The 40,714-nt window shown below is 69.2% G+C and carries 41 protein-coding genes and 1 pseudogene; 7 read left to right on the top strand and 35 right to left on the bottom strand.

The window, feature by feature from the left end:
• Positions 1–183: 183 nt before the first annotated feature.
• Together ASF45_RS21355 and ASF45_RS21350 are read left to right on the top strand one after the other, a co-directional pair.
• On the top strand, positions 184–2,076 hold the full coding sequence (locus tag ASF45_RS21355; RefSeq protein ID WP_056667556.1) for an ABC-F family ATP-binding cassette domain-containing protein: 1,893 nt from the start codon (positions 184–186) through the stop codon (positions 2,074–2,076).
• Between the two features lie 66 nt (positions 2,077–2,142).
• Positions 2,143–3,765, top strand: coding sequence for a phosphatidylserine/phosphatidylglycerophosphate/cardiolipin synthase family protein (locus tag ASF45_RS21350; protein WP_156473124.1), 1,623 nt, complete (start codon positions 2,143–2,145; stop codon positions 3,763–3,765).
• Here the strand turns inward: ASF45_RS21350 and ASF45_RS21345 are convergent, their stop codons facing one another.
• The 7 genes from ASF45_RS21345 to ASF45_RS21315 are packed head-to-tail and all read right to left on the bottom strand — an operon-like array spanning position 3,766 to position 9,919.
• Positions 3,766–4,857 (bottom strand): chemotaxis response regulator protein-glutamate methylesterase, encoded by a 1,092-nt coding sequence (locus tag ASF45_RS21345; RefSeq protein WP_056667553.1) that lies wholly within the window; start codon positions 4,855–4,857, stop codon positions 3,766–3,768.
• 2 nt (positions 4,858–4,859) lie between these two features.
• The gene (gene cheD, locus ASF45_RS21340; RefSeq protein ID WP_082551182.1) at positions 4,860–5,561 is read right to left on the bottom strand and encodes a chemoreceptor glutamine deamidase CheD; all 702 of its coding nucleotides are present in this window, start codon (positions 5,559–5,561) and stop codon (positions 4,860–4,862) included.
• Positions 5,548–6,384, bottom strand: coding sequence for a CheR family methyltransferase (locus tag ASF45_RS21335; RefSeq protein ID WP_235580993.1), 837 nt, complete (start codon positions 6,382–6,384; stop codon positions 5,548–5,550). The genes cheD and ASF45_RS21335 overlap by 14 nt, the downstream gene beginning before the upstream one ends.
• 29 nt (positions 6,385–6,413) lie before the next feature.
• Positions 6,414–6,899, bottom strand: coding sequence for a chemotaxis protein CheW (locus ASF45_RS21330; protein WP_056667560.1), 486 nt, complete (start codon positions 6,897–6,899; stop codon positions 6,414–6,416).
• A gap of 11 nt (positions 6,900–6,910) precedes the next feature.
• Positions 6,911–9,052 (bottom strand): chemotaxis protein CheW, encoded by a 2,142-nt coding sequence (locus ASF45_RS21325; RefSeq protein ID WP_056667549.1) that lies wholly within the window; start codon positions 9,050–9,052, stop codon positions 6,911–6,913.
• Positions 9,053–9,070: 18 nt separating this feature from the next.
• Positions 9,071–9,433, bottom strand: a complete 363-nt coding sequence (locus ASF45_RS21320; RefSeq protein ID WP_056667547.1) for a response regulator — start codon at positions 9,431–9,433, stop codon at positions 9,071–9,073.
• Between the two features lie 42 nt (positions 9,434–9,475).
• Complete coding sequence (locus ASF45_RS21315; RefSeq protein ID WP_056667545.1) at positions 9,476–9,919, bottom strand: hypothetical protein; 444 nt, start codon at positions 9,917–9,919, stop codon at positions 9,476–9,478.
• A 170-nt stretch (positions 9,920–10,089) separates the two neighbouring features.
• Here ASF45_RS21315 and ASF45_RS21310 point away from each other — a divergent pair, with 170 nt between their 5' ends.
• Genes ASF45_RS21310 through ASF45_RS21300 form a run of 3 tightly spaced genes read left to right on the top strand, consistent with a single transcriptional unit; the run spans position 10,090 to position 12,808 of the window.
• Positions 10,090–11,208 (top strand): ATP-binding protein, encoded by a 1,119-nt coding sequence (locus ASF45_RS21310; protein WP_056667543.1) that lies wholly within the window; start codon positions 10,090–10,092, stop codon positions 11,206–11,208.
• Positions 11,205–11,834: a response regulator transcription factor gene (locus tag ASF45_RS21305; RefSeq protein ID WP_056667540.1), complete on the top strand. Its 630-nt coding sequence runs from the start codon at positions 11,205–11,207 to the stop codon at positions 11,832–11,834. The genes ASF45_RS21310 and ASF45_RS21305 overlap by 4 nt, the downstream gene beginning before the upstream one ends.
• An 11-nt stretch (positions 11,835–11,845) precedes the next feature.
• Entirely contained in the window at positions 11,846–12,808 is a 963-nt protein-coding gene (locus ASF45_RS21300) for an aldo/keto reductase (RefSeq protein ID WP_056667537.1), read from the top strand.
• Here the strand turns inward: ASF45_RS21300 and alkB are convergent.
• From alkB to fliF, 14 genes are all read right to left on the bottom strand, one after another.
• Entirely contained in the window at positions 12,796–13,446 is a 651-nt protein-coding gene (alkB, locus tag ASF45_RS21295) for a DNA oxidative demethylase AlkB (RefSeq protein WP_056667535.1), read from the bottom strand. The two genes, ASF45_RS21300 and alkB, sit on opposite strands and share 13 nt — an antisense overlap.
• Positions 13,447–13,638: 192 nt before the next feature.
• Positions 13,639–14,406, bottom strand: coding sequence for a flagellar biosynthetic protein FliR (fliR, locus tag ASF45_RS21290; RefSeq protein WP_056667532.1), 768 nt, complete (start codon positions 14,404–14,406; stop codon positions 13,639–13,641).
• 9 nt (positions 14,407–14,415) lie between these two features.
• Positions 14,416–14,685, bottom strand: coding sequence for a flagellar biosynthesis protein FliQ (fliQ, locus tag ASF45_RS21285; RefSeq protein WP_056667529.1), 270 nt, complete (start codon positions 14,683–14,685; stop codon positions 14,416–14,418).
• A complete protein-coding gene (gene fliP, locus ASF45_RS21280) occupies positions 14,682–15,422 on the bottom strand; it encodes a flagellar type III secretion system pore protein FliP (protein WP_056667527.1) in 741 nt (246 codons plus the stop codon). Before fliP ends, fliQ begins: the two co-directional genes overlap by 4 nt.
• Positions 15,419–15,757, bottom strand: coding sequence for a flagellar biosynthetic protein FliO (locus ASF45_RS21275; protein WP_056667523.1), 339 nt, complete (start codon positions 15,755–15,757; stop codon positions 15,419–15,421). The genes fliP and ASF45_RS21275 overlap by 4 nt, the downstream gene beginning before the upstream one ends.
• A gap of 6 nt (positions 15,758–15,763) precedes the next feature.
• Positions 15,764–16,198 (bottom strand): flagellar motor switch protein FliN, encoded by a 435-nt coding sequence (fliN, locus tag ASF45_RS21270; RefSeq protein ID WP_056667520.1) that lies wholly within the window; start codon positions 16,196–16,198, stop codon positions 15,764–15,766.
• The gene (fliM, locus tag ASF45_RS21265) at positions 16,188–17,189 is read right to left on the bottom strand and encodes a flagellar motor switch protein FliM (RefSeq protein WP_056667517.1); all 1,002 of its coding nucleotides are present in this window, start codon (positions 17,187–17,189) and stop codon (positions 16,188–16,190) included. The genes fliN and fliM overlap by 11 nt, the downstream gene beginning before the upstream one ends.
• Positions 17,190–17,370: 181 nt before the next feature.
• Complete coding sequence (fliL, locus tag ASF45_RS21260) at positions 17,371–17,940, bottom strand: flagellar basal body-associated protein FliL (protein WP_056667515.1); 570 nt, start codon at positions 17,938–17,940, stop codon at positions 17,371–17,373.
• A 114-nt stretch (positions 17,941–18,054) separates the two neighbouring features.
• Entirely contained in the window at positions 18,055–19,332 is a 1,278-nt protein-coding gene (locus ASF45_RS21255; RefSeq protein WP_056667512.1) for a flagellar hook-length control protein FliK, read from the bottom strand.
• On the bottom strand, positions 19,322–19,801 hold the full coding sequence (gene fliJ / locus ASF45_RS21250; protein WP_056667508.1) for a flagellar export protein FliJ: 480 nt from the start codon (positions 19,799–19,801) through the stop codon (positions 19,322–19,324). Before fliJ ends, ASF45_RS21255 begins: the two co-directional genes overlap by 11 nt.
• Positions 19,802–19,806: 5 nt before the next feature.
• Positions 19,807–21,222: a flagellar protein export ATPase FliI gene (gene fliI / locus ASF45_RS21245; protein WP_056667505.1), complete on the bottom strand. Its 1,416-nt coding sequence runs from the start codon at positions 21,220–21,222 to the stop codon at positions 19,807–19,809.
• Positions 21,215–21,943, bottom strand: coding sequence for a FliH/SctL family protein (locus ASF45_RS21240; RefSeq protein ID WP_056667503.1), 729 nt, complete (start codon positions 21,941–21,943; stop codon positions 21,215–21,217). The genes fliI and ASF45_RS21240 overlap by 8 nt, the downstream gene beginning before the upstream one ends.
• Complete coding sequence (gene fliG / locus ASF45_RS21235; RefSeq protein WP_056667499.1) at positions 21,943–22,938, bottom strand: flagellar motor switch protein FliG; 996 nt, start codon at positions 22,936–22,938, stop codon at positions 21,943–21,945. Before fliG ends, ASF45_RS21240 begins: the two co-directional genes overlap by 1 nt.
• A 13-nt stretch (positions 22,939–22,951) precedes the next feature.
• A complete protein-coding gene (fliF, locus tag ASF45_RS21230) occupies positions 22,952–24,712 on the bottom strand; it encodes a flagellar basal-body MS-ring/collar protein FliF (RefSeq protein ID WP_056667496.1) in 1,761 nt (586 codons plus the stop codon).
• A gap of 176 nt (positions 24,713–24,888) precedes the next feature.
• Between fliF and fliE the strand changes: the two genes are divergently transcribed.
• Positions 24,889–25,212 (top strand): flagellar hook-basal body complex protein FliE, encoded by a 324-nt coding sequence (fliE, locus tag ASF45_RS21225; protein WP_056667493.1) that lies wholly within the window; start codon positions 24,889–24,891, stop codon positions 25,210–25,212.
• A gap of 84 nt (positions 25,213–25,296) precedes the next feature.
• Here fliE and ASF45_RS21220 read toward each other — a convergent pair whose 3' ends face one another.
• The 4 genes from ASF45_RS21220 to ASF45_RS21205 form a co-directional block, all read right to left on the bottom strand.
• Positions 25,297–25,596: a flagellar protein FliT gene (locus tag ASF45_RS21220; protein ID WP_056667490.1), complete on the bottom strand. Its 300-nt coding sequence runs from the start codon at positions 25,594–25,596 to the stop codon at positions 25,297–25,299.
• 11 nt (positions 25,597–25,607) lie between these two features.
• Complete coding sequence (gene fliS, locus ASF45_RS21215; RefSeq protein WP_369802153.1) at positions 25,608–26,033, bottom strand: flagellar export chaperone FliS; 426 nt, start codon at positions 26,031–26,033, stop codon at positions 25,608–25,610.
• Positions 26,034–26,107: 74 nt separating this feature from the next.
• Complete coding sequence (gene fliD, locus ASF45_RS21210) at positions 26,108–27,541, bottom strand: flagellar filament capping protein FliD (protein WP_056667487.1); 1,434 nt, start codon at positions 27,539–27,541, stop codon at positions 26,108–26,110.
• A gap of 116 nt (positions 27,542–27,657) precedes the next feature.
• A complete protein-coding gene (locus ASF45_RS21205) occupies positions 27,658–28,869 on the bottom strand; it encodes a flagellin (protein WP_056667484.1) in 1,212 nt (403 codons plus the stop codon).
• 353 nt (positions 28,870–29,222) lie between these two features.
• Between ASF45_RS21205 and ASF45_RS21200 the strand changes: the two genes are divergently transcribed.
• The gene (locus ASF45_RS21200; protein WP_056667481.1) at positions 29,223–30,437 is read left to right on the top strand and encodes a flagellin; all 1,215 of its coding nucleotides are present in this window, start codon (positions 29,223–29,225) and stop codon (positions 30,435–30,437) included.
• 61 nt (positions 30,438–30,498) lie between these two features.
• Here ASF45_RS21200 and ASF45_RS21195 read toward each other — a convergent pair whose 3' ends face one another.
• From ASF45_RS21195 to ASF45_RS35880, 10 genes and pseudogenes are all read right to left on the bottom strand, one after another.
• Positions 30,499–30,987, bottom strand: a complete 489-nt coding sequence (locus ASF45_RS21195; RefSeq protein WP_056667478.1) for a DapH/DapD/GlmU-related protein — start codon at positions 30,985–30,987, stop codon at positions 30,499–30,501.
• A complete protein-coding gene (locus ASF45_RS21190) occupies positions 30,984–31,730 on the bottom strand; it encodes a TylF/MycF/NovP-related O-methyltransferase (RefSeq protein ID WP_056667475.1) in 747 nt (248 codons plus the stop codon). The genes ASF45_RS21195 and ASF45_RS21190 overlap by 4 nt, the downstream gene beginning before the upstream one ends.
• A gap of 10 nt (positions 31,731–31,740) precedes the next feature.
• Complete coding sequence (locus tag ASF45_RS21185; RefSeq protein WP_056667473.1) at positions 31,741–32,502, bottom strand: cephalosporin hydroxylase family protein; 762 nt, start codon at positions 32,500–32,502, stop codon at positions 31,741–31,743.
• An 11-nt stretch (positions 32,503–32,513) separates the two neighbouring features.
• Positions 32,514–33,329 (bottom strand): NAD(P)-dependent oxidoreductase, encoded by an 816-nt coding sequence (locus ASF45_RS21180; protein WP_056667470.1) that lies wholly within the window; start codon positions 33,327–33,329, stop codon positions 32,514–32,516.
• On the bottom strand, positions 33,326–33,922 hold the full coding sequence (locus tag ASF45_RS21175; RefSeq protein ID WP_056667467.1) for a dTDP-4-dehydrorhamnose 3,5-epimerase family protein: 597 nt from the start codon (positions 33,920–33,922) through the stop codon (positions 33,326–33,328). Before ASF45_RS21175 ends, ASF45_RS21180 begins: the two co-directional genes overlap by 4 nt.
• Positions 33,919–34,998, bottom strand: a complete 1,080-nt coding sequence (gene rfbG, locus ASF45_RS21170) for a CDP-glucose 4,6-dehydratase (RefSeq protein ID WP_056667464.1) — start codon at positions 34,996–34,998, stop codon at positions 33,919–33,921. The genes ASF45_RS21175 and rfbG overlap by 4 nt, the downstream gene beginning before the upstream one ends.
• Positions 34,992–35,762: a glucose-1-phosphate cytidylyltransferase gene (gene rfbF, locus ASF45_RS21165; protein ID WP_056667461.1), complete on the bottom strand. Its 771-nt coding sequence runs from the start codon at positions 35,760–35,762 to the stop codon at positions 34,992–34,994. The genes rfbG and rfbF overlap by 7 nt, the downstream gene beginning before the upstream one ends.
• On the bottom strand, positions 35,759–38,689 hold the full coding sequence (locus ASF45_RS21160; protein ID WP_235580995.1) for a tetratricopeptide repeat protein: 2,931 nt from the start codon (positions 38,687–38,689) through the stop codon (positions 35,759–35,761). The genes rfbF and ASF45_RS21160 overlap by 4 nt, the downstream gene beginning before the upstream one ends.
• A 98-nt stretch (positions 38,690–38,787) precedes the next feature.
• A pseudogene (locus ASF45_RS36590) lies at positions 38,788–39,143 on the bottom strand (hypothetical protein); the annotation flags it as partial.
• A 1-nt stretch (position 39,144) separates the two neighbouring features.
• Positions 39,145–40,711 (bottom strand): tetratricopeptide repeat protein (locus ASF45_RS35880; protein ID WP_255357805.1); only part of this gene is annotated, 1,567 nt, incomplete at its 3' end.
• Positions 40,712–40,714: the final 3 nt, after the last annotated feature.

Here is a 40,714-nt window from a genome sequence, read left to right as displayed (position 1 = left end):
TTTTTTCGCTTTCTTTTTCAACCTGCCGAGCAGCTTGGCCGAGCTGGTGGATCACAGCGTTTGAAGCAGTGATCAGCGAAGCCCACGACTATACAACAGCTTGTCCTGCTCCCGCAAACTTTTTTCGACGATGTGGTGCTGGCGCGTGCCGCGAGGTGACGATGCCGGGATAATTTTCATCCTATGGCTTTGATCTCTCTCTTGGATGCGCATCTCGCGTTCGGTCACGTTGCGTTGCTCGACGGCGCACAGTTCTCCCTCGAAAGCGCCGAGCGCGTGGGGCTCATCGGGCGCAACGGGGCGGGCAAGTCTTCGCTGCTGAAGATTCTGGCGGGCATCGAGAAACCTGACGACGGCACCATGCATGTGCAGCAAGGCCTGCGGCTGGCGTTTGTCGCCCAGGAGCCCGTGCTGCAGGCCGACGACAGCGTCTTCGCCGCTGCCAGCGCCGGGCTCGCCACGGCAATCGCCGCGCGCGACGCCTATCTGTCGGGCGCGGACGGCATCGATCTGGACGCATTGCAGACGCAGGTCGAGGCCTTCGATGCCTGGAATTGGGAGCAGCGCGTGACCGAGACGCTGCAGCGCCTGCACCTGGACGCCGACGCCCGCGTGGGCGACCTCTCGGGTGGCACGCGCAAGCGCGTTGCGCTGGCGCAGGCGCTCGTCGCCCGCCCGGACGTTCTGTTCCTGGACGAGCCGACCAACCACCTGGACCTCGATTCGATCGCCTGGCTGGAAGAACTGCTGATCGACTTCAAGGGCAGCATCGTGACCATCACGCACGACCGCAGCTTTCTGGACCGCGTCGCCACGCGCATCGTCGAGCTGGACCGCGGCCAGCTGATGTCCTACCCGGGCAACTTCGCCACTTACCAGCGCGACAAGGCAGAGCAGGCGGCGCAGGAAGCCGTGATCAACGCCAAGGCCGACAAGCTGCTCGCCCAGGAGGAGGTCTGGGTGCGCAAAGGCGTGGAAGCGCGGCGCACCCGCAGCCAGAGCCGCATCGGCCGGCTCGAGGCCTTGCGCGCGTCCAGCGCTGCGCGGCGTGATGCGGTGGGCCGCGTGCGCATGGACCTGGCCACCGGCCAGAGCAGCGGCAAGATCGTCGCCGAGCTGACCGAAGTCGGCCTGTCGTTCGGCAAGCGCAGCATCGTGCAAGACTTCACCGCCACCATCCTGCGCGGCGACAAGGTCGGCCTGCTGGGCGCCAACGGCGCCGGCAAGACCACGCTGCTCAAGCTGATCCTGGGCGAGCTGGAGCCCGACAAGGGCAGCGTGCGCCGCGGCAGCAACCTGGAAGTGGCCTACTTCGACCAGATGCGCAATGCGATCGACCTGGACGCCACACTGGAGGACTTCATCAGCCCCGGCAGCGAATGGATCGAGATCGGCAACCAGCGCAAACACGTCAAGAGCTACCTGGGCGACTTCCTGTTCTCGCCGGCCCGCGCCAACTCTCCTGTCCGCTCGCTCTCTGGCGGCGAGCGCAACCGCCTGCTGCTGGCCCGGCTGTTCGCGCGCCCGGCCAACGTGCTGGTGCTCGACGAGCCGACCAACGACCTGGACATCGACACGCTGGAACTGCTCGAGGAGCTGCTGCAGGACTACCCCGGCACCGTGTTCCTGGTCAGCCACGACCGCGCCTTCGTCGACAACGTGGTGACGAGCATCATCGCCCACGAGCCCACGCCGCAGCAGCCGGCGCGCTGGCGTGAGTACGAAGGCTCGGTGCAGGATTGGCTGGACCAGTCGCGCCGCGTGCGCGCCCACGAGGCCGCCACCGCGGCCGCACCAGAGCCCGCCGCGCCCCCCAAGCCCAGTGCCACCGCCGCCGCGGCAGCGCCGGCGCGCCGCAAACTCAGCTACAAGGAGCAACGCGAGCTGGAGACACTGCCTGCCCGCATCGCCGCGCTGGAAGCCGAACAGAAGCAGATCGATGCCGAACTCGACGGCGGTGCCCTCTACGCCACCAACGGCGCCCGCGCCACTGAACTGGCCCGGCGCCACAGCACGCTGGACGAAGAACTGCTGCAAGCCATGGAGCGCTGGGAAGTCCTCGACCAGGCGGGCTGAGCCCACAATGGCGCAGCGGCTGCGCCTACAGACACCGCTTCGGCGCATGGCTACCTTCATGGCGCCATGCAGCAGTCCAGCCGCCTCCAGTCTCAGCCCTCCCCCTTGTCGGTCCTGCGGCTGTTCATCGCGTGGATGGCGCTGTGCCTCACCGCCTGTGCCAGCCTGCCGTCCGAGGTGCAGCGCCCTGTCTCCCACGCCCTGCAACAGGCCGACGACACACGTCTGGGCCGCAGTGTGGCCGAACACATCGCCCGCACCGGCCAACGCCACGGTTCGGGCTTTCGGCTGCTGGGCGGAACCGAAGCCGCCTACACCAGCCGGCTCAGTCTGATCGACGCGGCCGACAAGACGCTGGACCTGCAGTACTACGCCATCCTTGCCGACCCCAGCACCGGCCAGCTGCTGCAGCGCCTGCGCGAGGCGGCCGCGCGCGGCGTGCGTGTGCGCATCCTGCTGGACGACTTCAACACCACGGGCGCCAACGCGCAGGTGCTGCGGCTGGCCTTCGTTCCCAACATCGAGGTCCGGCTGTACAACCCGCTGCCCGGTTCGCGGCGCTCGCTCGCCGGCCGGCTGCTGGGGTCGCTGGGCAACATCGAACAGGCCCAGCGGCGCATGCACAACAAGGCCTTCATCGCCGACAACACCGTGGGCATCACGGGCGGGCGCAACCTCGGCGACGCCTACTTTGGCCAGGGCGAAGAGAGCAACTTCATCGACCTCGACGTGCTGGCCGCCGGCCGCATCGTGCGCACCATGTCGGCCAGCTTCGACGCCTACTGGAACAACGAACTCGCCTACCCCGTGCAATCGTTGCTGAGCCCCGACGAACTCGACGCGCTCAAGAAGCCCGACGATCCGCTCGACCAGCCCGACGCCGACCCCGGCGCATCGCCGCTGGACCTCTCACCCGCGCGGCTGACCTGGGCCCCCTCGCTGCTGCTGGTGGACAAGGCCGACAAGATCGCATCCGAACAGGAAGGCCAGGACGACACCGTGGTCGATGGCCTGCTGCGCCTGATGGCGGCCACGCGCGAAGACCTGTTCATCGTCTCGCCCTACTTCGTGCCCGGCGAACCCATGATGGACGTGTTCGCGCAACTGCGCCGCGCCGGCGTGCGCGTGCGCGTGCTGACCAATTCGCTGGCCGCCACCGATGCTCCGTTGGCCCATGTGGGCTACGCGCGCTACCGCAAGCGCCTGCTGGAGATGGGTGTGGAGCTCTACGAGATGCGGGCCGAGCTCGGCGCGGGCGACTCGGTGCTGACCGGCGGCTCGGCCGGCATGGCGCGCGTGGCGCGCCGCGGCTCCGAAAGCAGCCCCCCGCGCCAACCCGGCGCGGGCGGCAGTGTCGGCGCCTCGCGCGCGAGCCTGCATGCCAAGACCCTGGTGCTGGACCACAGCCTGCTGGTGGTCGGCTCGATGAACCTGGACCTGCGCTCGCAGCTGCAGAACAGCGAGATCGCGCTGCTGATCCGCAGCGGCACGCTCGCCCGCCAGGCCGAAGACATGGCCAAGCCCGTGCTGGAGCAGGACGCCTACCGCGTCGCGCTAGAAGACGGCCGGCTGGTCTGGCACGCGCCCGACGGCCCACCCATCCGCACCCGCTTCGAGCCCGATGCGGGCCTGGGCATGCAGTGGCTGCTCAAGCTGATCGGCCCGCTCGCGCCCGACGCGATGCTCTGATCAGATGCGGTGGTGCAGCCGGTCGGTGGCGCTGCCCAGCTTGGCCAGAAGGGCCGGTGCGATCTGGTTCAGCGGCAGCACCTCGTCCACGGCGCCATGGGCGATCGCCTCCTTGGGCATGCCGAACACCACACAGCTGGCCTCGTCCTGGGCGTAGTTGTAGCTGCCCTTGTCGTGCATCTCGCGCATGGCACGCGCGCCATCGTTGCCCATGCCGGTCAGCATGATGCCGTAGGCATTGCGGCCCACCAGCGCCGCCGCCGACAGGAACAGCACCTCCACCGAAGGCTTGTGCCGGTTCACCGGCGGCGCGTCCTCCACCACCGCCATGTAGTTGGCGCCGCTGCGCTCGATGCGGAACTGGCGCCCGCCCGGCGCGATGTAGGCGTGGCCCGGCAGGATGCGCTCGCCGTGCTGCGCTTCCTTGACGGTGATGCGGCACAGCCCGTTCAGCCGCGCCGCGAAGCTGGTCGTGAAGCCCGGCGGCATGTGCTGGGTGATCACGATGGCCGGCGCATCGGCCGGCATCGCCACCAGCACCTCACGGATCGCCTCGGTGCCACCCGTGGAGGCTCCGATGCAGATCAGCTTCTCCGTCGACACGCGGCCCAACAGGCCGCTGCGCGGCGCCGGGCTGGCGGGTGCGGCAGTGCCGGACGGTGCGGCCACCACGGGTGCCGGCTTGCGGAACTTGGCCACCGAGGCCACGCGCACCTTCTCGACGATGTCGCCAGCCAGCTCCTGCAGCCCGGTAGCCAGGCCGATGCGCGGCTTGGCCACGAAGTCCACCGCGCCCAGCTCGAGTGCCCGCAGCGTCACCTCGGCACCCTGCGCCGTCAGCGTGGAGACCATCACCACCGGCATGGGCCGCAAGCGCATCAGCCGGCCCAGGAAATCGATGCCGTCCATGCGCGGCATCTCCACGTCCAGCGTCACCACGTCGGGATTGAGCTCGCGGATCATCTCGCGCGCCACCAAGGGGTCGTTGGCCGCACCGATGCAGGTCATGTCGGGCTGGCGGTTGATGATCTCCGCCAGCAGGCTGCGCACCAGCGCCGAGTCGTCCACCACCAGGACACGGATCTTGGCCATGGTCAGAACAGGTCGACGGAGCCGCCAGCGTTGGACTTGGCCACGGTGGCGGCATTGCCGTTCTTCTCGTGGATCTCGATCTGCTCCGGATGGGCATGGGCCAGCCGCTTGACCATGGCCTTGCCCGTCTCCGGGAAGAAGCAGACCTTGCGCGGGTAGATGTCCAGCACGTCCTGCGACAGCAGCGGGATGCGCTCGGTCTGCAGGTAGTCCACCACGAACTTGGTGTTGCGCTCGCCCACGTTCATGGTCGTGAAGTTGGCCATCACCTGGGCGCCGCCGAAGATCTTGGCCTGCAGCGATTCGCGCCGCGCGCCGCTCTTGAGCAGTTCGTTGATCAGCAGTTCCATCGCGTAGGAGCCGTAGCGGCCGAAGCCGTCCTCGCCGCCGCCTTCGGGCAACATGAAGTGGTTCATGCCGCCGATGCGCGCGCGCGAATCCCACAGGCAGGCCGAGATGCACGAGCCCAGCACCGTCATCATCACGATGTCGTCGCCCGAGACGAAGTACTCGCCCGGCAACACCTTCACGGCGTTGTACTGGAAGTGGTGGTCCAGGTAGAAGAAGGAGGCCTCGCCCGGCTTGCGCGGCGCGCTCTTGAGCTGCTGGAGCGACACCGCACCCGGCCCGCTGCGCGCCGCAGGTGCGGCGGTGGGCGGCGGCGCGCGGCGGCCACCGACAAAGCCTGTTTCAGCGACGCTCATATGCGGTCTTTCCCTTGAGCGTGAACAGGTCACGCGACTCGCTGAAATTCTCGGCATGGCCCACGAACAGCAGGCCGCCCGGCCGCATCACGCGGTGGATGCGTTCCAGCACCTGGCGCTGCGTCGGCGCATCGAAATAGATCATCACGTTGCGGCAGAACACCACGTCGAAGGGCTCGCGGAACGGCCAGTCGTTGCGGATCAGGTTCACGGGCAGGAAGTCGACCGCCTTGATCAGCTCGGGCCGCACGCGCACAAGGCCCTCGTTGCTGCCCTTGCCCCGCAGGAAGAAGCGCTGCAGCCGCTCCTGGCTCACGCCCTTGAGCGATTCGAGCCGGTACACGCCGCGCTGCGCCGTGGCCAGCACCTTGGAATCGATGTCGCTGGCCCACAGGCCGAAGCCGGTGGCCCCGCCCAGCGCCTCCATCGCCGTCATGACGATGGAATACGGTTCCTCGCCGGTCGAGGCCGCGCTGCACCAGATGCGCCAGCCGCTGCCGGCCGGCCGGTGTTGGCGCAGGTGCTGGTCCAGCAGCACGAAATGGTGCTGCTCGCGGAAGAAGGCCGTGAGGTTGGTGGTCAGCGCGTTGACGAACTCCTGCCATTCGGCGCCGTCGTCGCGCTCCAGCCAGCTCAGGTAGTCGTCGAAGCTGTTGTAGCCGGTGTCGCGCAGGCGGCGCGACAGCCGGCTGTAGACCATGGCGTGCTTGCCGTCGTGCAGGGAGATGCCGGCGCGCTGGTAAATCAGGCGCTGCACGCGCGTGAAGTCCGCCTGGGTCCAGGCGAATTCGCGGCCGACCGAAGCGTCCTGACCGGTTGCCATGACAGCCGCCATGGTGTGCGCGGCGCGGCTCAGGCCGCCACCAGCCCCATGTCCACGCCCGACATCAGGCGCTCGATGTCCAGCAGGATCAGCATGCGTTCGCTGAGTGCCCCCAGGCCCACGATGCAGTTCGCGTCCACCGAGGTCTCGACTTCGGGCGCCGGGCGGATCTGGTCCGCCTGCAGCTGCAGCACGTCGCTGACCGAGTCCACCACGATGCCCACGATGCGCGCGCGCAGGTGCAGGATGATGACCACCGTGAAGCTGTTGTACTCGGCCTGCGAGCAGTTGAACTTCAGCCGCATGTCGACGATGGGCACGATGGTGCCGCGCAGGTTCACCACGCCCTTGAGGAAGTGCGGCGCGTGCGCGATGCGCGTGGGCTGCTCGTAGCCGCGGATCTCCTGCACCTTCAGGATGTCGATGCCGTACTCCTCCTGGCCGAGCCGGAAGGTCAGGTACTCGCCCGCCACCGTTGCGTTCGCGCCGTCGCTCTGTTCCAGAACTGCTGCCATGCCGATCCCCGTCAATGCCGCGTGCGGCGCACCAGTGCGCCAATGTCAAGAATGAGGGCGACCTTGCCGTCGCCCAGGATGGTGGCGCCCGAGACGTTCGCCACCTTGCGGTAGTTGGATTCCAGGTTCTTCACCACCACCTGGTGCTGGCCCAGCAACTCGGACACCAGCAGCGCGGCCCGGCTGCCCTCGGACTCCACCACCACCATGATGCCGCTGCCGCCGTTGTCGGTCGAAGGCGGCACCTGGAACAGGCGCTCCAGCTCGATCACGGGCATGAACTCGTCCCGCACCTTGACCAGTTGCGCGCCCTGCGCCACCGTGCTGACGGCGTCGTCCTGCACCTGGAAGGACTCCACCACCGCCGACAGCGGCAGGATGTAGACCTCGTCGCCCACGCGCACCGACATGCCGTCCATGATGGCCAGCGTCAGCGGCAGCCGCACCGAGACCTTCATGCCGCGGCCGAAGTCCGAATCGATGTCCACCGTGCCGCCCAGGGCCGCGATGTTGCGCTTGACCACGTCCATGCCCACGCCGCGGCCCGACACGTCGGTCACCACCTCGGCGGTGGAGAAGCCCGGCGCGAAGATCAGCTGCCAGACCTCGCTGTCGGGCATGCTGTCGGACACCGCCAGGCCGCGCTCGCGCGCCTTGGACAGGATCTTCTCGCGCGACAGGCCCTTGCCGTCGTCGCGCACCTCGATCACGATGGAGCCGCCCTGGTGCGAGGCCGCCAGCGTGATGGTGCCGTGCTCGGGCTTGCCGGCGGCCAGGCGGTCGGCCGGCATCTCGATGCCATGGTCGCAGCTGTTGCGCACCAGGTGGGTCAGCGGGTCGGTGATCTTCTCCACCAAGCCCTTGTCCAGTTCGGTCGCCTCGCCCTGCGTGACGAAGTCCACCTTCTTGCCCAGCTTGTTGGCCAGGTCGCGCAGCATGCGCGGGAAGCGGTTGAACACGAAGGACATCGGGATCATGCGGATCGACATGACCGATTCCTGCAGATCGCGCGTGTTGCGGTCCAGGTCGGCCAGGCCGGCGAACAGCTGCTGGTGCAGCGCCGGCTCCAGCGCCCGGCTGTTCTGCGCCAGCATGGCCTGGGTGATGACGAGTTCGCCCACCAGGTTGATGATCTGGTCGACCTTGCTGACGGCCACGCGGATCGAGGTCGCCTCCAGCGAAGACTGGCTGGCCGCGCCAGCCGCGCCAGCCGGCGCCGCGGCAGCGGCACGGGCCGGGGCGGCGGCAGCGGACGGCGCCGGGGCGGGCAGTTCCTGGAAGAAGCCGAAGCTCTCGCTCTCGGGTACCGGCGGGCTCGCCGGCCGGCCCTGCGCTGCGGCCTGGTCCAGCGCGGCAGCGCGCGCCTCTTCGGCGGCCAGCGGATCTTCCGAGGGCGCCGCGCCCTCTTCATGGATGTCCACCAGTTCCTTGGCCACGTGGAAGACGAACAGGTCGAGCAGATCCTCGTTGGACGAACTGGTCGTCACGTCGTAGCTGCGGCGGTCTGGTTGCGCGCTGTCCAGCGGCGTCATCGTGCCCAGGCCGGGGATGTCGCGGAACAGATCCTGCAGCGCATCGGCCAGTTCGGGCTGCGGCAGCGGCCCGATGTGGATCTTCAGGCGGCGCACGCCAGGCGGCAGCGGCTCCGCAGCCACCACGGGGGCGGGCGCCGGTGCGGGAACCGGTGCAGGGGCAGGTGCAGGTGCAGGTGCCGCCGCCACAGGCGCATGACCCGCCGCCAGATCGGCGATGCGCTGCACCAGCCCGGCCGTCGGCGGCACCTCGCCCTGGCCACCGTTCTGGTGGCGCGCGAGCAGGCTGCGCGAGGCGTCGGCCGACTCCAGCAGCACGTCCACCATCTGCGGCACGGGCGTGATCTCGTGGCGGCGCAGCTTGTCCAGCAGCGACTCCATGTGGTGTGTGAGTTCGGTCACGTCGCGGAAACCGAAGGTCGCCGCGCCACCCTTGATCGAGTGGGCGCAGCGGAAGATGCCGTTCAGCGCCTCGTCGTCGGCCTGCGAGAGGTCCAGCCCGACCAGCATCTGCTCCATCTGGTCCAGGTTCTCACCGGCCTCCTCGAAGAAGATCTCGTAGAACTGGCTCAGATCGAAGTCGGCGCCACCGCCTCCGGCTTCCTGGGTGTGTTCAGCCATGCAAGCTCCTCGCGGCGGTCAGCGGATGACTTTCTGGATGACTTCGATCAGGCGCGCCGGATCGAAGGGCTTGACCAGCCAGCCGGTGGCCCCGGCCGAACGGCCGGCCTGCTTCATCTGGTCGCTCGATTCGGTGGTCAGGATCAAAATGGGCACGGTCTTGAACTTGGGGTTCTCGCGCAGCTTGCGCGTCAGGCCCAGGCCGTCCAGCCGGGGCATGTTCTGGTCGGCCAGTACCAGGTCGATGGACTGGGCCTGGGCTTTCTCGTAGGCGTCCTGGCCGTCCACAGCCTCCACCACGTTGTAGCCGGCCCCGGTCAGGGTGAACGACACCATCTTGCGCATGGAAGGCGAGTCGTCTACGGCGAGGATCGAATGCATTGGAAGAACTCCGGGCGAGGTAGGCAGTGTGTGCAAGGAGGGTCAGAACAGCTCGATCGAACCAGCGTCCATCTCGCTCTGGGTGACGGGATTGGGGCGGCCGTTGGTCGGGGCGCCGAACGGTGCGGCAGGCTCCTCATCGGGGCCCTCCCCCATGGATTCGGCGGCCAGCTTGTAGGCGCAGCCCTGCAGCACCTTGGTGGTGTGGGCGATCAGTTGCGAGGCCATGTCCTGGAACTGCAGCTCGGTCACGGCGTCGCGCAGCGTGCCGCGCACCTGGCCCAGGGCCTCGTGGTGCTGCGGCTCCGCCAAGGCGCTGTGCACCTTGTCGAAGCGCTCCATCAGGTTGTCCATGGTGTGGGCCAGCAGGCTGTCCAGCCGTTGCAGGTCGTGCATCACGACCATCAGCGAGTCCTGGAGGTCGGCCACGACCATGACCGGCAGCTGCACTGCCGGTGTCTGGGACTGGTCTGACTCTGCCGACATGGGTGTCTCCATAACACGGGAGAAGCTGCATTACTGAGCGAATGTTTGCCTGATATTAGTGCGGTTTGGGGACAGGCTCACCAAATGTGTAGGATGGGGCGACGAAGTGCAGCGCCGGGGAGACAGGCGTTGCGTGCCGTACAGCTCCCATCACCCCCGCAAGCCCGTCCATGGCCGACAACGCCACCCCTGCTCCGATCCGGGTCCTGCACCTGGAAGATTCCGAAATCGACCACCAGCTCGTGGCCCTGACGCTGCGCAAGCATGGCATGGCCTTCGCCATGGAGCGCGTGGAAACGCTGGAGGACTTCGCGCTGCGCCTGGAGCAGGCTCGCTTCGACGTGGTCCTGGCCGACTACCACCTGGCCGGCTTCACCGCGCTGGATGCCTGGGCCCTGCTGCGCACGCGCGCGCAGCGCCCGCCCTTCGTGCTGCTGTCGGGGGCCATCGGCGAGGCCGCTGCGGTCGAGGCCATCCGCACTGGCCTGTCGGACTACGTGCTCAAGGACCACATCGGCAAGCTGCCGCACGTGATCATGCGCGCCATCGAGGTCTGGCAGGCGCGCCAGGACCAGGCCCGGGCCGACGCCGAGCTGGCGGCCTCCGAGCGCCGCCTGGCCGCGCTGACCGAGCACCTGCAGACCTCCATCGAGCAGGAGCGCGCGGCGATCGCGCGCGAGGTGCACGACGACATCGGCGGCTCGCTCGCCGCCATCCGGCTCGACCTGGCCTGGATCGCCCGCCACAGCCAGCAGGACGCCGCGATGCAGGCCCACACCCAGGCCGCCAGCGAGATGCTGCAGCACGCGCTGGAGGCCAGCCAACGCATCATGATGAACCTGCGCCCGCCCATCCTCGACCAGGGCCTGGTGGCCGCCATCGGCTGGCTGGCCGAGGCCTTCGAGCGCCGCACCGGCGTGGCCACCGTGCTGGCCGCCCCGCCGGCCGGCGTGGACATCGACAAGACCCTGGCGCTGGTGGCCTACCGCACGGCGCAGGAGGCGCTGACCAATGCCGCCAAGTACGCCGAGTGCAACCGCGTGGCGATCGACCTGTCGGACGGCGAAGGCGTGCTGACGCTAGAGGTCAGCGACAACGGCCGCGGCATCGCGCCCGAGGCGCTGGCCAAACCCCGGTCCTTCGGGCTGCGCGGCCTGGCCGAGCGCGCCAAGACCGTCGGAGGCTGGCTCGACATCTCCAGCCGGCCCGGTTCGGGCACCACCATCGTCCTGTCGATCCCGCTGGATGCCGCGGCGGCCGAACGTCTTGCCCAGGGAGAGTCCGCATGATCCGCGTCGTGCTCTGCGACGACCATGCCGTGGTGCGCCGCGGCATCCGCGACACGCTGGCCGAGGCCGTCGACATCCAGGTCGTGGGCGAGGCCTCCAGCTACGCCGAGGTGCGCGAGCTGCTGCGCAAGACGCCCTGCGACGTGCTGGTGCTGGACCTCAACATGCCCGGCCGCGGCGGCATGGAGGTGCTGACCAGCCTGACCGAAGCAGGCGCCACCGTGAAGGTGCTGGTGGTCTCCATGTACCCGGAGGACCAGTACGCGCTGCGCTGCCTGCGCGCCGGTGCCAAGGGCTACCTCAGCAAGGCCGGCGACCCCGAGGAACTGGTGCGCGGCGTGCGCACCGTGGCCCAGGGCCGCAACTACGTGACCCCCGAGGTCGCGCAGATGCTGGTCGACAGCCTGGCCAAGCCGGCGCAGGAGTCGCTGCACGCCGCGCTGTCCGAACGCGAGCTGCAGACCGTGGTCAAGATCGCCAGCGGCAAGCGCCTGTCGGACATCGCCGAAGAGCTCATGCTGAGCCCCAAGACCGTGAGCGTCTACCGCACCCGCGCGCTGGAGAAGCTCAACCTCGCCAACAACGCCGAACTCACCGTCTACGCCATCCGCAACGGCCTCGTCTGAAGGAATCGTCCATGCAACTGCGTCCCCTGGGTGCCACCGGCATCGCCATCGCCCCCGTCGTCTTCGGCGGCAACGTGTTCGGCTGGACCATCGACGAAGCCACCAGCTTCTCGGTGCTCGACGCCTTCGTCGATGCCGGCTTCAACGCCATCGACACGGCCGACGTGTACTCGCGCTGGGCTGCCGGCAACCAGGGCGGCGAGTCCGAGACCATCCTGGGCAAATGGCTCAAGGCCCGGCCGAGCCGGCGCGACCAGGTCGTGCTGTTCACCAAGGTCGGCTCGGACATGGGCCTGGGCAAGCGCAGCCTGGCCGCCAGCTGGATCGAACGCGCCGTGGAAGATTCGCTGCGCCGCCTGGGCGTGGAACGCATCGACCTGTATTTCTCGCACTGGCCCGACCCGGACACCCCGCACGAGGACACGCTGGGCGCCTATGCCAGGCTGCAGGCGGCCGGCAAGGTGCGCGCCATCGGCGCGTCGAACTACAGCGCGCAGCAGTTGGGCGATGCGCTGGCCGTGGCGCGCAGCCAGGGCCTACCCGCCTACCAGGTGCTGCAGCCCGAATACAACCTGGCGGACCGCGCCTCCTACGAAGGCCCGCTGCGCGACCTGTGCATCCGCGAGGGCCTGGGCGTCGTCACCTACTACAGCCTGGCCTCGGGCTTCCTGTCGGGCAAGTACCGCAGCCAGGCCGACCTGGCCGGCAGCGCGCGCAGCCGGGGGGTGGCCAAGTACCTCGGCCAGCGCGGCACCGCCATCCTGGACGCACTCGACGCCGTGGCCGCGCCCCATGGCGCCACGCCGGCCGAGGTCGCGCTGGCCTGGCTGATCGCGCGCGAGGGCGTGACCGCACCGATCGCCAGCGCCACCAGCGTGCGCCAGGTCGAAAGCTTTGCCAGGGCGGCCGCCCTGCAGCTGGCGGACAGCGAGATCGCCGCGCTCGACGCGGCCAGCGCGCCTCAGCCGGCCTGACGCAGCGTCAGGTTGATGCGCTCGGCGCCCAGCACCGGGTGCGGCAGTTCCTTGAGCGGCAGCACGCCGTGAAAGCGCAACCGGTCCACCCCGCCCCAGACCACCACGTCGCCATGCTGCAGCGGCACGCGCGCGGCCTTCTCGGTGCGCGTGTGCCCGCCGAACAGGAACACTGCGGGCATGCCCAGCGACACCGAGACGATGGGCGCGCGGTGGTCGCGCTCGTCCTTGTCCTGGTGCAGCGACAGCCGCGTACCGGGCCGGTAGTGGTTGACCAGGCAGGCGTCGGGCGCATAGCCCGCAAAGCCTGCGGCGGCCGCGGCCGCCAGCGCCAGCTCGGCGAAGGCTGCCGGCATCGCCGGCCAGGGCAGGCCGCTTTCGGGATCGGTGGCGCTGTAGCGGTAGCCGCGCCGGTCCGACACCCAGCCCAGCGCGCCGCAGTTGGTGTTGGCCACCGACATGGCCAGCCCGCCCGGTGTCACCATGTGCCGCGGCGGCGCGGCGCGCTCGACCTCGGCCAGCGCGGCCAGCAGCCGGCCCACCCAGGGCAGCGCGAAGCCGCGCAGCACGCGGGCGTCCCGCCCCAACACGACGACGCCCTGCTGCGCCGGTTCGTCGAACAGCGCGCCCTGCGACATGTCAGCTCTCCATGGCGTTGGCGCGCCACCCGCAGGACACAAAACCGGCGCGCAAGCCACTGCTGCGGGGGCCGCGGAGCCGGCCATGCCAGCAGACGCGGCGGAACGGGCTCTGCCCGGCCGCCCGCGGCGCCCCCTTGAGGGGGGATGGGATTTCTACACGCAGTGAGAAATCCAAACGGGGGTGTTTCACTAGCGCGGCCCGAACAGCGCGATGGTGCGCTCCATCAGCGCCATCATGGGCTGGTCCATGAGCGGCAGCGTCGCCGCGATGCCGATCAGCCCCATCACCAGCGTGACCGGAAAGCCCACGGCGAAGACGTTCATCTGCGGTGCTACGCGCGAGACGATGCCCAACGTGAGGTTGACGAACAGCAGCAGGCCGATCATGGGCAACGCGATCCACAGTGCGCTCGCGAAGATCTCGCGGCCCAGGCCGTGCATCTGCAGCCGCGCCAGCGCGTCGAGGAAGTTGCCGTCGGCCGGGAAGGCCTCGAAGCTGCGGACCACGGCCATCAGCACCATCAGGTGGCCATTGACCACGATGAACAGCAGCATGGAGATGGTGCCCATGAAGCGCGAGACGGCGCTGACCTGCGCGTTGCTGGCCGGGTCGAAGAAGGCCGCAAAGTTCAGGCCCATCTGCAGACCCACGAGTTCGCCGGCCAGCTCCACGGCCGTGAACACCAGCCGCACCGCAAAGCCGATGGCCAGGCCGATGCCAACCTGTTGCACCACCGCACCCAGCGCCTGCGGGCTGTTGATGCCAATGATGGGCTGTCCCACCAGGGTGGGCTGGGCCGCCACCGCGACCAGGAAGGCCAGCGCCACGCGCGCGCGCATGGGCACGGCGCGCATGGAAAAGATCGGCATGGCCGTGAACAGCGCCAGCACGCGCAGGAAGGGCCACAGGATCGGCGAGATCCAGGCGACCAGCTGTGCTTCGCTGAAGGTGATCACTGCGGCAGGTTATTGGGGCAGCTGCGGAATCATCTCGATCATGCGCCGGACATAGTCCACCAGCGTGGTCAGCATCCAGGGCCCGGCCAGCGCCAGCACCAGCAGCGCGGCGATGAGCTTGGGCACGAAGGACAGCGTGGCCTCGTGGATCTGCGTGATGGCCTGGAAGATGCTGATCACCAGCCCCACCACGAGCACGATGGCCAGCACCGGGGCCGACACCATGAGCAGCAGCGTCAGCGCCTCCTGGCCCAGCGTCAGGACGAACTGCGGGCTCATCGTGCGAAGCTCGACGCGAGCGAGCCGATCAGCAGGTTCCAGCCATCGGCCAGCACGAACACCATGAGCTTGAACGGCAGCGCCACCAGCACCGGCGACAGCATCATCATGCCCAGCGACATCAGCACGCTGGCCACCACGATGTCGATGACCAGGAAGGGGATGAAGATCATGAAGCCGATCTGGAAGGCCGACTTGAGCTCGCTGGTCACGAAGGCCGGCACCAGCACGCGCAAGGGCGCGGTCTCGGCCGTGACCGAGGCATCGAGCTGCGCCAGCCGCGCGAACAGCGAGAAGTCGGACTGGCGCGTCTGCTTGAGCATGAACTCGCGCATCGGCGCCTCGCCGCGGGCCACCGCCTGCTCGAAGTTCAGGGTGTTGTTGGTGTAGGGCACATAGGCCTCCTGGTACACCTTGTCCAGCGTCGGCCCCATCACGAACAGCGTCAGGAACAGCGACAGGCCGACGACGACCTGGTTGGGCGGCGCCGACTGCGTGCCCAGCGCCTGGCGCAGCAGCGACAGCACGATCACGATGCGCGTGAAGCCCGTCATCATGAGCAGGACGGCCGGCAGGAAGGACAGCGCCGTGAAGAACAGCAGCGTCTGGATCGGCACCGAGTAGCTGCTGCCGCCCGGCCCGCTGCCGATGATGAGCGGCAGCTGCGCGTTGTTCTGTGCCAGCGCCGGCCCGGCCAGCAGGGCCAGCCCCGCCAGCAGGGCCAGGCGCGGGTTCATGGCTTGACCTCGGCCGCCGGAGCCGGCATGGCCTCGGCCTTCACGAGCGCACCGGCGAAGTCCGGCGCACCGGCCGGCATGCTGTGCAGCAGGTTGACCGACTGCGCCGTCACGCCCAGCACCAGCCAGGTGCGCGCACCGGGCGGGCCCACCTCCACCGTCACCACGCGCTGCTGCGGCCCCACGGCCAGCGCGCCGACCAGGCGCGAGGCCGGGCCGGCAGCGGCCATGCCGCCCTGCACGCGCCGCTGCAGCCACTTGACGGCCCAGGGCAACGTGCACAGCGCGGCCACGAACAAGGCCACGACCAGCAGGGTCTGCGAGGAAATCGACATCGGCCCTCAACCTCCGCGGCTGACGCGGCGCAGGCGCTCCGAGGGCGTCACCACGTCGGTCAGCCGGATGCCGAACTTGTCGTTCACGACCACCACCTCGCCCTGGGCGATCAGGTAGCCGTTGACCAGCACGTCCATGGGCTCACCGGCCAGCGCGTCGAGCTCGACCACCGAGCCCTGGGCCAGTTGCAGGATGTACTTGATTGGCACCTTCACGCGGCCCAGCTCCACCGACAGGGTGACTGGAATGTCCAGCACCATGTTGATGTCCTGCATGGTGCCGTCCTTGTTGAAGGCCTGGCGCGGTGCAGCTTCGGCCCCGGACAGCGGGCCGCCCTGCTCGGGATCGGGTGCGGCGGCGGTCTTCTGCTCCTCCAGCGCCTCGGCCCAGGCGGCCATCGGATCTTCTTCGGTGTTGTCTTTGGGATCTTCAGTGGCCATGGCGGTCCTCCGGATGGATGTCGTTGCCGCGCAGGCATTCCTCGATGCGGATCGCGTACTTGGCGTTGTGCGTGCCGTATTGGCACTCGAAGATGGGCACGCCGCCGATGGTGGCGGTGATGCTGGGCTGGCGTTCGAGTTCGATGAAGTCGCCCGGCTTCATGGCCAGCAGTTGTTCCACGGTGGCCTCGGCCTGGGCCAGCTCCGCCACCAGCGTGACCTCGGCCGACTGGATCTCGCGCGACAGCACCGAGACCCAGCGCCGGTCGACCTCGACCGAGTCGCCCTGGGTGGACGAATACAGCACGTCGCGGATCGGCTCCAGCGTGGAGTAGGGGATGCAGACATGGATCACGCCGGCGATGTCGCCGATCTCCAGCTGGAACGCGGTGGACACCACGATCTCGCTGGGCGTGGCGATGTTGGCGAACTGTGGCTGCATCTCCGAGCGCTGGTAATCCAGCTCCAGCGGATAGATGCCGTGCCAGGCCTTCTTGTACTCGCCCGCGATCACGTCCAGCAGCCGGTTGATCACGCGCTGCTCGGTGGCCGAGAACTCGCGGCCCTCGATGCGGGTGTGGTACTTGCCAGCGCCGCCGTACAGCGTGTCGATGACGCCGAACACCAGCGAGGGCTCGCACACCACCAGGCCGCTGCCGCGCAGCGGGCGCACAGCCATGATGTTGAAGTTGGTGGGCACGGCCAGCTCGCGCAGGAAGGCGCTGTAACGCTGCACGGTCACGGTGCCGACCGAGATCTCGGGGCTGCGCCGGATCAGGTTGAACAGGCCGACGCGGAAGTTGCGTGCAAAGCGCTCGTTCACGATCTCCATGGTCGGCATGCGGCCACGGACGATGCGCTCCTGGCTGGAGATGTCGTAGTTGCGGATCTCGCCGGTCTCGACGACCTCCTCGACATCCTTCTGGCTCTCGCCGGTCACGCCCTCCAGCAGGGCATCGACCTCTTCCTGCGAAAGGAACGAATCGCTCATGACCGCCCCCCTTGGCCTCCAGACACGGCCGGCCGTCCCGGCATCCCTCTGCACGTCGCAGCGCAAAAGGCCGCGCAACAGGCCATGCCGACAGCCGCCGCGGAACGGGCTCCGCCCGGCCGCTGGCGGCGCCCCCCACAGGAGGGTTGGCGGAGCGCGCAACGCGCAGACTGGGGGGAGTTCATTGGATGATGAAACTGGAGAACAGCACGCGGTAGATCGGATTGAACGCGGCCGGGCGTGGACGCTTGCGCGGCTTGCCCTCCTGGGCGGGCGGCTCGTCCTCCTCGACCTCGTAGCCCAGCGGCGCGGAGGCTTCGCGCAGGATGTCGCGGGCCAGCTTCTCCTTGCCGTCGCGCGTGAGCAGCTCTTCCGACGTGCGCTGCGACACCAGCATCAGCACCGAACTGCGGATGCCGGGCAGGTGCGCCTTGACCTGGTCGGAGGTCTTCTGGTCCATGACCTCCAGCGTCACGCCGACCTGGGCGAACTTCTCGCCACCGGCGTCGGCCAGGTTCACCACCATGTTCTCCAGCGGCAGGTAGACGGGCGGCGTCGCCTCCTTGCCCTTCTTGGCATGGGCGGCGGGCGGCGGGGTGGCGCCGGCCTCTTCCTCGTCGGCGTGGCCACGGCCCAGCAGCATCCAGGCCGCGCCAGCCACAGCCAGCAACAGGACGGCCACGACACCCAGGATCAGGGGCTTCTTGCCCTTGGGCTTGGGTGCGGCGTCGGCGGCAGCAGGAGCGGACACGGCGGTTTCCTTTGTCTTCGGGGCTGGGATCGGTTCTGGCCGGATTATTGACCCGGATCGACAGGCCGATCAGCGGATTAGGCTGGGAAAACAGGCATATATGCCCCGCCTTCTTCAGACATAGAGGTCCAGCGCACCCGCGGGCCGGCGCGACCCGGCCGCCACGGCCACGGTCTCGGTGGCTGGCGCGGGCTGCGCGGCCGGCTGGCGTGCGCCCTGCCCGCCGGCTTGCGTTCCCGCCTCGCCACGGCCGTCGTGCGCGCCATGCGCACCAACCGACACGCCGGACAGCACCAGGCCCTGAGCGCCGAGCAGGTCGCGCAGCTGGTCCACGGTGCCGGCCAGCATGTCGCGCGTGGCGGCATGCTCGGCGCGGAACTGCACCTGGGCTTCGTTGCCGTCCAGCGCGATGCGCACCTGCACCGGCTCGCTGGTGCCCACCGTCAGCTCGGCGCTGCGCACGCCCTGGCTGGCCCAATGGCGCAGCTGGTCGGCCAGTTGCCGGTCGAACGCCGCATCGGGCTGCGCCGAGGCGTCCAGGTTGGCCAGCGTCGCGTCGTACTGCACGGTGGGCGTGAAATCCGGCGCGGCCCAGCCGGCAGCGCCGTGGGCGCCGCCATGCTGGCCCGTGCCATCGCCGGCGGCTTCCTGCCCGCCACGGCGGGCGCCGGCCCCGGCACCCAGGCCGGCCACTTCCGGCACCAGCGCCTGGACGTCGGCACGCGCGGCGCCTGGCAGGGCCCGCTCGGCCCGGACCGGCTCGCGCATCTCGCGCGGCTGGCCGGCCCAAGCGGCGACCGGGGGGGGCTGCCGCGAGGCCGGTTCGGGTGCCGCCTGCTCGCGCGCAGCCAGGTGCTGCTGGAGCTGCTCGAACACGCTGGCGTACTGCGGTGCCAGGCGCGGATCGGCCACGGCGGCGGTGCCCGGCGCGGCCTGGCCGCCGACCGGTGCCACCTGCGCTGCCTGGTGCTCGCCTGCGCCGCTGCCGGCACCGGTGGTCTTGCCGTCCTCGGGCTGCACCACCAGCTGGGCGGCGGTGGCCTCGGCCGCCACTGCGGCGGAAGGCGGCTGCGCCAGCCCGGGGGTGGCCGGGGCCGGCATCGGCGCCGGCACGGGCAGCAACAGGGCCAGGGCCGCCGCATCGGCGGGCTGGGCACCGGCCGGCCGCGCGTCGGCATCGCGCCGGCCGCGCTGGCTTTCGGGCTGGGCTGCGCCAGGCAACCAGCCAGCGGCATCGCCCTCACCCAGACCCAGGCCGTCCTCCAGGGACGACATCAGGGCCAGGAAATCGCCACCGGCCGCGGCCTGCGCTGCGGCCTTGGCGCCCGCGCCGGTCCGCTGCGCCGCGGCGGCGCCCGCGTGGCCGGCGGCCGCTCCTTTTTCAATGCCCATGTTCTTCCTCCTCGGCCTGCTGGCGCCGCGTCAGGGCGTGGCGCACGGCGGCCATTTCATCGGTCTGCCGCTGGTCGCGGCGTGTCTGCACCAGGGCCATGGCCTCTTCCTTGCGGCGCACCGCCTGGCGCAGCGTCGCCACGCGCAACTCGGCCTGCAGCAGCGCCTGGCGGGCCATCTCTTCGCGGCGCAGTTGCTCGGCCACGGCGCGGCGTTGCATGGCGATGGCCTCGTCCAGCCGCGCCATGAAGCGGTGGTGGTGCAGCATGAGTTCGGGCAGCGCGCTGATGCGGGCCTGCGATTCCCAGCGCTGCTCGGTCTCCTGGGCGTAGCCACTCAGCTGCGCGAGCTGCTGCTCGGCCGCGACGCGGCGCTGCTGGGCCTGGCCCAGGGCCTGGCTGGCGGCATCGCGCCGGCGCTCGGCCAGTTCGATGGCCAGGGCCAGGGTCTTGAGCAGTTGCCTGGACATGCGCTTCAAGCCCCTTCGGGATCGAGTGCCATCGCCATCTGGCGCACGCTCTGCTGCATCGGCGAGCAGGCGAACATGTCCTGCTGCAGGAACTCGGCCATGCCGGGCGCCAGCCGCACGGCCTCGTCGAGCTGCGGGTCGGCACCTGGCGCGTAGGCGCCGATCTGCACCAGGTCGCGGCCCTTCTGGTAGCGCGAGTAGACGGCGCGGAAATGCCGCGCCAGCAGGAAGTGCTCCTGGCTCACCACGTTGTGCATCACGCGCGAGGCCGATTGCTCGATGTCGATGGACGGGTAGTGGCCGGATTCGGCCAGCGCACGCGACAGCACGATGTGCCCGTCCAGGATGGCGCGCGCGGCATCGGCGATCGGGTCCTGCTGATCGTCGCCCTCGGACAGCACGGTGTAGAAGGCCGTGATCGAGCCATGGCCGTCCTTGCCGTTGCCGCTGCGCTCCACCAGCCCCGGCAGCTTGGCGAAGCAGGACGGCGGATAGCCCTTGGTGGCGGGTGGCTCGCCGATGGCCAGCGCGATCTCGCGCTGGGCCATGGCATAGCGGGTGAGCGAGTCCATGAGCAGCAGCACATGCTTGCCCTGGTCGCGGAAGTACTCGGCCACGGCGGTGGCATAGGCCGCACCCTGCATGCGCAGCAGCGGCGGCGCGTCGGACGGCGCGGCGACCACGACCGAACGCGCGCGGCCGTCCTCGCCCAGGATGTCCTCGACGAACTCCTTGACCTCGCGGCCGCGTTCGCCGATCAGGCCGACCACGATCACGTCGGCCGCGGTGTAGCGCGCCATCATGCCCAGCAGCACGCTCTTGCCCACGCCGGAGCCGGCGAACAGGCCCAGGCGCTGGCCGCGGCCCACGGTGAGCATGGCGTTGATGGCGCGTACGCCGGTGTCCAGCGCGGTGCGCACGGGGTCGCGGTCCATGGCGTTGATGGGCTGGCGGTCCATGGGCAGGGCCCGCACATCCCGCACCGGGCCCTGGTGGTCCATGGGCAGGCCCTGGGCATCGACCACGCGGCCCAGCAGCCCGTCGCCCAGCGGCAGGCGCAGCACGCCCTCGGCCGGCGGTGCGGCGCCGTCGGGCACGTCGCCCAGGCGCGGCACGGGCACGTAGGGCGGTGCCGGCGTGACGCTGGCGCCGCGCGACAGGCCGTGCACGTCGCCGGCCGGCATCAGGAAGGCGCGTTCGCCCGCGAAACCCACGACCTCGGCCAGCACCGGCGCCTGGCCCGGCATCTGGATGTGGACCTGCGAGCCGACCGGCACGCGCACACCCGTGGCCTCCAGCACCAGGCCCGCGAGCCGCGTGAGCGTGCCGCGCACCTCCAGCGTGGTGCCGGCGCGCACGCGCGCCAGGGCCGTGTCCAGCAGGCCGTCCCAGGCGGCGGTGGGCGTCTCGGCTTCAGGCATCGCCGGGCTCCTGCTGCCAGGGCGCGTCCAGCCCCAGCTGGGCCAGCGCACGGCGCCAGCGCGCCGGCAGCCGCCCGTCGACCACGGTGCCCGCGGCCTCCACCAGACAACCGCCGCGCTCCAGCTGCGCGTCGGCGATCCAGTTCACCTGCAGCGCCGCATGCTCCTCGCGCAGCGCGGCCTCCACCACAGCGAGGTCCTCGGGGTTCAGCGTCACGGTGGCCGCCTTGTGCTCGGCCCCCAGAAGCGCCAGCGCCTCGCGCACCACGGGCAGCACGGCATCGGGCTGCACGGCCAGCTCACGGCGCACGATCTGGCGCGCCAGCTCGGCGGCCAGATCCAGCACCTGGCGCGCCTGGCGCTGCTCGCAATCCGCCAGCCGCTGCTGCAACTGCTGCACCACGGCCGCCAGCTGGGCCGCGTTCTCGCGCCCCTGGCCACCGACGTAGGCGTCCAGCTGCTCGTGTCCCACGCGCGCCGCATCGGCATGGCCGCTGGCATAGCCGGCGGCATGGCCGGCGTCGTAGGCGCGCTGCAGGCGGGCTTCCTCCGGCTCGGGCTCCGGCTCGGGTTCGGGCTGCGGCTCAGGCAACTCCGCTTCCAGCAGCGGCTCCGGTTCGGGCTCCGGCCCGCCCAGGCGGCCGAATTTCCAGGCCGCGACCGCGCCGATTTCCTCGCCCGGGATGAAGCGGGTGTACATGCGGTGGCGGGCCGTGGACATCAGATCAACGCGTCATCGCCGCCGCCCGCGAGGACGATCTGGCCCTCGTCGGCCAGCCGGCGCACGGTCTTCAAGATTTCCTTCTGCTGCGCCTCGACCTCGGACAGGCGCATCGGGCCGCGCGATTCCAGGTCTTCGCGCATGGACTCGGCGGCGCGGCTGGACATGTTGGACAGGATCTTCTCCTTGAGCTCGGGCGCGGCCCCCTTGAGCGCGGCGATGAGCGCATCGGACTGCACTTCCTTGAGCATGACCTGCATGGACTTGTTGTCCAGGTTCAGCAGGTCGTCGAACACGAACATCTTGTCCATGATCTTCTGTGCCAGGTCCGGGTCGTGGCCGCGGATGGATTCGATGACCGTGCTCTCCAGGTTGGTGCCCAGGAAGTTGATGATCTCGGCCGCTGCCTTGACGCCGCCCAGCGAGGACTTGCGGATCTTGTCGCCGCCGGCCAGCACCTTGAACAGCACCTCGTTCAGGTCCTTCAGCGCCGTGGGCTGGATGCCTTCCAGCGTGGCCACGCGCAAGAGCACGTCGTTGCGCAGGCGCTCGGTCAGGTGCTTGAGCACGCCGGAGGCCTGCTCGTGGTCCAGGTGCACGATGATGGCGGCCACGATCTGCGGGTGCTCGTTGCGCAGCAGCTCGGCCACCGACAGCGGGTCCATCCACTTCAAGCTCTCGATGCCGGAGATGTCTCCCCCCTGCAGGATGCGGTCGATCAGCAGCGAGGCCTTGTCGTCGCCCAGCGCGCGGCGCAGCACGTTCTTCACATAGTCGCCGGTATCCGACACCAGCAGGCTCTGGCGGCTGGCGGTCTCGGTGAACTTGCTGACGACCGCCTCCACGCGTTCGCGCGGCACGGTGCGGGTGCGGGCGATGGTCTCGCCCAGGCGCTGCACTTCCTTGGGCGAGAGGTGCTTGAACACCTCGGCCGCCTCCTCCTCGCCCAGCGACATCAGAAAGATGGCGGCGTCGGTCAGACCTTCTTCATCCATGTTCTTGCTCCGGTCAGGAAGAAGCGGATTCGCCGTTGATCCAGTCCTTCACGATGTTGGCCACCGCGATGGGATTTTCCAGCGCCAGCTTGCGCGCCGCTTCCAGGCGCAGCTGGTGGTCGGTCGGCTGCAGGTCGACCGCATCGCCCAGGGCCGGGCCGCCCAGCGCCGGGCGCTCGGCGTCGTCGGCCACCAGCGCGTCGAGCTGTCCACCGCCATCCGGGCCACCCGGCGTCCCACTGCCGTCGGCCAATGCCGGCTCGGGCTTGGGCGGCTGCATGGCCTTGAAGCCCGGGCGCACCAGGCCGAACAGCACGATCAGCGCCAGCAGCAGCATGCCGATGGGCCAGGCGAAGCTGCGCAGGTTCTCCACCGTGGCCACCTGCTGCCAGAGCGGCCGCGTGTCGCCCGGCTCCACCGTCTGCACGAAGGCGGCGTTCATGATGTTGACCGAATCGCCACGGTCCTGGCTGAAACCAATGGTTTCACGCACCAGTGCCGTCATCTGGCTGATCTGGTCGGCCGTCAGCGCCCGCGTGGTCGGGTTGCCCTTCTCGTCGGTGGCGGCCTGGTGGTTGACCACCACGGCGGCCGACAGGCGCTTGATGCTGCCCGAGCCGCCGCGCACCACGCGCACGGTCTTGTCGACCTCGTAGTTGGTGATGGACTCGCGCTTGCTGTTGCTGGGGCCGCCCTGCGCGCCGCCGGAGGCCTGCAGCGCCTGGGCCTGGCCGTTGATGGGTGCGTTGGCCGGCTGCGGCGGCTGGTTGGACACCGCGCCCGGCACGCCGGAAGGCTGGCCGGGCTGCGGGCCGGTGGTGGTCTCCACCACCTGCTGGCTGCGCACGGCGCTGGCATCGGCCGCCAGGTTCGGGCGGTGCTGCTCGCTGGTCTGCTCGGTCTGCGAGAAATCCACCTCGGCCGTGACCTGGGCCTTGACGTTGTTGCGGCCGACCACGGGCTCCAGGATGTCCATGATGCGGCGCGTGTACTGCTGCTCGATCAGCGAGACGTACTGCAGCTGCTGCGCGTCCACGCCGCTGCCTGACTCGGGCGCGCCCGACAGCAGCTTGCCGGTGTCGTCCAGCACGCTGACGGCCGAGGGATTCATCTCGGGCACGCTGGAGGCCACCAGGTGCACGATACCGGCCAGTTGCGCGCGGTCCAGCGTGCGGCCGGCGCGCAGCGTCACCAGCACCGACGCCGAGGGCTTTTGCTGCTCGCGGAAGAAGCCGTTCTGGTTCGGCAGCGCCAGGTGCACGCGCGCACTCTCCACCGAGGCGATGGACTGGATCGAGCGCGTGAGTTCGCCCTCCAGGCCGCGCTGGAAGGTCAGCCGCTCCTGAAACTGCGTCATGCCGAAGCGGTTGCTCTCCATGAGTTCGAAGCCCGTGACGGAGCCCTTGGGCAGGCCCAGCGAGGCCAGGCGCAGCCGCACGTCGTGCACGCGGTCGCCCGGCACCAGGATGGAGCCGCCGCTCTCCGAGTACTTGTAGGGCACGTTCATCTGGGTGAGCTGGGCCACGATGGCACCGCCATCCTTGTCCGTCAGGCCGTTGTACAGCGTGCGGTACTCGGTGCGGTTGCCCAGCATGAAGCCGGCCACGATGACCAGCAGCAACAGGCCGATGCCCAGCCCCAGCCGGATGCGCTGCGCACGGTCGAGCCGCGCCAGCCGCTCGGCCAGCGGCGAAGTGGCAACAGCGCCCCCGGCAGCGGGCTCGGCGGGAGCGGCGACCAGGGGACCGGCAGGGACTTCGGCTACGGCGGACATCGTCTTGGGGCACGCCGCGCGGGGCGGACGTACGCAATGGGGGTGATGCGGCGGATTATTCTGAGATCCGGCCGGATTCTTCGCCGGATAAGCGCGCCGATTGACCGGCATTTCGGACCATGGCGGCGCCCGGCGGCCACTAGCATTGCCGCCATCGCCCCTGCCAGGACTGCGCCATGGATCTTCGCCTCACCCCCTCGATCGGCTCCGCCGTCGCCCGCCCCGCGCCGGTGACCAGCCCGGCCGCCCGCGGCGTCGCGGCCGAGCCCAAGGAGCAGGCCGGCTTCTCCACCGCACTCAAGAGCGCCCTGGTGTCGGTGAGTGGCGCCCAGGGCGAATCGGGTCGGCTCTCGCGCGAGGTGCAGCTGGAGAACCCCCAGGTCAGCCTGGAGGAGACCATGGTGGCGATCCAGAAAGCGCAGATCGGCTTCCAGGCCACCTTGCACGTGCGCAACCGCATGGTGCAGGCCTACACCGACATCATGAACATGCAGGTCTGAGTTTTCTTCCCGCCCAACGACAAGAGCCGCCCATCGGGCGGCTCTTTGCTTTGGAGGTGGCGCAAGGCCACCGGCCGGTCCAGCTCAGTGCAGCAGCTGCGGCCGGCTTTCCATCATGTACTCGAACTGGGTGAGCCAGGGCTCGGTGAGGCAGCGGATCTCGGCGTCGTTGCGCAGGATGCGCTGCATGATGCGCGCTTTTTCCTTGCGCTGCTCGGCCGTGAGCTGCTCGGTCTGCGACTGGTGGCGCAGCTGCTCGATCAGCACGGCGCAGGCGCCCTCGTGGCGCACCACCTCGTCCCAGTCTTCCTGCTGGGCGGCCCGCAGCATCTTGACGCTGCTGTCCTCGATGGCCTTGTAGTAGTCGATCAGCATGTGCGACATGGTGCGGCTGCTCAGGAAGCCGCCTGGCCGGCGGGGGTGGCAATGCTCTTCCAGGCGCCGTAGACCGGCACGATCAGGTCAATCACTTCTTGGATCATCGGCGCGTCGTTGTGGATGTTGGCTCTTGTCAAGCGGCTGATGCTGTAGTTGTAGACACCGCGCAGGTTGGTCGCCAGCTCGCCGCCGGCGGCATCGTTGAGGGCGGCCTTCAGGCCTTCCTCGAGGATGCGCACGGCCTTGCCGATTTCCTTGCCCTTGGTCTCGATGTCGCCACGCATTGTCGCGGCGTGGGCCTGGCGCAATGCGGCAAGCAAGCCCTCATAAAGCAGGCAAATCAGCTGATGGGGGCTGGCACCTTCTACGCTGGTCTGGGTGCCAACGCGCTTGTAGGCGGCTGCGGAGCGGGAACTGACCGAGGTGAACATCGCGGAGTCCATGAAACTGTCGTTGATGTTGTGGTTATCGGCAGGACGGGCCCGGACTCAAGAGCTGGGTGCGTGAAAAACCGGCCTCAGTCGCTCTTCTTGTTCCACTGCGAGACCTGCTGGTCCATGTAGTTGGCCAGGGCCTGCAGCGTGCCCATCTTCACGTCCAGCGCGGTGTAGGTCTTGCGCAGGCGGGTTTCGGCCAGCGTGGCGCGGTTCTCGACCTTGGTCTGCTCGTCCAGGTTGCGGTCGGATTCGCGCGCCAGTGCATCGGTCTTGTTGTTGAGCAGGCCATCGAACGACAGCACATCGCCCGTGTAGCTCTTCATGCGCGCGGCCAGACCCGTGCTCGTGCCGTCGGCGTTGCGCTGGATGAACAGCTTCTTGACGTTCTCCAGATCGTCCAGGGAGGTGCTGAGCTTGGCCCCGTTGACGGTCAGGTTGCCATCACGCCCCATCGTGATGCCGATGTCGGACAGCGAATTGAACACGTTCCCCGTCATCCCGTTCGTCGCAAGCACCGAGCGCAGGCTGTTGCGCAGACCCACGGCCGTGGAATCGCCCTGCAGGTCGCCAGCGGTCTTGGTCTCGCTGTCGTATTTCGTGGAATCGGCCAGCAGGGTGTTGACCGCGTTGTAGGCGTCGACGAACTCCTGGATGTTCTTGGTCATCGCCTCCTTGTCCACGGTGCTGGTGATCAGCGCGTCGGCGCCGACGGCAGTGACTTCGTTCAGCGATATCGTCAGGCCTGGCACGGCGTTGACCAGCTGATTCTTCGCGGAGGTCACGGTGATGCCGTTGATCGTGGCCACGGCGTCCTGGGCCGCCTGGTAGGTGTTGGCCGCCATGCCCACGGTGGGCTGGGCCAGATCGAACGCCAGGCGCGACAGGCCGGCGTTGTCGGCATTGTTGCCATCGCCGTCGGCCGCGGTGACGCGAAAGCCCGACACAGCGCCGGTCTCCTTGGAGCGCAGCATCAGCCGATCGCCCGAAGCATCGGACAGCACCGTCGCGACGACACCGGCGCCGGAATCGTTGATCTTGGCGGCCACCTGCGCCAAGGTGTCCGTCGCGCCCACAGTGACATTGACGGCCGCGGCGGTACCGGCCGTGAACACGCCCGCGTTCCAACTGCCGATCTCCAGCGTCAACTGGCCCGAGCCGATGGTCCCCCCTGCGGAAATGGTGGTGGACACCGTCGATTGCGACTGCGCCAGCTTCTGGACGCCGACCGAGAAGCTGGTGGCAGCCGCGATGCCGGTGACGCTGACCGAGACGGCCGATTCCTTGGACGATTTGACGGCAAGCGTGTTCCAGCCGCTGTCCAGGGCCAGCTTGGAAACCGCATCCTGCAGCGCGGAGACCACCGACTTGATCTCGCCATAGGCTGACACCTTGGTCTGGATCTTCTCGGCCTTTGCCTGCAGTCCTTCCAGCGGCTTCTTCTCCAGCGCCACCAGCTTGCTGATGATGTCCTCGACCTGCAGGCCACTGCCGATGCCGATGGATGAGATGGCCATGGGAATCTCCTAGCGCTGAGAGCGCACAAACGCAAAACGGCGGACAGGGTAGCACCCTGGCCCGCCATCCGAAGCGCCGAAAAGCACCCGGTTCCCGGGTGCCCGTCGGTGGCTGCTTACTGCAGCAGGGCCAGCACGCCCTGGGGCAGCTGGTTGGCCTGGGCCACCATGGCGGTACCGGCCTGCTGCAGGATCTGGGTACGCGACAGGTTGGCAGTTTCCTTGGCGAAGTCTGCGTCCACGATGCGACCACGCGATGCCGACAGGTTCTCCACCTGGATCTCGATGGAGCCCACCGAGTTCTCGAAGCGGCTTTGCAGGGCACCGAGGTTGGCGCGGGCATTGTTCACCTGGTCGATCGCGCTGTCGATCTTCTTCATCGCGACCCAGGCGTTGCGCTGGGTGTCAATGGTCAGTGTGTCGATGCCCAGTGCGTCGGTCGTGGTGTCGGTGGCGTCGATGGACGAATCGATGGCGGCGGTCGAGCCGAAGTTGTTGGCCGTGAAACCGTTCAGGGTCATGGCCACGGTGTCGCCGTTGGAATCCAGCTTGGACGACACGATGTCGATGCTGTAGGTGCCGGAGGCATCCTGGGTCAGGAACGCCGTCACACCGGTGTCGGCCGACTTGCGGTTGATCGCCTCGATCATCTGGCCCATGCGCTCGGTGCCGGAGCTGGCTTCCTTGATCGGGCCCAGGTTCCAGGTGTTGGTGCCGTCCTGGATGTTCAGGGTCGAGGCGTCCGTGATCGCCGACAGGTCCGTGACGGTCGAAGAATCGATGCCGGAATCGTTGCCGTAGGCGTAGGCCACCTTGGACAGGCCCGAAGCGGAGCTGTCGGTCAGCGCGCCGACCGTGATGTTGTCGCCCGAGTTGGCGCCCACCTGGAACACCGCACCCGAGAAGCTGCCGTCCAGGATCTTGGTGCCGTTGAAGCTGGTCTGCTTGGCCACGCGGTCGATTTCGTCGATCAGCTGGGCCACTTCGGACTGCAGCGCGGCGCGGTCGGCCTTGCTGTTGGTGGCGTTGGACGACTGCACCGCCAGTTCACGCATGCGCTGCAGCATGTCGCCGACCTTGCCCAGCGCACCTTCCGCCGTCTGCGACAGCGAAATGCCGTCGTTGGCATTGCGTGCGGCCACCGTGTTGCCGCGGATCTGCGTGTTCATGCGCTCGGAGATGGCCAGGCCGGCGGCATCGTCCTTGGCGCTGTTCACACGCAGGCCCGAAGACAGGCGCTGCATGGACACCGACAGCGAGCTCTGGGAAGAACTCAGGTTGCGCTGCGCATTCAGCGAAATGGTGTTCGTGTTGATGGTCTGTGCCATGAAAGACTCCAAAAAAGCGGCAAAACGCCGATCACAACGCCAGCACCGCGCTGGCCGCCCTGACCGGTGGCGGCGAGAAAGTCACTGATTTCAAAGACTTTTTCTCTGCCACTTTGCCGGCCGATGGATCCTCGCGGACCCATTGCACAGGTTTTCGGACCCCGCACGGAAAACTTGAGGGCCTGTTTCAAGCTGAGCGCGGAAAAGGCGGAACTTTCGAACGCTTTTCAAGCGTATGCATGCGCTCCAGCTCACCAGAATTCCCAGCACGCCCAGGAACGTGGGCGCCGACGGCTTGCCGCCCTGGCGAGACCGAACCGGTTCCACCCTTGGACAAGCAGGAGCAAGCTTCAATGGCCGCGACGATCAACACCAATTCCATCTCGCTGAACGCGCAACGCAACCTGAGTTCTTCGCAGAACTCGCTTGCCACGTCGATGCAGCGACTGTCTTCGGGTCTGCGTGTGAACAGCGCCAAGGACGATGCCGCCGGCCTGGCCATCGCCGAGCGCATGAACACCCAGGTGCGCGGGCAGACCGTGGCGGCGCGCAATGCCAACGACGGCATTTCGCTCGGGCAGACGGCCGAAGGCGCGCTGGGCAAGGTCGGCGACATGCTGCAGCGCATGCGCGAACTGGCGGTACAGGCCTCCAACGCCACCAACAGCAAGGCCGACCGTGCTGCGCTGCAGGCCGAGGTGGCCCAGCTGCGCGACGAAGTGGACCGCGTGGCCAAGCAGACCAGCTTCAACGGCACCAAGATCCTGGACGGCAGCTTCTCGGGCGCCGTGTTCCAGGTCGGATCCAACTCGGGCGACAACATCACGGTCGGCGCGCTGGTCAATACGACGGCAGCGGGCCTGTCCAAGGTGGCCTACGCCTACAACTCCGAGACGGGCATCCAGTCCAGCAGCGTGAACGACCTGACGGCCATCACCGACAGTTCGGCGCTCAACATCCAGGACGGCACCAACACCTGGTATCTCGGCCCGGTCAAGGAGGCAAGCTCCGGGACCGAGCGCATGGGCCAGATGATCGAGGCCATCAACCGCAAGTCCGCGGACACCGGCGTGACCGCCTTCCTGACGCAGGACGCCTCGGGCACCTACACGATCGACATCGTTTCGTCCCATCTGGACAGCGCGGGCGACGCTGTGTCCATGACGCTGAATGGCTTCACGGTCGCCAATGCAGGGCATGTCGGCACCATCGGCTCGGAGATCGATGCCGCAAACACCACGACCGATGCCATCGGCATCGACACCCTGAGCATCGCCACCCAGCGCGACGCGTGGGTGGCACTCAAGAAGATTGACAACGCGCTGGACCAGGTCAACCGCGCGCGCGCCGACCTGGGCGCCTTGCAAAGCCGGTTCGAAAACTCGGTCGCCAATGTGGAGATCCAGATCGAGAACCTGGCCGCTGCACGCGGGCGCATCGTGGACGCGGACTTCGCCAAGGAAACCGCCAACCTGTCACGCACCCAGATCCTGCAGCAGGCCGGAACCGCCATGGTGGCCCAGGCCAACCAGCTTCCGCAGCAGGTGCTGCAGCTGCTGCAGCAATAAGCGGCGCACTCCCGCAAGAACCGAGGGCGGCCGTGGCCGCCCTTTCCGCATTCCAGGCCCGTCAGCCCCGTTGCCCGACGGTCCGCAAGGGCTGTCCTGCATTGACGCTATAGGCCGCCACCTCGCCGCGCACGATGGAGCCGGCACCGATCACGCAGCCTCGGCGCAGGATACAGCCGTCCAGCAGAACGCAGTTGGCGCCGATCCAGACATCGTCCTCGACCACGATGCCGCCCTTGCTGGGCCGAAAGCCCTGCTCCCGGATCGGCCGGTCGCGGTCCTGGTATTCGTGGTTGACCGGCGCGAAGGTGCAATTGGCCGCGATGGCCACCTGGTTGCCGATGGTGATGCCGTTGCCGGTATAGAGCACGCAGCCGGAATTGAGCACACACCACTCGCCGATCACCACGTCGCCGCTGCCACCGGCCGGCTTGAACTTGACGAAGCTGTCGATCACCGAGTGCGCGCCGACCACGATGCGCGTGCCGCGCACCGAGTCCTCGATGTCGGCCAGCGGCGACACCCTGGCCGTGGGATCGATCTGGATCACTTGAACACCAGGCCCTGGCCGGTCGGCAGTTCCAGCACGTGGTAGCCGCGCGCCGCCAGCCAGGGGTCCTCGGCCAGCTTCTGGGCGCGGTAGCCGAGCCAGCCATAGTCGTCCAGCACCAGGATGCCGCCGGGCGACACGCGGTCGAACAGCACCTCCAGCGCGCCGATCTCGGCCGGCGCGTTGTTGAGGTCGATGTGCATGAAGGCCACCTGCTGCGGCGCCACCTCGTGCAGCACCTGGGGCACGGCGCCCTGGGTCACGCGCACATTGGGCATGTCGGCGAAGCGTTGCTGCACGCGCTGGTACAGCTGCTTGCTGTGCTCGGGCATGGAATGGTGCGGCATGCCGGGCTCGTGCTCGAACAGGTCGTACAGGTAGTAGGTGCGGTCGGCCTGGTCCTTGAAGTCGGTGTAGTCGGCGATCAGCTTGGCGGTGCCGCCCTTGTAGCAGGCGCATTCGACGAAGTCGCCCGGGATGCCGCGCGCGATCACGCTCCTGGCGGCCCAAGCGAGCGTGTGCAGGCGCCAGACGATGGCCTCCTCCACGGGCGTCTCGACCATGCCGCGCCAGGCCTGCACGAACTTCTCGTCCTCGAAGAAGCCCAGGTTGCGCCCGAAGGTGATCAGGTTGTCGCCCGTGAAGATGCCGTTCTGGTTGCTGATGTTGTCCAGGGTGGACTGCACGCCCTTGACGAAGCCCTCGGCCTTGACGCCGAAGAACACGCTGGAGAGGAAGTTCATGGTGCGGCCCTCAAGCCACGCGGCGCAGGAAGCCGTCGGGCGCGGACGTGACCAGCAGCTTGTCCTCCACCGACTTGTCGATCTGGAACTCCGGGTGGCTGCGCAGGTACTCCCAGACGGCCGTCTTGGGGTTGTTGCCCTTGCCCCAGGGCCGCTCGGTCCAGACGTAGTCGTCGGGCATGTCCTCCACGAAGGTGTCGAACACCACGCAGTAGCTCCCCACGCTGACGAGGTCGGCGTAGGCGTTCAGCTCGGCCAGCACATGTTCGTGCGTGTGGTTGGAGTCCAGAAACACCAGCACGCGCTGCTTGCCGGCCGCCGCCGCGCGCACCTGGGCCACGACCTCGGGCGCGGTGCTCGAGCCTTCGACCAGGCGGATGCGGTGCGCCATCGGGTGCGACTCGATGGCCTGCCGGTTGTGCGGGCGGATCTCGATGTCCACGCCCAACACCTCGCCATGCCCCAGCAGCTGCAGCATGGAGGCCGACAGCACGACCGAACCGCCGTGGGCCACGCCCGTTTCGACGATGAGATCGGGCTTGACGGCCCAGATGATCTCCTGCATGGCCATGGCGTCCATGGGCAGCTGGATCATCGGCCGACCCAGCCAGGAGAAGTTGTTCATGTACTTGCGCTCCAGCGCCATGGCGCGCCAGCGCTCGGACAGTGCACGGAACTCGGCGTCGTCGGCGAAGCCGGCGATGCGCTGCTGTTTTTCCTGGCGGTAGTCCGCGTGGGCCGAAGGGGTGGTGTCGAGATAGGGCTTGGTCATGGTCGGGGTCCTCAGAGTCCTTTGCTGCGGCGGTACTGGCGCAGGTAGTCGGGGAAATAGGCGTCGAACGCCAGCGGCGTGAAAGGGAAGGCCTGGCGCGTACGCGCCATGTCGATCGGCATGAAGTCCCAGGCCGGAGCATCGGCCACGGCCGAGACCTCGAACCCCATGCCGCGCGTGATCGCAGCGGCGATGCGGGCGTTGGAGACGGCCTCGCCGCTGGCGACATTGAAGATGCCGGTCTGGTCGGAAACGGCCATGCGCGCCAGCAGCGCCACGGCGTCCGCGATCCACAGGTAGTCCTTGCACGAGGCCAGCGCCGTGCGCAGCTGCACGCGGCCGGTGCGGCAGCCTTCGTCGAGCAACTGGTCGATGAAGATGTCAGGGTCCGGCCGCAGGCCGACGATGTTGGACAGCCGCGCCACGCGCGTGCGCGGTCGGCCTCCATGCAGGCACAGCGACTCGCCCATGAGCTTGGACAGGTTGTACAGGTCGCCCGCCGCGTGCGGGTCCACCACCAGGCGGGCAGCTTCGTCGGTCGCGGCCGCGCCGCTGTAGACGCGCGTGCTCGACAGATAGGTCAGCGAGTCGAAATCGCCTTCGGCCAGCAGCCGGCGCAGCAGACAGACATGGGCCTCCACGGTCTCCAGCGGGCGCGCGCGGAAGTCGGCCGTGAGGCCGATGGCATAGACCACATGCCCCAGCGGGCGCTGGAGCCAACCCGTGTCGTCGCGCGCAGGGGCCTGGCAGTCCACGCCGGCCTCGCGCAGGTGGCGCACCAGGTGCGCACCGACAAAGCCACTGGCACCGAGCACGGTGACGGTCATGGCCTGTCCCTCGGCGGCCAGGCGATGCCAGAGTAGCTGGCGCGGTCGAGGGCGGCACGCTGCGCGTCGCGCGGCGAGACCTCGGTGGCGGCCAGCGGCCAGGCCACGCCCACGGCCGCATCGAACGGGTTCACGCCGTCCTCCGCTGCGCCGCTGTAGGGTGCCGTCACGGCGTACAGGGTCTGGCTGTCGTCGACCAGCGTCTGGAAGCCATGCGCGAAGCCGGGCGGCACGACCAGACTGCGCTGGTTCTCGGCCGACAGCTCGGCGCCGAACCACTGCAGGAAGGTCGGCGAGCCACGGCGCAGGTCCACGGCCACGTCGAAGATGCGGCCGGCCGGGCAGGAGACGATCTTGGTCTCGTGGTGCGGCGGGTGCTGGAAGTGCAGGCCGCGCACCGTGCCCGCGTGGCGCGAGTACGAGTGGTTGATCTGCACGGGCGGGCCGGCCAGGCCGATGGCGGCGAACTCCTCGGCGCAGTACAGCCGCGCAAAGAAGCCGCGCGCGTCGGCGATGGGCCGGCGCTGCACCAGCCAGCAGCCAGCCAGTGGCGTGGGTTCGAATCCGAAACGGGCCGTGGCGATGGCGTTCATGCGCGACCTTCCGCGTACTGGGCGATCTGTGCCGCGCAGACCGCCGCCATGTCCTCGCCGCGCAGCCAGGCACGCTGCCAATCGACCGTGGCCGCCAACGCCTGCTCCAGGTTCCAGCGCGGGCGCCACGCCAGCAACGCGCGCGCCTGCGTCACGTCCAGGCGCAGCAGCCCCGCCTCGTGCGGCTGGCCGGCCGCGCCGATCACCTGCACGGCCGCGCCGTCGCCCCAGCGCCGCGCCAGCGCCTGGGCCACCTCCAGCACGGTGGCGTCGCCGCCGGCGTCGGGGCCGAAGTTCCAGGCCGCGGGCAAGGCAGCGCCGCCCTCGCCCAGCAAGCGCTCGGCCAGTCGCAGGTAACCGGACAGCGGCTCCAGCACATGCTGCCAGGGCCGCACGGCGCCCGGGTAGCGCAGCTCGACCGACCGCCCGGCCGCGAAGGCCTGCAGGCAGTCGGGAACCAGGCGCTCGGCTGCCCAGTCGCCGCCGCCGATCACATTGCCCGCACGCGCCGTGGCGACACGCGCGGCATGGCCCTGTGGCGTGTCGAAGAAGCTGGCGCGGAAGCTGGCGGCCACGATTTCGGCCGCGCCCTTGCTCGCGCTGTAGGGGTCGCGGCCACCGAGGGCATCGCCTTCGCGGTAGGGATGGACCCACTCGCGGTTGTCGTAGACCTTGTCGGTGGTGACCACCACCACGGCCTGCACGCTGTCCACGCCGCGCACGGCCTGCAGCAGGTGGGCGGTGCCCATCACGTTGGTGGCGAAGGTGGCGACGGGGTCCGCATAGCCGGGCCGCACCAGCGCTTGGGCGGCCAGGTGGAACACCACCCGCGGACGCGCGGCCTGCAACGCCTCGCCCAGCGCACCCTGGTCGGCCAGATCGGCGCGCGTGTCGACAGCCATGCGGGCCGCCACCCCTGCCACCTCGAACAGGTTGGCACCAGGCTGCGGGTCCAGCGCATAGCCGTGCACGCGCGCGCCCAGGCCGGCCAGCCACAGCGCGAGCCAGCTGCCCTTGAAGCCCGTGTGGCCGGTCAGGAACACAGGCTGGTCACGCCACAGCGCCGCGTTCACCATTTTTTCCACGGCGCCTGGCCCGATTGCCACAGGTCTTCCAGCAGGTTCTTCTCACGCAGCGTGTCCATGGGCTGCCAAAAGCCGCGATGTTCGAAGGCGGCGAGCTGGCCGTCGGCTGCCAGGCCCATCAGGGGCTCCTGCTCCCAGCTCGTGGCATCGCCAGCGATGCGCGCAAGCACCCGGGGCGACAACACGAAGAAGCCGCCGTTGATCCAGCCGCCATCGCCACGCGGCTTCTCCTGGAAGCCGCGCACGCCGTCGCCCTCGCGCACCAGCGCGCCGTAGCGGCCGGGCGGCATCACCGCCGTGACGGTGGCCTGCTTGCCGTGTGCGCGGTGGAAGGCGATCTCGGCCGCGATGTCCACATCGGCCACGCCATCGCCGTAGGTGAAGCAGAAGGCCTCTTCGTTCTTCACGTAGTCGGCCACGCGCTTGAGGCGTCCGCCGGTCATGGTGTCCTCGCCGGTGTCCACCAAGGTCACGCGCCAGGCCTCCGCATGCTTCTCGTGCACCTCCATGCGGTTGTTGACCATGTCGAAGGTCACGTCCGACATGTGCAGGAAGTAGTTCGCGAAGTACTCCTTGATCACGTAGCCCTTGTAGCCGCAGCAGATCACGAAATCGTTGACGCCGTGCGCCGAGTACAGCTTCATGACATGCCACAGCAGCGGCTTGCCGCCGACCTCCACCATGGGCTTGGGTTTCAAGTGCGTCTCCTCGGAGATGCGGGTGCCCAGGCCACCGGCCAGGATCACGGCTTTCATGCGTTGCCTCCTCGGGCTTGTCGTTGCTCCCAGCGCGCGAACATCTGGCGGAACGCGTCTTCCGCCGCGCGCGCGAAGGCGCTCTCGTCCATGAGTTTGCTGGCGCGCATCTCGGCCGGCAGCGCGGCGCGCAGGGCGGCCAGGCGCGGCAGGTCTGCGGCCAGGGCCACGGCCTTGTCGATGTACTCCTCCTCGCTGCGCGCCACCCACTCCGGGTGGCCAGCGCCGTGCAGGATGGCGCTGCCCAGGCAGCCCAGGCCAGGCCGGTCGGCCCAGGTCACGAAGGGCACGCCCATGTGCAGGCTCTCGAACAGCGTGGTGCCCGAGTTGTGCGGGAAGCAATCCAGGCCGATGTCGATCTGGCGCAGCACCTCCCAGCCCGAGGCGCTGCAGCCGATCTGCAGCCGCTCGGGGCCGATGCCCTGGGCCGCGAAGCGCGCGGCCAGCGCAGCCTGGGTGTCCGCATCGCGGTAGCTGCGGCTGTCCACGGCCAGGCGCGCACCCGGCACGCGGCGCAGCAGTTCGGACCACACGCGCACCGTGTCGTCGTTGATGCGCACCGCGCGCGTGAGCGTGCCGAAGGTCACGCCGCCGTTCTTCGACGCCGGCAGCGGACCTGGCATACCGGTCTGCGCCTCGCCCGGCGGCCGGTAGACCCAGCCGACCGGCAGCCGCCAGGGCTGCTCGGAGAAATAGGCCTCGCTGCCTTCGGGCGCGTGCCAGGCATCGGTCAGGAAGTAGTCGATGGACGACAGGCCGGTGCTGTAGCCATAACCCATCCAGCTGGCCGACACGGGCGCCGGCTTGCGCGCGAACACACCCAGCCGGTTGCCGGCCGTGTGGCCCGCCAGGTCGATCAGGATGTCGATGCCGTCGGCGCGGATGCGTTCGGCCAGCGCCGCGTCGCCCATGCCGCGCGTGGGCACCCAGTGGTCCACCAGGTGCTTGTAGCGCGCCGTGGCGTTGTCCTCGTTCTGCAGCTCGGCATAGGCGTAGACCGTCACGGCCCGGTGGTCGTGCTGCGCCAGCAACGGCTCGACGAAGTACAGGCAGGAGTGGTTGCGGAAGTCCGGCGAGACGTAGCCGACCTTGAGCGGCCGGCCGGCCGCCGGCGGGTTGCGGTGCGGCCGCCACTCGGCGCGGTGGCGCGCGTAGAAGCGCTCGTCGTGCAATCGGTATTCCTCGAACACCTGGGCCATGGTCTTGCCCGGGTGGTAGTTCAGCACGAACAACAGGTTGCCATGGGCATGGGCGTCGACGGGCTGCAGCGCCAGGCCGGCACGCATGGCGTCCTCGGCTTCCTGTTGACGGCCCTGGTTCTGGCGCACGATGCCCAGGTTGCTCCAGGCCACGGCCAGTTGCGGGTCCAGCGCCAGGGCTTTCAGGAAACCTTGCTCGGCCTCGGCCAGGCGCTGGGTCGCGTTCAGCACCTCGGCGAGCTGGTTCCAGCCCAACGCGGACGCAGGATCGATCTCCAGCATGCGCCGGCACACCTGCTCGGACTCGGCCATGCGGCCCATTTCCTTGAACAGCGCACCCTGCTGGCGCAGCACCCCCAGGTCGTCAGGCGCGAGCTGCTCGGCGCGTTGCAGGCAGCCCAGCGCCTCGGCATGGCGGTGCTGGCGGCGCAGCACGGCGGCGAGTTGCAGGTAGGCATCGAGGTCCTCGGGCTGGCGCCGCAGGGCCGCGCGCCAGCGTTCCTCGGATTCCAGCCAGCGGCCCTGGTCCTGCAGCAGCCGGTCGAGCTGCGCGCGCGCGGGCTGCAATGCCGCATCGTGCTGCAGCGCGGTACGCAGGCTTTCCTCGGCCTCGGCCGGCCGCTCCTGGGCCAGCAGACAGGTCGCCAGGTTGAAATGCGTGACGGCCGATGCCGGCTGCAGCGCCAGCGCGGCGCGGTAGGCGGCCTCGCCCTCGCCGAGCCGGCCCTGCTGTTGCAGCAGCATGCCGAGGCTGGCATGGGCCTGGGCGAACTCGGGCACCGCGCGCAAGGCCTGGCGCCAGCAGGCCTCGGCCGCGTCGGCCTCGCCCTGCGCCAGCGCCGCCTCGCCTTCGTCGTGCAAGGCCTGCGCGCGCGCGACGAGTGCCATGAGCGGATGGGCATCGCCAACACACCACTGCGCGAACATGAGACCGTAGGCCCCTTCGACATGGCGCGCAAAGCCGGCTTCGTCCATGAGCGGGCTGGCCTGCAGCTGGGCGCGCAACGCGGCGCGCGTGGCCGCCAGCGCGGGCAGGTCCTGCGCCAGTGCGAGCACGCGGGCTATGTAGCCGGCCTCGTCCTCGGCGATCCACGCGGCGCGGCCCAGGCCCTGCAGGATGCTGCAGCCCAGCCGGCCCACGCTGGCGCGGCCGGCCAGCGTGACGAAGGGCACGCCCAGGTACAGGCTCTCGAACAAGGTCGTGCCCGAGTTGTGCGGGAAGCAGTCCAGGCCGATGTCGATGCCGCGCAGCACGTCCCAGGGCGGGCTGTGGTAGCCGATGGACAGGCGCTCGGCCGCGATGCCTTGTGCGGCGAAGCGCTCGCGCAGGGCCTGCTGCGCCGCGGGGTCGACGTAGCTGCGGCTGTCGATCACCAGGCGCGCCGCGGGCAACCGGTGCAGGATCGCCGACCACACACGCACGCAGCGCGCGTTCACACGCACCGCGCGCGTGAGCGTGCCCAGCGTCACATGGCCATTGGTAAGGGCCGGCAGCGGCCCGGGCTCGCCCATGCCCGCCGTGGACCGGTAGACGAAGCCCACCGGCAGCCGCCACGGCGCCTCCGAAAACAGGTGCTCGCTGCCCGCCGGCACGCTGGCCGCGTCGGTCAGGTAGTGGTCGATGGCCGACAGCCCCGTCGTGTAGCCGTAGCCCAGCCAGCTCAGCGACACCGGCGCCGGCTTGCGCGCGAACACCCCCAGCCGGTTGCCCACCGTGTGGCCCGCCACGTCCACCAGCACGTCGATCGCGTCGGCACGGATGCGCTCGGCCAGCGCCTCGTCGCTCAGGCCGCGCGTGGGCACCCAGTGGTCCACCACGCGCTTGNTCGATGGCCGACAGCCCCGTCGTGTAGCCGTAGCCCAGCCAGCTCAGCGACACCGGCGCCGGCTTGCGCGCGAACACCCCCAGCCGGTTGCCCACCGTGTGGCCCGCCACGTCCACCAGCACGTCGATCGCATCGGCACGGATGCGCTCGGCCAGCGCCTCGTCGCTCAGGCCGCGCGTGGGCACCCAGTGGTCCACCACGCGCTTGTAGCGTGCGGTCACCGCGTCTTCGCGGTTCAGCTCGGCATAGGCCCAGACCTCCACCGCCGACTTGTCGTGCGCCGCCAGCAACGGCTCCAGGAAACGCGCGCAGGCGTGTTCGCGGAAGTCCGCCCAAGCTTTTCTCGTCGGTCGCCANCCCAGTGGTCCACCACGCGCTTGTAGCGTGCGGTCACCGCGTCTTCGCGGTTCAGCTCGGCATAGGCCCAGACCTCCACCGCCGACTTGTCGTGCGCCGTCAGCAGCGGCTCCAGGAAGCGCGCGCAGGCGTGTTCGCGGAAGTCCGGCGACACATAGCCCACGCGCAGCCGGCGGTCCGTGCGCCGGCTGTTGGCGTGCGGCTTCCAGCTGGCGCGGTGCGGCTGGCCGAAGCGCCGGTCGTACTCCGCGTAGGCCGCGTAGATCTGCTCGGCGCTGCGCTCCGGGTGGTAGTTCAGCGTGAACAGCAGGTTGCCGTAGACACCCCGGTCACCCGGCTTGAGCGCCAGCGCCTGCTCGAAGCGTGCGATGGACTCATCGAGCCGCCCCTGCTTCTGGTAGGTGATGGCCAGGTTGTTGAGCGCCTCGAAGGAATCGGGCTTGCGTGCCAGGGCGCGCAGCAGCACGGGCTCGGCCTCGGCGTAGCGGTCGTTGTCCTGCAGGCCATGGCCCAGGTTGCACAGGGCCTCGGCATCTTCCGGCAGCAAGGCGGCGGCACGGCGCTTGGCGGCCAGCGATTCCACCGAACGGCCCTGGGCCTGCAGCATCACGCCCAGGGCCTTCCAGACGAAGCCGTCGTCCGGGTCCTGTTCACTGAGCCTGCGCGCCAGCTGTTCGCCCTCGGCGAAGCGGCGGGCGCGGAACAACGCGGTCAGTTGTTCGCGCTGGGCCGCGTATTGCGCCGGATCGACCGTGGCACGCCGGGCGAAGCGCTCGAACATGGCACGGTAGGCCTGCTCGACGGCGCGCGCAAAACCAGGCTCGTCCATCAGCGGGCTGGCCTGGAGCTGCGCCCGCAGCGCCGCCCGGGTGGCGGCCAACGCCGGCAGGTCGCAGGCCAGCGCCACCACCTTGTCGACGTACTCGGCCTCGGTCTGCGCGATCCATTCCGGCCGGCCCATGCCCTGCAGCAGTGCACTGCCGATGCGGCCCACGCTGGGCCGCGCGGCCAGGGTCACGACCGGCACGCCCAGGTACAGCATCTCCACCAGCGTGGTCCCGGAGTTGTGCGGGAAGCAGTCCAGCCCGATGTCGATGCCGCGCACCAGGTCCCAAGGCGGCGTATGGAAGCCGATCTCCAGCCGCTCGGCCGCGATGCCGTGCGCGGCAAAGCGGGCACGCAGGCGTTCGCAGGCGTCTTTCTCGCTGAAGTTGCGGCTGTCCACCACCAGGCGTGCGTTCGGCAGGCGCTGCAGCACGGCGGCCCAGGCGCGCACCGTCTGCGCGTTGATGCGGATGCTGCGCGACAGCGTGCCCAGCCGCACGTGGCCGTTGGCCAGGGCCGGCAGCGGCCCGGGCTCGCCCATGCCCGCCGTGGGCCGGTAGACGAAGCCCACCGGCAGCCGCCACGGCGCTTCCGAGAACAGGTGCTCGCTGCCCGCCGGCACGCTGGCCGCGTCGGTCAGGTAGTGATCGATGGCCGACAGCCCCGTCGTGTAGCCGTAGCCCAGCCAGCTCAGCGACACCGGCGCCGGCTTGCGCGCGAACACCCCCAGCCGGTTGCCCACCGT

The sequence above is a fragment of the Pseudorhodoferax sp. Leaf265 genome (assembly GCF_001422365.1).
Taxonomy (GTDB): Bacteria; Pseudomonadota; Gammaproteobacteria; order Burkholderiales; family Burkholderiaceae_C; genus Pseudorhodoferax.
This window is presented reverse-complemented; position numbering and strand designations above follow the sequence as displayed.

Bases quoted from the DNA above. Each gene is read 5' to 3' on its own strand.
- ASF45_RS21355 (WP_056667556.1), top strand. From the start codon at position 184: ATGGCTTTGATCTCTCTCTTGGATGCGCATCTCGCGTTCGGTCACGTT.
- ASF45_RS21350 (WP_156473124.1), top strand. From the start codon at position 2,143: ATGCAGCAGTCCAGCCGCCTCCAGTCTCAGCCCTCCCCCTTGTCGGTC.
- ASF45_RS21345 (WP_056667553.1), bottom strand. From the start codon at position 4,857: ATGGCCAAGATCCGTGTCCTGGTGGTGGACGACTCGGCGCTGGTGCGC.
- cheD (WP_082551182.1), bottom strand. From the start codon at position 5,561: ATGAGCGTCGCTGAAACAGGCTTTGTCGGTGGCCGCCGCGCGCCGCCG.
- ASF45_RS21335 (WP_235580993.1), bottom strand. From the start codon at position 6,384: ATGGCAACCGGTCAGGACGCTTCGGTCGGCCGCGAATTCGCCTGGACC.
- ASF45_RS21330 (WP_056667560.1), bottom strand. From the start codon at position 6,899: ATGGCAGCAGTTCTGGAACAGAGCGACGGCGCGAACGCAACGGTGGCG.
- ASF45_RS21325 (WP_056667549.1), bottom strand. From the start codon at position 9,052: ATGGCTGAACACACCCAGGAAGCCGGAGGCGGTGGCGCCGACTTCGAT.
- ASF45_RS21320 (WP_056667547.1), bottom strand. From the start codon at position 9,433: ATGCATTCGATCCTCGCCGTAGACGACTCGCCTTCCATGCGCAAGATG.
- ASF45_RS21315 (WP_056667545.1), bottom strand. From the start codon at position 9,919: ATGTCGGCAGAGTCAGACCAGTCCCAGACACCGGCAGTGCAGCTGCCG.
- ASF45_RS21310 (WP_056667543.1), top strand. From the start codon at position 10,090: ATGGCCGACAACGCCACCCCTGCTCCGATCCGGGTCCTGCACCTGGAA.
- ASF45_RS21305 (WP_056667540.1), top strand. From the start codon at position 11,205: ATGATCCGCGTCGTGCTCTGCGACGACCATGCCGTGGTGCGCCGCGGC.
- ASF45_RS21300 (WP_056667537.1), top strand. From the start codon at position 11,846: ATGCAACTGCGTCCCCTGGGTGCCACCGGCATCGCCATCGCCCCCGTC.
- alkB (WP_056667535.1), bottom strand. From the start codon at position 13,446: ATGTCGCAGGGCGCGCTGTTCGACGAACCGGCGCAGCAGGGCGTCGTC.
- fliQ (WP_056667529.1), bottom strand. From the start codon at position 14,685: ATGAGCCCGCAGTTCGTCCTGACGCTGGGCCAGGAGGCGCTGACGCTG.
- fliP (WP_056667527.1), bottom strand. From the start codon at position 15,422: ATGAACCCGCGCCTGGCCCTGCTGGCGGGGCTGGCCCTGCTGGCCGGG.
- ASF45_RS21275 (WP_056667523.1), bottom strand. From the start codon at position 15,757: ATGTCGATTTCCTCGCAGACCCTGCTGGTCGTGGCCTTGTTCGTGGCC.
- fliN (WP_056667520.1), bottom strand. From the start codon at position 16,198: ATGGCCACTGAAGATCCCAAAGACAACACCGAAGAAGATCCGATGGCC.
- fliM (WP_056667517.1), bottom strand. From the start codon at position 17,189: ATGAGCGATTCGTTCCTTTCGCAGGAAGAGGTCGATGCCCTGCTGGAG.
- ASF45_RS21255 (WP_056667512.1), bottom strand. From the start codon at position 19,332: ATGGGCATTGAAAAAGGAGCGGCCGCCGGCCACGCGGGCGCCGCCGCG.
- fliJ (WP_056667508.1), bottom strand. From the start codon at position 19,801: ATGTCCAGGCAACTGCTCAAGACCCTGGCCCTGGCCATCGAACTGGCC.
- fliI (WP_056667505.1), bottom strand. From the start codon at position 21,222: ATGCCTGAAGCCGAGACGCCCACCGCCGCCTGGGACGGCCTGCTGGAC.
- ASF45_RS21240 (WP_056667503.1), bottom strand. From the start codon at position 21,943: ATGTCCACGGCCCGCCACCGCATGTACACCCGCTTCATCCCGGGCGAG.
- fliG (WP_056667499.1), bottom strand. From the start codon at position 22,938: ATGGATGAAGAAGGTCTGACCGACGCCGCCATCTTTCTGATGTCGCTG.
- fliF (WP_056667496.1), bottom strand. From the start codon at position 24,712: ATGTCCGCCGTAGCCGAAGTCCCTGCCGGTCCCCTGGTCGCCGCTCCC.
- fliE (WP_056667493.1), top strand. From the start codon at position 24,889: ATGGATCTTCGCCTCACCCCCTCGATCGGCTCCGCCGTCGCCCGCCCC.
- ASF45_RS21220 (WP_056667490.1), bottom strand. From the start codon at position 25,596: ATGTCGCACATGCTGATCGACTACTACAAGGCCATCGAGGACAGCAGC.
- fliS (WP_369802153.1), bottom strand. From the start codon at position 26,033: ATGGACTCCGCGATGTTCACCTCGGTCAGTTCCCGCTCCGCAGCCGCC.
- fliD (WP_056667487.1), bottom strand. From the start codon at position 27,541: ATGGCCATCTCATCCATCGGCATCGGCAGTGGCCTGCAGGTCGAGGAC.
- ASF45_RS21205 (WP_056667484.1), bottom strand. From the start codon at position 28,869: ATGGCACAGACCATCAACACGAACACCATTTCGCTGAATGCGCAGCGC.
- ASF45_RS21200 (WP_056667481.1), top strand. From the start codon at position 29,223: ATGGCCGCGACGATCAACACCAATTCCATCTCGCTGAACGCGCAACGC.
- ASF45_RS21190 (WP_056667475.1), bottom strand. From the start codon at position 31,730: ATGAACTTCCTCTCCAGCGTGTTCTTCGGCGTCAAGGCCGAGGGCTTC.
- ASF45_RS21185 (WP_056667473.1), bottom strand. From the start codon at position 32,502: ATGACCAAGCCCTATCTCGACACCACCCCTTCGGCCCACGCGGACTAC.
- ASF45_RS21180 (WP_056667470.1), bottom strand. From the start codon at position 33,329: ATGACCGTCACCGTGCTCGGTGCCAGTGGCTTTGTCGGTGCGCACCTG.
- ASF45_RS21175 (WP_056667467.1), bottom strand. From the start codon at position 33,922: ATGAACGCCATCGCCACGGCCCGTTTCGGATTCGAACCCACGCCACTG.
- rfbG (WP_056667464.1), bottom strand. From the start codon at position 34,998: ATGGTGAACGCGGCGCTGTGGCGTGACCAGCCTGTGTTCCTGACCGGC.
- rfbF (WP_056667461.1), bottom strand. From the start codon at position 35,762: ATGAAAGCCGTGATCCTGGCCGGTGGCCTGGGCACCCGCATCTCCGAG.